The organism is Roseivirga sp. E12 (genome assembly GCF_017592825.1).
Lineage (GTDB): Bacteria > Bacteroidota > Bacteroidia > Cytophagales > Cyclobacteriaceae > Roseivirga.
In genome coordinates this window covers 56128-113798 of sequence record NZ_JAGFMD010000002.1, presented here as the reverse complement: position 1 = coordinate 113798, position 57671 = coordinate 56128, and the positions used below count along the sequence as shown (strand labels likewise).

The following is a 57671-nucleotide window of genomic DNA, read 5'->3' as shown; positions in this document are numbered from 1 at the left end:
TCGACTAGTTCTTCTTTTGAATAGGTGTTGCCGAGGGAGAGCATTCTGTACTTGTGAACGACTGTCTCAAACTCCTTGGTAATTGTACCACCGACTCGCTGAGAAGGGGAGTCTTCAAACCTATATTCGGGAAATTCTCTTTCCAAAAATATCAACCGTTCGAGCAGTTGATCGAAGTCATAATCACTGATTTCAGATCGACTTTGTTGATAGTAAAGTTCACTGTGGTAGTTGATTTTTTGAGTCAGTGATTGAATTTCTTGGAGTGCTTCTTGAGCCGTCATATTAATTCAATTTGTCCAAAGAAGTTTGAAGGTCTGATTCTGCATTCTGAAGCTTGTCTTTGCAAGAACCTATGAGAGTAGTAGCTTCTTTTACTAAGCCTGTTAATTCATCAATATCAAGGTCTTCCCCCTCAATAGTGGTCACAATTTCGTTGATGCGATCGATCGCTTCTTTATAGCTAATACTCTTTTTACTCATCCTTGATTGCCGTTACTTGGCTATTAATATTCTTATTTAATGTTCGGGTTTCCAATAAATCCCCAACCTCTAATTTTTGATTCATTACAGATTTACCATTTTTCAAGGTTAAAGAATAACCTCTCTTCAAAATAGTCATGGGGTCGATTAATGTTAACTGTTGATCCAGACGATCAACCAACGAATGCTGACGTTCTAAAAAACGCTGAGATACATATTTTAGAGTAAGTGCTTTCTGACCCAATGCATGATCATACGATTTGAGAGTTTCTTTAGTGGCCTGTTCAATACTACTGGATAAATATTGTAACTGGCGCTGCTCAAAAGTCAGTTTATTCTCAAAAACCTTTTCAATTCTGTATAAATATTCATGAAGCAAGTCATCAAATCTGTTCATGCCAGAAATAAGAAATTCTGCCACTGCGGTTGGTGTCTTCAGGCTAGTATGAGCTACAAGATCAGCAACCGTTTGATCTCTTTCATGTCCTATACCCGTCAATAGGGGTAGTGGAAAAAGGGAAATGGCCCTAGCCAATTCATAGGTATCAAAACAATCCAAATCCGCTTGAGCTCCACCTCCACGAATGATCACCACTGCATCGAAGTTCGTCTGGCTTTCGTGGATGTCTTTAAGCGCCTTTCTTATGGATACCACCGCTTCATTACCCTGCATCATGGCCGGGAAAAGAATTGTTTGAAAGTAATATGATCCATTGTTTCGAAGTTGATCTATGAAGTCTCCATATCCAGCAGCTGAATCTGAGCTGATGACAGCTATGTTTTGAGGTACTATCGGAAGCTCTAGTTTTTTGTTTTTATCAAATAGCTCTTCTTGTTGAAGTCTTTGAATGGTCTCTTCTCTTAACCTTGAGCGTTCGCCAATGGTATAGTTGGGGTCAATGTCGTTAACGGTAAGGCTGAGCCCATATACTTCATGAAAATTTACGCTTAGGTTAAAGAGTACTTTGATTCCCGGTTTTAAAGAGGTGCCAGTTGCATTTTCAAACTGAGCACTTAGGCTCCTATATGTGTATGACCAAATGTTGGCCCTCATCTTGGCCTGTATGAAGTTGTTCTCCTTTTCTACCAACTCCATATAGCAATGACCTTTTTGGTTGACGCGCAATTCACTTATCTCGGCAACCACCCAATAGTTTGGTTCTAGATTGTTTTCTAGTTGTGATTTGATGAGATTATTGAGCTCGAAGAGCGTCAGCTGCGCCATAGTGCAAATTACATGAAAGTGCTCTGGCTACAAACAAAAAATCCTGCCGAATAAGCAGGATTTCTTTAGAATAATTATCTCTTAATTACCGCCTGTATTGCCGGGCTTTGGCTTTCCTTCAGTCCGATTGCCTCTACTTACCCTTTCCATTAGAGATCTTCTGAAATCAGAGTCAAATCGTATTACCCTCCACACTTGCCTCAAAGTCAGTACTTCTTTAAATCGGCCCAGATACTCTTTCTCTAAGTCGAGTTCTGCCTGCTTTTGCACTAGATAGATTTCGAGCATTTTGTCAGCGTTTTCATCTGAGAGGTTACGAGTACCATCTTCAAATAGAAGTCTTTTCTGCGCACCATATTTCTTGGATAGCGCACTTTTCTTGTTGTCGTACTCATTGAAGATTGGCCAAAATACCTTTGCGGTCTCAGTGGAGAGATCAAGTCGATTAGTCAGGAAGGCTATTCTAGCCGCTTGCAACTTTTCTCTATCCATTTGAGGTCCACGTCTGTTTCCTCCTCCATCTTGTGCAAATGTAAATGCACTGATGACTAACAATAATATACCTGTATATATGACTCTCATATTTCTAATAGTCAAAGTATTCAAAATCGTATTCTAGCTCAGGGTTAGATTCAAGAGTATTCACAAAAATACCCGTCTCATCATCATAGATAGCATCTAATACACTATCTATTTCCTCTACGCTAATTAAAAACTCATCATTTATGCCATTTTCACTTTCAAGAAATGAAATGATTGTTTCATCAGATACATTTGCTAGTAAATCTGAGTCGGCAGAACTAGGTTGGTTGAAGTATATAGTAATCAGCAGCGTCAATGATGCTGCGACAGCCAGCCATCTAGTCAAAGGTCTTTGATAGAACTTTAATTCTTTCTGGCCTACAGAAAGTTTAGTTTCTATGCTTGCAGATAAGGTGTCAAAATAACCTTCTGGGGTAACAAAAGGAGATTTCTTTAAGTGCAAGTTGTATTTTAGATCACTCTCTTCGGCATCGATCGCATTAGAAATACGCTCAGATAGGCCATTGAAATACCCTTCTCCAACTTTGAAGGGAAGCTTCTTTAGCTCGAGGTTTTCTAGAGAATTCTTATCGTGATCGTTATTATTCATTTTCTATTTGATAATCAAAGTGTTAAAGGGTTTAACCTGTTGTCAAAGACTCTTCAATTTTTTTAACCGCTAGATGATAACTGGCCTTCAGTGCACCAACGCTTGTTCCAGTGATTTCTGAAATGTCATCATATTTCAAATCATCGAAATATCTCATGTTAAACACTAGTCGCTGCTTTTCTGGCAGTTTTAAAAGTGCCTTCTGCAATTTCATTTGAATTTCATCTCCATCAATATGTTCACCATGACTGAGCGTATTTTCTAACTCTTGGTAAACATCGTCCATAGAAACAGCATGTCTTCGTTGCCTCTTCTTTAAAAAGTTGAGTGCTTCGTTTGTAGCAATTCTATAAATCCATGTGAAAAGCTGAGATGCTTCACGAAAGGTGTCTAGGTTTTTATAAACTTTAATGAAGACTTCTTGAACTACATCGTCCGTATCATCATGAGAGATTAAGATCTTTCTGACATGCCAATAGATGCGTTCTTGGTATTCGGCAACCAAATTTTTGAAGGCAAAATCCTTGTTTGAGGATACCCTAAAGGCCTGAAGTATTTCTTTGTCTTCCAATTGGTGCTTTACTTTCGAAGGGTTAGATGCCAAATTGAACTAATAGTTTAACCAATAGCTCATTAAATATAGCCATTCACCCAATAGTTGTCGTTTCGAGCGTTATTATAGGGTTGATTTACAACTAATTACTAATTTAGTACCAATTAAACTTGCCAAACGTATGGGTATTGAGGAAGATATTAAGCAGGGTAAGAAGTTTGAGAACATTTACGAAAAGCTGGTGGTCAACATCATGTTTACTAATAGCTGGGTTGTAGATGAACAAGCGAAAATTTTTAAGCCTTATGGCATCACCACTCCACAATACAATGTACTCAGAATCTTAAGAGGCCAGTATCCAGACGCATGCACTGTAAATATGATAATTGATCGTATGTTGGACCGTATGTCAAATGCTTCCAGAATTGTGGACCGTCTAGAAAATAAAGAATTGGTTGAGCGCACTGTTTGCAAAACGGATCGTAGAGCCAAGGATGTTTTGATTACCGAAAAAGGACTGGCAGTGCTTAATGAAGTAGACAATGCCTTGCAACTATGGATGAAGAAGATGGACCTGTTGAGCGTTCAAGAAGCGCATCAAATGAATGATTGCTTAGATAAACTAAGAACCATTTAGTCTTTTATCGCCCCATATTTTTTGAGAATTTCTAAAACTCTGTCTAATGGTAGTGCATTGACCGTATGTTCATTATTCCCAGTCATGGCTTCTGCCGCAAATAATGAGTTGACGATTGCCTCTTCAGTGGCCTCAATCGTAGCAAGAAATAGTGGAGACATGGCGTCATTTTTTAATACATCACCAGAATCCAATCTTTCTCTCGTCTGATAGGGGATACGCATACTTTCGGCCGTTGATGCTGCAACCACATAGTCACCACTGCCATTCGAAGCAATACCTCCAGTTCGCGCAAGGCCCATCATCGCTCTCTTCGCTACACGCTCTAGTTGACGAGCATCCAGAGGAGCATCTGTTAGCACAACGATCATGCATGAGCCATCACTCTTTTCAATGGCATTCCTAAAAGGATATCTGTCCAATTCTTTACCGACAGGTGCACCAGCAATACTGAGTACACCTCCAAAGTTAGTCTGTACCAGAACGCCCACAGTGTAGCCCCCGAGAGACTTTGGTAAGAGGCGAGAAGAGGTTCCAATTCCTCCTTTAAATCCAAAGGCTACTGTACCAGTACCAGCGCCCACATTGCCTTCGGCAACGAGACCTTTTTGTGCGTTTTGGATGGCCGTCATGACATCTGTTTCAGTCACATGCATTCCTCGGATATCGTTTAAATATCCATCATTGGTTTCACCTACAACAGCATTAACGGACCTTACATTCTCATTCTCCGGGAGGTTCAAAGTGTATTTTACTGTTCCCTGAATTCCCATTGGGACACTTAGTGTATTTGTGAGAATTATGGGCGTTTCTAGATTGCCAAGTTCTTGGACTTGGCTAATACCGGCTAGTTTCCCGAAGCCATTGCCGATATAAATCGCTGCAGGTACTTTAGATTGGAAGATGTTTCCTTCATGTGCTAGGATGGCAGTCACCCCAGTTCTAACATTATCCCTCTTGATTAATGTTTGATGGCCTACTTTCACTCCTGGTACATCGGTTATTGCATTGAGAGTGCCCGTCTTCATAACACCTATTTCAACTCCATGATCTCGTGCCCTCTTTTTTTTCTGACCCATAATTGGGAGAACGATTATGACCAATAAGCAGGAAATGAGTGTTTTCATACACCTAATTTACTTAAACCATCGATTATCTTATCATTGCGATGTGCAGTTCAACCTTAATACAAACCGAACATTCAGTATAAGGGCTATCTGGGTTGAAACTGGCGTTTCTTTAGACTGGAAACCAAAAACTCATGAAGAAAATTTTAAGCACATTTTTGATTGCAATTGTTACACTAGGTGTAGCTTATGCACAATCTGCAGATGCGATTGCGTCCAAGTATGTGGAAGCCATTGGTGGAGCAAAGGCCTGGAAGAACGTGAAAAGTCGCAAGTATACGATAACGCTCAACCAAGCTGGTTTTGATATTCCAGGCTATATTATCGGTGACTCCAAGAACAGAGAGAGGCTCGAACTTGAATTTAATGGAATGAAAATGGTACAAGCTTCTGACGCAAGTACTGCTTGGACGATCAATCAATTTCAAGGTGTTAATGAACCAACCAAATTGGAAGGTGCACAGGCTGAAGCAGTTCTAGAAGCACAATTCTTAGATGTATTTATTGATCATAAAAAAAGAGGCTATACGCTCAGCTACGAAGGTGAAGCTGATCTGGAAGGCACTTCTTGTCAGCTTGTGAAGTTGACTAGTCCTAAGGGCAAGGAGTCTGTGCATTATTTTGACAAGGCCACCGGCTTACAAATAGCTCAAAAGGAATCGGCTAACGGACAAGAAACAATGAGCCACTATTCAGACTATACTGAAATGGAAGGTGTATTAGTGCCAAAGAAAATAACCCAGAAGATGGGTGGAGTTGTTGCATTCACAATCACTGTTAACAAAACGGAATTCAATGTGGCTGTCACAGACGATATGTTCACTTTTCCGGGAAAGTAATTATTGATAAACTCTAAAAAATAAAGGCGCTTTTTGAGCGCCTTTATTTTTTATGCCTTGTTGGCCATCTCATAGTAGCAAATATGATTTCCGATCAATTTGTTAACTTCCGTTTCAACCCAGAAACGCGCTATGAAAAACAATGCTATAAAGCTCTCGCTTTACATCAACTATTTTGTCTTTGCCATTCTACTCAACAGTGTCGGTATTGTAATTTTAAAATCCCAGAATGTCTACGGGGTTGACGAGGTACAAGCCAGCATATTAGAGGCATTTAAAGATCTTCCTATAGCAATAGTCTCTTTCTTGATCGCCTCTTTTTTACCCCGTATAGGCTATAAGAAAGGCATGTTGGCGGCACTCGCATTAGTATCTCTGGCTTGTGTTGGCATGTATTTCGGGAATTCTTTTTGGACGGCAAAATTACTTTTTGCCACAGTAGGAGTAAGTTTCGCCATCATTAAGGTTTCCGTTTATTCAGTCATTGGTTTGGTCACCTCGAATACTAAAGAGCATGGTAGTTTAATGAGTAATATTGAAGGAGTGTTTATGTTTGGTATTGCTTTGGCATACTTTCTTTTTCCCGCCTTCAACACCGAAAGTGACCCTAATGCCTGGTTGAATGTCTACTGGTTATTGGCAGGCTTGTCTATGCTTTCCTTCTTGTTTTTGCTTAGAGCAGATTTTCAAGAAGGTAATGAAGTACCTGGTGCTACCGTTAAGGAAGACTTCGCGCAGATGTTCTTACTGATTGCTAAGGTTCTGGTTATTGTCTTCGTAGTATCTGCATTTCTGTTTGTAATGATAGAACAAGGGATAATGACTTGGCTACCAACTTTTAACGAACGGGTGCTTGAGTTGCCTGAAAATGTGGCCATAATGATGGCAAGTATTCTGGCCATCAGCTTAGGGGTAGGCCGAATTCTGGCGGGCCAGTTGGCTAAGAGATTTTCATGGGTTTGGGTATTGACGGTCTGTATTTTCGCCTCTATGGCAGTGGTGATCTTTGTATTGCCGAAGGCTGTAAACGCTGAGATTGGTTTGGTAGAGACTTTGGCAGATGTTCCTGCCATAGGTTATGCATTCCCTTTGGTAGGCCTTTTCATTGCCCCAATCTATCCATTATTGAATTCAGTGGTATTAAGTGCATTGCCAAAAAAGCTTCATAGTCCAATGTCAGGGTTAATTATCATCTTTTCGGCATTAGGTGGTACCCTTGGGTCGAGAATTATTGGTATTCTATTTAAAGAGTTAGGTGCCGATCAAGCCTTTACATATACCTTGATTCCTATGGGCCTTTTGTTGGTTGCATTGTTCTTCTTAAAGCGTCTTACGGCCAAGGAAGTAGCAAATGCATAATTAAACCATTCGTAGAAATTGAAGTCCAATTGAGAATTCAATTGAATAAATTCCTTGTGAAATAAAACTAGTCCAATGAAAAACTTATTTAAAAACTCTGTTGCCCTTTTGGTTGTAATCCTGTTTAGTACAGCATTCGTTTCTAAACCTAGTGATACTTTGGAAGTCATTGATCAGGATAGTGACGGCATTGAGATTACTGGTAAAGTCAAAGAAATAATTGAGGCGAAGTGCATGGGTTGTCATAAGCCGGATGCTCGAAACGAAAAGGCTAGAGAGAAACTTCAGTGGGTCAAGGTGCCTGACATGAACAAAGAAGAGCAAGAGCACTTGATCGATGAGCTTTTTGAAGTTTTGGAAGAAGGCAAAATGCCACCAAAAAGGATTGTCGAAAGAAGGCCTCAGATGAAGCTTACGGATGAAGAAACCAAGATCTTAATGGCTTGGGTGGAAAAAGAAGAGAAGAAATTGAAAGGCGAATAAACTTAGATTTCTCTAATTAAGTCTAATAAACCTGCATTCTTTCCTTTAGGTCTCACCACCATCATTGGAATGTCATTGTTGTATTGAATCAGCTGTTCCGCACGGCTACCAATAAACAATGCTGTAGTAGATGTTCTTCCTTTTACACCAATGAAAATGGCTCCTGGTTGGTTATCATGAGCAAAGTCGATGATATCGGTAACCGGGTTGTCGTTGGTGTCAAGAGAGTAGACGACTTCAAGGCTCACACCTTCATGATCAATTTCTGACATAAAGCGCTTATAGTCCCTTTCAGCATTACTTTTCATTACTTCAGCAAACTCTTCGTAAGTCTTTCCTGAATAATGATATCCACCTGGAACTGTGTACACGTTCTGGCAGATGATTTTCACATCCTTATATTTCCTAGCAACCTTAATGGCCTCTTGCATGGCTCCTTTAGAATGATCTGAAAAATCACAAGGAACGTGTAAAAGGTGAGTGCTAGGTTCAACTCCTTCTGGGATAATAAATAAAGAACAAGCAGCTCTTCTAGCCAAACGATTGGACAAGACACCACCTCCTATGAAGTTCTTATGTCTTCCCATCATGATGAGGTCTATATCATTCTTTTCCACAAACTTCAAAATAGCTTTAGAAGGAGCACCTTCTTTAATATGAATGTGGATGATGTCCATTAGCTTTTTTGATAAAATGCTTTTTGCTAAAACGCGAATTTTGCTTTCTCGCTCGGCAATGGATTTCTCCTTGATTTCCGGAAACTCTTTCAAAACTTCATCAGGGATTTTCATTTCGCTGATACTGTTGAAAAAATGAATTTCCTTGGTTTCGTTTGTAGTGGCGATAATTTCGAGAAACTTCAGAAGGGTTCTATCCGCATCCGAGGTATCCACCAAAACCATTATCTTTTCTCTAGAAGGCATATGATCAAAAAATTCACTGCAAAATTAACACTTCTTTTGCTTGGTGAATTGTTGGTTTCTTGAAAATAATGAAATCGTATTCGAAATAAGAATACTTGTCAAATTAGATTGTTGAATTAATCACATCAACCAGGAGCTCCATTTGCTCTTTTGAGTGGGTAGGGAAGGAAGCAATCCGGATCTGTTTGCCTTTATGGTTACCATAGCCATTGCCCAGGACAAAACCCTTTTTACTTAGCTTTTCCAAAATTTCAGCAGAGCCCTCAGTAGTATTGGCAACTGTGACTGTTTTCGATCTTAACTTTCGATCGGCCACGAAATGGTTGAGTTTTGGATGGTTTTCAACCAAGTGATTCAGAAGTGCAGCCTTGTAATTGGCTTCGCGTCTGATTACATCAATGCCTTTTTCTAGCATATCCCCCGTCACTTTTGCCAGAAGGAAAATATTGAGCACATTGGCCGTAAATGTTGTTTGATTCTTGAGACCATTTTTCATCAGGTTGGGCAAAGCTTGGTATGCTCCAATCGAGTACCCTGCCGCTAGTTTTTCCTCAGCCTTTTTGATTGCTCTTGGGCTCACTATCCAAACGCCCAGCCCAGCAGGAAGTCCAAAACATTTTTGGACAGAAAAATAGACGCTATCAACTTGAGAGAAATCCAGATCAATCACCGGAAGAGCTGATACACCATCAACGGCAATTAGGGTATCCGGATGGCTCGCGCGAATATTATAAATATCTTCGGCTGGAAAAGAGACGCCTGTACTGGTCTCATTAAGGGGTAGCGTAATTAACTCAACATCTTTTGGTATTAGCTCAGGATTAGTATCCGGAAGTTCACCAAAAGGCGATTCAACTTTCTCAGCTTTGATTCCCCATTTTACTGCAAAATCATAAAAGCGGTTAGAGAAAGCTCCAAGGCAATAATGAAATGATTTTTTGGTAACTAAGTTCTGCAGTTGCCGCTCCCAAATTTCAGTCGCTGAGCTTAAGAAGAATACCTGATAGTCATCAGGGATGCTCATTAATGATTTGAGATTGTCTGATGCTTCTTGATAGTAACCTTCGGCTTGTTTGCTTCTATGGTTAATCTCCATCACCTGCGCTCTGGAGGCATGCTTTAGGTGTTCTTCCACTGTGAAATAAAGTGCAGAAGGTCCCGGGGTGAAGAAAATTTTCTTAGGCATCTAACTCGGCTTCTTTTAATATAGCAACATGTCTTTCGTAATGCTTTTTCACAAAAACGAAAAAGTAAATCAATGGGAACAAAAGTATGACTCCCGATACAAAAAACATATTAGCCAAGCCATAATATTCGGCTATGTAACCTAGCGAAATTGAGCCGGCTGCTATACCCAGGTCTACTGCTGAAAAGAAAGTTGCATTAGCTGCTCCTCTGCGCTCCAGAGGCACCATATTAAGTGCCATGGTCTGTACCGTAGGCATGATAATTCCATTGCCGATACCTACTAAAACACCTACAGCCATAAATTGCCAAAAGCTATCAACATAGCTAAACCAGATAAGGCCTAAAACAGTAACAGCAAGCCCAACAAAGACAAGCATGGACGGACCTTTTTTGTCCATAATTTTACCGACAAAAATCCTAGCTAAAGCCACTCCAACGGCCATGAAAATAAAGAAGAGGGAGCCTTGCTCAATATTGAGCTCTTCGCTATAGAGAAGAATGAACGAGAAAATTGCAGCATAAGGAAATGCTCCTGTGAACATCACTATGGCTATCCTATTCACTCGTTTATCGAACATTTTTGAGATACCAATCTTAGTTTCTCCTGTTTTGATGTTAGGCACTTTTATAAAAAACGCCAATATGAGTGCAGCAACGGCAAAGGCAAACGAGATTGTGAATAGGTTAAAGAAGTTATTCTGCCCCATGATTTGGTCTCCAGAAAAAGGAGCTAAGGCAATTGCCATAGTCATGGCCAGACCAAAATATCCTATTCCTTCAGCTCTGCGACTTTCTGGTATAAGGTCTGCAGCGATTGTACTACCGCCAGTTGTAATTATTCCCCATGTAAACCCATGAAATACTCTGATCACCAGTAGGATGTAGAAGGTAAACGAATAGTGATACAGCCACATAAGGACTGTGAACAAAATCAGCGCAATTAGATAAACGGCTCTTCTGCCATAGGCATCGAGTACATAACCACAAAACGGACGTATAGCTAAGGCTGATGCTGCGTAAACTCCTATAATCCATCCAATCTGATTCTTTTTTGCTCCCAAGGCCACCTCTGCGTAAGTTGGTAGGGTAGGAAGAAGGAAGTAGAAGGCCGAGGCCATCAGGAAGTAGGAGGTGAAGTGCAAGATGTAGTCCCGCGTAAGAATTTTGTCAGTAGATAAACTCAATGTGTACTTTGATCTCCTATTAAGCGTGCAAGCTAATAAATTATATGCCAAATACCGATTTGTGCATTTATTCACTGAGACGCGTAGATTAATGAAAAAGTAACAATAATTCTCTTTAAAAAGAGTTTTTTGAAACCAAACACCTGTTATGTTTGTATGTAATTAACAGTTTTGACAAAGACTTCCCATTTGAGCTTAGACTAGTTTTCGAACTTTACAATTATAACTCAAATACCGGGTGAATCCCTCTCAAAACAAGGCCTCACCCCGACATGTCGGGGCCTCGTTCTTCGGAAAAGGATAACAGTGGACTGTTGCGAGTCTAAAGGATAGCCCAAATCTTGTCTTACATAGAGGTTCGAAAGACCTTTAGGCTTGAATTGGGATAATATAAAAGCCTCGACTTGTCGAGGCTTTATTTTTTCCAGCCTTCTAAAGTGCTCCTCAAGACATCAACCACCTGGTCTACATTACGCTTCGAAAAACAAAGAGGGGGTTTAGACTTTATTACTGAATCACGTGGTCCATCTGTACTGATCAGGATGTGCCTTTCTCTGAATGTGTTTTTGATTTTCTGAGCCAGTTCTGTATTTGGAATCAATGTGCCTTCATTAACAAGCTCAATCCCTATGAACAGTCCAGAACCACGTACATCACCAATAACGGGAAATTCTTTTTTTAAATCTCTCAGACAGTGCATGTGATATTCTCCTACGGACTTGGCATTTTCTTGAAGTTCCTCGTCTTTAATCACATTCAATACTGCTTTCCCAATCTCACAGGAAACCGGGTTGCCACCGAAAGAGCTGAAAAATTCCATGCCATTGTCAAATGCATCTGCTATGGCATCGGTGGTGACTACGGCACCCATTGGGTGACCATTGGCAATTGGCTTACCGAGTACTATAATGTCAGGAACGACTCCCTGCATTTCAAAACCCCAAAAATAATCTCCAAGACGACCAAAGCCAGTTTGCACTTCATCGCTAATACAGACACCTCCTTGATCTCTGATGTACGGATAAACCTCTTTGAGATAGCCCGGGGCCAATGGTACTTGCCCACCACACCCCACGATCGGTTCTGATATAAAAGCGGCAACTTCACTTTGAGATTGCTTTAGCTGATCAATGAACTCTTGTGCATAAAGAGCACCAGTATTTCGCTCTGAATTAAACTTGCTTCGATATTCGTTTGGAAGTGAAGCTTCGATGATTTCATCTGCTTTACCCAAACCTCCAGAACCCTGGTACTTATAATGGCTAATGTCAATACCTAGTCGAGTGTTCCCATGATAGCCATGCTCCATGACTGCCACCGTTTTCTTTTGAGTAAAATTCTGGGCCAACCGAATGGCTAAGTCACTGGCTGCACTGCCCGAGTTCACAAAAAACACCTTAGAGAGGGGCTCTGGGAATTTGGCCAATAACTGTTCGGCATATTCATGGAGGTTGTCATAGAGGTACCTTGTGTTGGTATTGAGCTTTGCAATTTGTCGTTGGGCTGCTTCAACTACTGCGGGGTGTTGATGCCCTACATGTGGGATGTTATTATAGGCATCTAGGTAAGTATTGCCAAACCTATCGAACATGTACTGAAAAGCTGCACTTTCCATATAAATGGGCATTTTGTAACTGACAGAAACATTTGATCCGATAACACTTCTTCTTTTGGAAAGAACTTCCTCGATAGGTTCTGTTTGATCGATATCAAAACCTGCTGCCCTGAAGAATTCGTTTTTGGCCTTTGTTGGATTAATAGTTACCCATTTTTCTAACAAGTCCCAGGCTGGTTTTTCACTAATAGTAATGTATTCGCTGTCAGGCTGATTGATCTTTTCTTGTGCCGATTTGCAAACGCTTGTGATAAGTCTTCCCGCGATCAGATAGTACAATACTCCAAGTTCCTTTTGCTCCAAAGGGTATTTTTGATGATAGCCTTTGATGATATAACTAGCCCATATTAGAGGGTTTTCCTTGCCGAAGATTCCGTAAGTAATGGCTATGGCCAGTTCGTTTATCAGTTGAGTGTGAACTGAGTCACCAAAATCGATGACCCCAGTTACTTGGCCGTCCTTAATAAGGATGTTCCAATCATTGGCATCGTTATGGATAATTGACTGTCTTAGCTGGGGAAGTATGGGATAGACATGCAGATCCCATTGGTTAAAGAAGTGCTTGACCAGCTTTCTCCTAGATATATCTTGAATGTGCTTTGAAAGAGGTTTTAATAATGTGATGTTCTGTAGGTCCCATTCGAGTCTTCGACTTTCTATACTTGGATTCTTAAAATCTCTAAGCTTTACATCAATTTCGCCCATAAAGCTTCCCAGAGACAAGAATAACTCAGGTGTATGTTCTGCCTCTGCCAAAAAAGCTCCTTCTACGAACGAGAGAAGCCTAAGCATTTGACCTTCTTCAGTTTTGGTGACCAGTTGTTGATTGATGTTTAGAACTGGCCGTGATACCTGAGAGCTGTTCAAATGTGTTAAAAGGTTGACAAATTCTGTTTCTGCTTCTATTTCCGATTGGACTTGAGAGGAGTAATCATATACTTTCAATACATACTTCCCTTGATCTGAGGTGACCAGATAGTTTTCACTTATATAACCTTCCATTGGCTTTAGGCCAACATTTGTCAGGCTGTAATGGTGATTGAGAACTGTTTCCATTTACCTTGAAGATAACAAGCCTTAAAGTATAGTCTCTTAATTGGATGGCAAAATATTACAAAGAGTCTTATGATTACCAATCCGTCTCAATAGTTAGCTCCATTGATGTGAGTTGCTCAAACCGTCAAAATTCGTTAGGTTCATAACAGAAAGCATTCTACCTATTTATTATGGTATAGGTAGAATATTATTTACAATAAACACACCAACATGTCAAAATACGAAATACACCCAAAGCTGGGTGTCTCCAGATTGGGCAATAGCCCAGAAGAGTTCTATTTATCACCTGATAAAATTGGCGGCCTTCCGATTGTTTGCGACAGAAATGGAAATGCAAAAACAGAAAAAGGTAAGCCTGTATTAGAAAGAGAGTTCAAAGATTCACTGGGCAGGGTAAAACGCCAAGCCGCTAAGTTTCGAATTTTTAAAACAACTGGTAGAAGCAAGAAAGAAGTTACACTTTCTGACAAAGACGTAAAGTCGATTGAATGGACCGCTCACATCGCTAACAAGAAGCCTATTTGGTATACATTTTCAGAACTATTGGGTGACTTGGAATTCGGAGAGGAAAACAGTTATGAAAACCAAAAAGTCCCCTTCAACAATCCTGATGTTGTCAAGCCTGAGGAACGAAAGAAGCTTATCATTGATCCAGGGCCCAGAAGTATCAGCAAACCTAAGGAGATCGTTGAATTTTCTCGATATAACATACCATCAAATTATCCCAACGGATCTTTTCCTCCACTTTCTGCCGGAGGAAGCCAAATTGATAGCTTAGGTGAACTAAGAATGGATAATGACGGAAACCTAGTTGCCATGGGTGGTTTTGGTAACGTAACTGGTTCTGCACAAATAGACTCATTTCGAGGGGCTAGTGGTTACTGGGATGACATAGCCGATGGCTATGTTACGGCCACTATTCATCTTAAAGACGGTTCAACCATAGATGCCGAACCTTCTTGGCTCATGGTTGGAAGCCCGAAGTATGCTCCTGAGTTGGTCAATATTACTACGCTTTATGACACAGCGTATAATGTGGGCATAAGACATATGAATGCTGATAAAGACATTTATAGAAAGGAAGATGATAACGCTAAACAGTTTCTAAACATCATCAATAAGTTTCGAAAAAGCTTGGGTGAGAAGCCTTTGAATTTTACTCCTTTAGGGGGATATCAGCCAGACTTTAAGGTCAATTTTGACGAACACATCAAACCAATTCTCGATAGGATCGATAATTATAAATGGGTGGCTGATATACCATACTTAAGCAGCTTTGTGAATCCCAATTTTGACCTTAGGGATTCAAGTAATGCGAATTATGAAAACCGTATGGCCTTTTTCAATTATTTCAGAGTGCCTTTGCCACCTGAGGATTATACCAAATTGAAAAAGAAAAGAGCCAAGGATCTAGAAAAGTCTGGCAAACAATCAAGTAGCGAGCCATTGATTGTGAACGGACCAAGTCAACTGTTTTCAGAAAATGGTCTTCCATTAATGCCTTTAAACTCAGGTGATAACTCAGTCACGAACTCTGGACCCATTTATAAGTTCGAAACCTTATCCTCAACCCAGTATTTCTTCCTATTTCAATGGGCAGTAGGGAAGTTTAGTACTAACCGACTTAAGCCAAAAGCATTGCATGAAGCGCTCACTGAGGCAGACATGGGCAATTGTGTAGGTGCACCATTTTCTCCGGGAATCGAGACCACATGGATTGTGAGAAACGCACCTATATATGAACGTCCAATGATGATTAAGTTGGCACACTTTGAAGGTAGCAATAGTGAATTGGAGGTGTTCTATCAAGAATATGGTCTGAGTACAATTGCAGATGAAGCAAAGGGCTTAGGGTGCGAGCCTGGAGACTTAACAAAGAGAATGGCTATACCGTGGCAATCTGACTTTGCGGAATGTACCGTACAAACTCCAAATATTACTAACGCCAACATCAATCAATTTGCTGATGGGACAGGTGTAGAAGTACCACCAGCTTATTATGTTTATTGGTGGCCACCACAAAGTCCTATGCATGTTACGGCTGGAAGTATTGATCCAGGAGACCAGGTGCTAGATGGACTTGTTTATGGACCAGTTGTGGATCAACCGATTATACCAGCCGGCCAGAGAGTGCCTTATCAAAGAGGAGTACTTAATGCTGCAGATATGATTAACAACTGGAGTAGACTAGGTTTCATAGTTAATCAAGGCACGGAACAGCTGCCGTATTTTACAGAGAAAGAGCGTAACAGTGCTGCCTTTGGCCAACTCGAAGCAAATCAGAAAGGTGCTCAAGTATTGATTCAGACATCTAAATAGGTTTTTATAATGCCTGGCTTAGCATATGATGTTGTTATCATCGGTGGAGGTGTTGTAGGCACCTCTGCTGGGATAACCCTCCTTCAGCGTGAAGGATTAAAGGTTGCGATCATTGAGAAGGCCGATTTTGACAATTATCGAATTGGTGAATCTCTTTCTCCCGGGGCCAGACCTCTTTTGGAGTACCTTAAAGTATGGAATAGGTTTGAGAAAGAACAATCGCTGACTTCCTATGGGAGTCATGGCGCATGGTCTTCTGAAGAATCTGTGGCTTTTGACTTTCTGTTTACAACACATGGACCTGGTTGGAGTCTTGACCGAATTCGTTTTGATCAAATGTTGTTTGAGACCTTCGTTGAAAGAGGAGGGTCAACTTTTCTAAAGTCTACCTTTAAGAAAGCGAGTCACAATAATGGTAAATGGACCATTGAGCTTTCAGATGAAAATGAGCTTCTTTCAAATATTACCACACAGTTTATCCTAGATGCTACTGGTAGGCAAGGTGTTTTTTCTAAACACATGAAGGCTACTAGAATCGTCTATGACCGATTGATAGGCGTTGGTAATGTGGGGAAAATACCAAGTTCGTTGAAGGTTAGTGCAAATGTTATGGTGGAGGCTTGTGAGTATGGGTGGTGGTATTCAGCTCCAGTACCGGAAGGTCAAGTCGCAACCGTATTAATGACCGATTCGGATATTGCAAGTAAATTGAACTGCACAGATAGCAGTGATTGGAAAAGGTTGTTAGAAGCGATGCCTTTGACCAGTGAACGAGTAAAAGGAGTGGTATTTGACAAGGCTCCGAAAGCATATGCTGCATACTCCTCTGTTTTGACAGAACCAGGTGGTGAAGGTTGGCTTGCAGTTGGCGATGCCGTGGCATCCCATGACCCACTTTCTTCGTCAGGTATACCACATGCTATGGGAAGCGGTATTCAAGGTGCTATTGTGGCATTGAATGAATTGTCTGGAAGGAAAGATGCTTATAAGGCCTTTGATGAGGGAATTCAAAAGGACTTTATCCAATATCTCAAGACTCACTGGCAATATTATTCAATGGTAGAAAGATGGCCAAATGCTCTGTTCTGGAAAAGAAGAACGACATCAATAAAAATCGATCCGCAGGCCGTGATCGGAAGCATTGGTTCAGTGGAATCGCTCTCTGAATTTGGAACGACTCATCTATCTAAGAAGGGTGTAATCGATTTGCTTGAAACTTGTAAAAGAGGACAAGTAGTGCATGAAACTATTAGAGGTTTTAAAAAAGCTCATCCTCAATATCCCGATCAGCAATTGATACTGAGTTTTCAGGAATTAGTTGAGAATGAGCTAATCGAATTGGTCTAAATCTCTTATTGTCCTTTTTCGTAAAGAATCTCTCCGTTGATAATGGTCATGGCTACCTTGGTATCTAGTATTTCCATTTCTGGAATAGTCATGATATTTTTATCAAACACAGTAAAGTCTGCCGCTTTGCCTACTTCAATAGAACCTTTGAAGTCTTCTTCAAACTCACCGAAAGCAGCATCAAGCGTAAATGATCTTAAAGCTTCATCACGAGACATTGATTGATCAGGTTCGAATCCACCTTCAGGAAGGCCTGCTAAAGTTTTTCTAGCTACAGATGCAAAGAATGATGGGAGAGGGTCTACGGGCTCTACAGGAGCATCCGTTCCATTGATGATTTTAGCGCCAGACTGAAGTAGTTTTTGCCATACGTAAGCGCCTTCCTCAATTCTAGCTTTTCCTAGTCTGTCAATCGCCCATGGTCTGTCAGAACTCATGTGTACGGCTTGCATAGCTGCAATCACGCCCATTTCACCGAAGCGAGGGATGTCATCAACATTCAAATGTTGTGCATGCTCTATTCTGAACCTAACGTCCTGCGAGTTAATATTTGGATACTTTTTGAAGGAAGCCTCATATCTGTCAAGTATTTCTCTGTTCGCTCTATCGCCAATAGCATGGGAACAAACTTGAAATCCGGTAGCTAAGGCCTTTTCAGATACTGTGTTAACAGTCTCCATCGGTAGCGTCTCATGTCCGTAGTGATCCGCACGATCGGTATATGCCTCCAACAACCAAGCTCCTCTAGGGCCTAATGCACCATCACAGTTGAGTTTGATTGAACGTACCGTTACCATATGGTCAGGGTCAATCATAGGTCCTTTTTCATACCACTGCTCAAGCAATTCTGGAGAGCGTCCTGTCAACATTACATACTGACGAACTTTAAGTTTGCCTTCTGCTTTAAACCTTTGAAGTCTATCAATAAAGGCTTGGCCTGAGCCGGCATCATGAAAACTTGTAATCCCTTTTTCTAACAACTCTTGAATGGCCATTTCTAATGCTTGGTCTGCACGCTCTGGGGTTTCTTGAGGAACGAGTCTACCTACTAGGGAAGAGGCTCTTTCAGTGAAAACGCCTGTAGGGTTGCCGAGTTTGTCTTTGATTATTTCTCCTCCTTCAACTTCACCGGAAAGGCTTTCAACACTTAGTCGATTGACGCCCGCCATTTCCATGGCTTTTGCATTCGCGAATGAAGCATGTCCGCTTGCATGTCGCAGATATACTGGGTTGTCAGGGCTAACGGAACTCATTTTGTCATGAGTTTGGAATCCTTTTTCCATTACTTCAGGCTTTTCAATCCACTTGTCTTGGTGCCAACCGCGTCCTGTAATCCATTGACCGGGTTCGGCTTTGGCTACAGCCTCTGCTACTTTTTCTACCAATTCATCATACGTTTTGACGTACATTAAGTCAAGTTCCAGTTTGTTGTATCCAATCCCCATCAGGTGAGCATGGGATTCGATCAACCCTGGGGTCATGGTCATCCCCGTTAGGTCCACAATCTTTGTGTTCGCCCCGGCCATTTTACTGATTTCTTCAGTCGTGCCAACGGCTTCAATCATTCCATCCGTGATAGCTACTGCCTGAACTTTAGAATTGTTGTTGTCTACGGTGTAAACTTCACCATTTATGAATATGGTGTCAGGTCCGGTTTTAGGAGAACAGGCTTGGATAACGAGTAGCGCTGCTAAGGCAACTAAGGACAGGAGTCGCTTGAATTTATTGTTCATAGTCTAAGGTTTCAATTATGCTAAAAACTAGCATAATTCTAGCTAGATAGCAATTAGAACTATGGTAATGAGTAAGGAAGTACTTTTAACGGTTGTCTAATAAAGAACTCTGAATTTGATAGTATGCTCTATCTTCTTTAGCGCCTTTGCAAGGTCTTTGCCATACTCCTTATCAATATCGGTGATTACATATCCTATGGACTCGTTTGTCTTCAAATACTGCCCAACAATATTGGCATCATGAGCAGCTAGCACATTGTTGATCTCGGCCAAGACACCAGGTTTGTTCAAGTGAATGTGAATGAGTCTATGCGCATTGTCAAGAGGAGGTAAGGTCAGATTCGGAAAATTAACACTGAGGGCTGTGTTGCCAGTGTTTATGTAATCCATGATTTTACCCGGGACAAAATCCCCAATGTTTTCTTGAGCTTCTTGAGTACTGCCACCAATGTGTGGAGTAAGAATTGTATTTGGTAATCCAATCAGCTCCGATTCAAAGGGGTCATTGTTACTCTTCGGTTCTTCTGGGAATACATCTACTCCTGTCCCCCTGATTTTTCCGCTTGAAACGGCTTCCTTAAGTGCTGAAATCTCAACAACTGGACCTCTCGCTAGATTTAGGAATACAGCCCCATCTTTCATCATTTCAAAATGCTCTTTTCTGAAGATGTTCTTGTTTTCGGTTCTGCCGTCAACATGGAGGGATACTACGTCAGCAAGTGCAAGAAGTTCTTGAAGTGAGTTGCATTTGGTAGCATTGCCTAATGCTAAACGCTCCTCAATGTCATAGTAAAAGACATTCATCCCCATATTCTCTGCCAATACAGAGAGTTGGGCACCAATATTACCGTAACCAATGATACCTAACTTCTTGCCTCGGATTTCATAGCTACTATTGGCTGTTTTAGACCATTTGCCCTGGTGCATGTCATTGCTTTTGTCAGGGATTCCACGCATAAGCATAATAATCTCTGCTATGGCAAGTTCTACAACAGATCTTGTGTTGCTGTAAGGCGCATTAAAAACTGCTACACCTTTATTCAATGCAGCTTCTAAATCAATTTGGTTGGTACCAATACAGAAGGCACCGATGGCCATTAGCTTATCGGCATGCTCAAGAACTTTTGCTGTGACTTGGGTCTTTGATCTAATACCGAGTACTCTGATGCCCTTAATCTTTTCAGATAGTTCGTCCTCATCAAGCCCCGCAGGGTAACTTTCTACCGAAAACCCATCTTCCTTTAATTTTGCTAAGGCCTTTGGGTGAACACTCTCTAATAAGAGCATTTTGATTCTGTTCTTTGGGTATGATAAAGCTCCACTCATGTTATTATGGAATAGTATTTCGTCAAAACTTGGGGCAATGTGATCGGCATGTTCCTTTACACTATCCCTTTCAATATTTTCAGTATAGGCATAAAAAGTGTTGGCGGCACCGGCTTTCCGAACCTCATAATCGGTATATCCATCGCCAATCATGTGGACGTTTCCCTGTAAGCTTAACTCTTCTATTTGCTTTACTTTGCCTCCGTTGGAAGACAAGATATTCTCCCTGTTAAAATCTATGATGGTACCATTGTCATCGAAAATGAAGTCATTGGCGAATACATGTTCAGGCCTGATGCCGAGTTGCGTGACTACGGGAACAATAAACTCTTTGAAGCCATTAGAGACAATGAAGGTATTGGCAGCATTATGCTCAAAAAAAGTCTGGTTTCTACTGATAGATTTGGACACCAACTTGCTTAGTCGCTCAACCAATTCATCTAGATGAGATTGGTGGGCATCAAGGATATTAATTCTTGATTCTAAGGACTCTCTGAGAGACATTTCCCCAGCCATTCCTTTATCGGTCACCTCTTTGATTAACTGAAGTCGTTTCTCTTTTTCAGGGTGATTTGCCAAAGAGATTTCGCCAAGAATATCCAGCGCTTCTACTTTGGTAAAGGTGCTGTCAAAATCAATTACAAAATGCTGGACTTCTGATGTGGTTTGACTCATTGATCGCTTTGGCTAAAAATTGCCCGGCATTGGTTGCCAAAAACTCCAGCAACCCCTGCTGCAAGTCCGCCAACGACACCAGTAACTAAAATTAGCACTAAGGCGTTTCCGCCAAGACTAAGTAGAACCGCTACTTTTTTAGCCAAGATGAAGTCGTTCGCGCTGCTCAATAACCAGGCGTATATTATCCAAAATACGGCTATTGCTAAGAATGGAACAAAGAATGTAGATGCTTTTCTTAAGCGAACGATTGCACTAGATATAAAGGCTGCCAGCATAATGGACCACCATGGCAAAAACAAGGAGAGCACGAAGGCAAGAACTATCGTGAGGATGAAGTTTGATACAGTGCTTTTCATTGTTTTGGTGTTAAAGTTTGTGAGAACATGATTCCACTGGTATTTGAATCATCTTGCATGAATAGTAATTCTAAATACTCACCACTGGCCCAGGTGTCAACAAAGTTGTCGTAATATTTACTTCCAGGGTTACCTGACTGACCTCCTGGGTAAATGCCAAGAGCTCTTGGCGGGTCTGACATCTCTACGATCATTCGCCAAGAAGGTCCGTGATTTCGGCTTGTAGCATTGACAATCCCGCTGTTTCCACCGATCGGTAAGTCAAACCTCGAAATTGCTGGTAGGGCTTGTAGTAAGTGGCCAACAAAGGTTGATTTGTAGTCTCCCCAATTATAACCTTGATTATTCTCTTTCCAGTTTTTGATGTCTTTAGCCGCTTCTTTAAAGCTTAGAAGGAAAAGGTCAGATGCTGTTTCTACCTTTTCAGTTTCCATAATGTCCATGAATTTGTCACCTGGAGCATTCTTAAGTAAGTATATAGTCTGATAAGCAAAAGGGTAGGGCATATCAAGATCTTCCTCAGCGAGTTCATCCCAGACCATGTTTCGAATCCTTATCCACCAGCGTTCCCAAATGGTCGCACCATTTTTGTCTATATCATTATAAAAGTCCCAGCCAGATACCTCGCCTAGCAACATTTCTTCTTCAGGATTGAGTTGTGTAATATCAATGTTGGCGATCATATGTGGTAATAACTCAGCCGCTTTAAGGTTGTAATTATTGTTGTGAAGGTCCTTGAAGTCTTGCACATCGAATTTTTCTTTTGACCTGAAGAAGTCATTGATCACTCTGTTCCTATACGCTTCATAGCCATCATTGAAAACATAGTAAGGATACGATGCATCAGTAGGATGCTGATTGGCCGAGCTAACAAACCCTCTATCAGGGTTTTTGACATGGGCATTGTGTTCCTGTGGAATAAAGCCATTCCAGTCATGGTCTGGGTTATTACCATCTAACAAGAATTTGCCTTGTCCTTCCCATTTATTTGGAAACTTCCCCTGAACCCAAAGTGCTATGTCACCTTCTCGGGATGAGAAAATGAAATTCTGAGCAGGAGCGACAAAATGTTTGAGTGCTGACTTATACTCATCGTAATTCTTGGCTTTATTCAACTCCAATAGTGTCTGTTGATTGTTACCACCAAGATGCCCCGCCCATTTCATGGCGTAGCCTATTAGCTCATCGTTTCCGGAGAAGCTTGCATCATAAGTAACAGGCCCGTGATGTGTGTAAACAACCGTGTCATAGTAAGTCTCTCCACCCCTGACTATTATCTCTTCAATCTTTTTATCCGTGTTTGTCCAAGCATCTCGGTGACGGTATCTATTCCTTGATTCGTCCTCGAAAGTGATTTTGTACCAGTCCTTTACATCACGAGTTGCATTAGTTACGCCCCAAGAGATATCATTATTAAAACCAATGACTATTCCAGCTGCTCCAGGAAGAGTTACTCCGAAAGTGTTTTTTTCTGGCGTTGCCAACTGCATGGCATACCATATTGATGGAAGGTTCAGTCCCAGATGAGGGTCATTGGCCAAGATGGGATTGCCAGAGTAGGATTTGCCTGGACCTACAGCCCAGTTGTTACTACCATTGTCAGGATGAGGTTTTGGTAATAAACCGGAAACGTAGTCCTTTGGAAGTTCACCTTCAGGTACATCGGGTACTTCTACCTCTCCAAAGTCTGCCCAATCTCTTTCAGAAGGGATTACGGGATCGTCAATATCAAAAAAGTCGGGAAAGAGTAAATCGAATCTCTCTTGTCCATGCTTCTTAAGGAAGTTTGTGTATTCTAAGTCAGAGTCGCCACCGGCCAACATGTCGGTCATATACATGAGCAGGAGTGCAGTTTTCTTTAATGTCCAAGGCTCAGGCTTATAATCCAGCAACTTGTACTCAAGGGGGTAGTCAGCTGGTGAAAGTGTTTCGATATAGCTGTTAACTCCATCGCGATAGGCTTCTAGGTTTTTAACGAGTTCTGGAAGCTTCTGCATCTCCTTAAGTGCATTTTCGGCACCAAAGACCATTCCTTTTCTTCTTTGACCTCTGTCAAAGTCTAAAGCGGCACTACCTACAACCTCTGACAATCGACCGGCAGAAGCATGTGTCTGAAACTCCAACTGCCAAAGCCTATGTTGTGCAGTAATGTAGCCTTGAGCCCTGTAGAGGTCTTCATCATTTTGAGCAAATACATGAGGTATTAAAGCCTGATCATAATGAACCTTGACGGGCTGCGATAGGCCTTGAAGGTTTTCAATGCCTTGAAAGCCATCCGTAGACTTTTCATTTTGCCAAACCCCTGTATAAGGGTTTAGAAATTTACCAACGGGAGGTATTGAGCCAAACTTAGTATTAAGTCCATAAAAAATTGCGACTGTAAAGACTAAGGACAAGAAGAATTTAAACTGCTTCATGGTCTGAGATAGAGATACGATCGTTAATATAATAAATTCAGCTTCTACACATTATGAAGATATCCTATTGTCTCTTAATTATGTCAAACTGGAATTTCCTTTTACTTTTGTTTAAATCATAATATGAAGGACATCTCGCCTGAAATTCTCGAAAAGGCAAAACAAATTAAACTGATCATCTTTGATGTTGACGGAGTGCTCACCGATGGAGGTATTATCTATGATAATGCTGGGCAAGAATACAAAAGATTCAATGTTAAAGACGGCCAAATCATCAAGTACCTCAGGAAATTCAATATTCTAACGGGAGTAATTACTGGTAGGGACTCGCAAGTAGTCCGTAATCGATGTAATGAACTCAGAATAGATTTCCATCATCACGGAATTGAAAATAAGATTGAGGTATTCAAAGAAGTCCTTAACAAACTCGGATTGACAAAGGGTCAAGTTGCATATGTTGGGGATGACATCAATGACCTACCTATTTTGGTTAACTGTGGCTTAAGTGCCACCCCCGCGGATGGTCATCATGCGGTAAAAGAAAATGTTGACTATATCACAAGGGCTGAAGGAGGAAAGGGAGTTTTGAGAGAACTGTCAGACTTAGTTCTGGACAGTCAAGGCCATTATGATCAAATAATCAAGGACTTAACAAGCAATGAAGATTTTTAAAGAAGACTTTCAGATCACAGAAGAAATATCACTTGGTAAAGGTAAAATGGTCTTGTTCTCAGGGCCATGTGCTATCGAAAGTTATGAGGTCTGCGCAAGGGTTGCGGAAAGCGTTAAAGAAACTTGTGAACGGCTCGATATTCAGTATATATTTAAGGCATCATTTGACAAAGCCAATCGAACTTCGGTAAATTCATACAGATCAGTAGGGTTGGACGAAGGGTTAAGCGTACTAGACAGGATTAGACGCGAATTTGATCTTTCAGTCATCACCGACATTCACGAGCCTAATCAGGCGAAACCTGTGAGTGACGTGGCGCAAGCATTGCAAATTCCGGCTTATCTATGCAGACAAACGGACCTGTTGGTAGCAGCAGGAGAGACAGGTAAAACAGTGAAAATCAAACGTGGACAGTTCATGGCGCCAGAAGACATGCAGTATGCAGTCAACAAGGTGAAATCTACTGGAAACAACAAGGTTTGCCTCACCGAACGTGGTGCTTCATTTGGTTACCATAATCTGGTTGTTGATATGAGGGCTTTGCCAACTATGAGACAGTATGCCCCCGTAATTTTTGATGTCACACATAGTGTACAACAACCTGGGGGAGCTGGAGGGACTTCGGGTGGCCAAAAAGAATTCGCCCCTTACTTGGCAAGAGCGGCTGGAGCCGCTGGAGTTGATGGGTTCTTTATTGAAACGCACCCTGATCCTAAGGTTGCTTTAAGCGATGGGCCAAATATGATTCCTCTGCATAAAATGAAAGATTTTTTAACGATGAGCAAGCAAGCCTTTGAACTAGGTCAGCAATCTCAAAACTCAGTTGAATGACAAAGCAAAGATCTGAACTTAAATTAGTAGTAGGTTTCCTATTTATCCTGTTTCTAGCGAGTAGTTGCATCCCTAATGAAAAGGTGGTTTACCTACAGGATAAGAATCAGGATATACCCAATGACTCCTTAATCAATTTAAAACGTGTGGATTATAAGCTGCAGCCAAATGACATCCTTTTGGTCAATTTCTACAGCAGTGACCTAGAGGCAGTAGAAAAGTATTACCCTGTTTTTGCTCGACCTGGCTCTATTTCACTTGCTGGGAATAATAATGGAGGAGGTAATGGTAACAGTGGGCCAGATCCTTATTTGACAGGATATAATGTGGATAAAGATGGCATGATTGAGATAAATGCACTGGGTAGAGTAAAGGCGGCAGGCCTGACGACAACAGAGTTGAAGTATGCCATTGAAGAACAAATCAGACCTCAAATCAAGGATATTTTGGTTGGAGTAAAACTAAGTGGTATTCCTTATACCATATTTGGTGAAGTTAGGAGTGTTGGGCCTAATCTGATTAGGCAGTATGAAGTGACATTGTTACAAGCTATTGCGGAAGCCGGAGATTTGACTCTTAATGCTGATCGTGCACACGTAAAGTTGCTGAGGCAGTACCCCGATGGGGCTAGAATACATGAGTTGGATGTTACTGGTAGATCATTTCTGCAGAGTGAATATTATTTTCTTCAACCGGATGACATAATTTATGTGCCTCCATTGAAGATAAGAGAGTTAGGAACTGGAGAAACAGCGTTACAGACTTTTGCAACATTGATATCAGTGATTTCCGGCACAGCGTTAATTATTAGCGTACTTACGAATAACAACTGAGATGTCAAACGAGTTTGATTTTTTTGAAGAGAAGAATGGTCAAAATTCTGGGGCTGCATTAGACCCTAAACTCATATTGTTTAAGCTCGTCAAGAATTGGCCAGTCATTATCATTTGTGTTTTTATAGGGTTGTTAGTTTCATTTATTTATCACAGGTACACTAATGAGAAGTACAGACTATCTTCAACTTTGTTGATACCGGATGCAAATTCTAATATCGACCCGAGTATTCTTTCAATGTTTACATTGAGCAATACTTCAAACTTTCTTAATGAGCTTAAAATACTTGAAAGCAAAAGAATTACTGAATTGGCGCTTGATACTTTGATTTTCGGGACGGAGTATTACTCCAAAGGAAGGATCAAGACTATAGAAGAGTATAAGACTTTAGCGTTTGAGGTTGTTAGAATTGAAGAAAATCCTCAAATCTATAATGAGCTTTTTAAGGTGAGTTTTGGAAAAAATAACTTGTTTCAACTTACCCTAGCTGAAGATGAAAACCACCCTGAATCAGGTATTTATAGTCCTTTTGAAGAAATTATCACTGACAGTTATGCTCTTAGATTGGAGTTTACCAAACCTGCAAACTATGAGGGGAGAGAGTTCTTCTTTCGATTTAGGTCTAAAGAGAGTTTGATAAATGAATGGAATCGTAGGTTAAGGGTTACTTATCAAGGTGAATTTACGTCAATTGCGGCTTTGAGTTTGATTCATACAAACGCCAATAAGGGAGCAGACTTTCTAAACGCCATAATGTTGGCATACATGTCAGAGGAATTAGACAGGAAGAATCAATCGGCAGAAAGAACCATCAAGTATGTTAATAGAGAGATGAATGCTTTAGAGGATACTCTAAAATTCTATGCTGCTCAATTAGATCAAGTGAAGATAGAGAATCGAGTAATCACTTTTGACCAAAAGGGTAGTGATATATTAGATCGCATAAATAAACTTGAGGTTGAGAAAGGTGTTAATGAGAGGGCCATAGCAACCCTAGAAGAAAACCTAAAGTTTCTTAGTGATACCTCAAATTTAGATCGAATTATCCCAACTTTGCAGACATTTGATGGGAATGCAGACATACAAAAATACATTACTACTCTTCAAGGGTTCCTTGCTGATCGGGAAAGAAGGTCACAAGTCTTAGCAAGTACTACACCGGAAATTCAAGGGCTAACTCTTCAAATTAATCAATTAACGAGCTTTTTGAAAAACACGGTTTCTGTAAAAATCGATGAGTTGGAGGCGAAGAATAAGGCCGTGCAAAATTCGTTAGACCGATTAGATGATGAATTTAAGAAGTACCCAGAATCGCAAAGGGAGTATGGAGATATAGAACGTGTTTATGACTTGTACTACCGAATGTTTCAGTTTTTCAGAGAAAGACGTGCAGAGGCCGGTATTCTAAAAGCTTCGAATGAGGCAAATTCTAGGGTAGTGGATCAAGCTGCAGGCAATGTGTCACCTGTTTTCCCAAATAAGTCCTTTAACTATACAATTGGGGTTGCGCTTGGAGTAGCCATACCATTGCTTCTACTTCTTTTGAGAGAGTTAATCAATGATAAAATTGAATTCCGAAAGCAGATCGAAGGACTTACGAGTATCCCAATTATTGGTATGATTGGCCATAATAAACATGAGGGAAATTTGGCGATTTTAGAACATCCGAAGTCAATTATGTCAGAGTCTTTTAGAGCCATAAGATCAAATATGAGTTTTTTTGGTCGAGAGAAGTCTATCAAGACTATATTGGTTACTTCAAATGCTTCTGGTGAAGGTAAGTCATTCTGTTCCTTGAACCTTGCATCGATGTTCGCTGTATCAGGAAAAAAAACGGTTTTGATTGGTTTGGATTTGCGAAAACCAAAACTATTCGGTGACTTCGGCCTTTCCAATGATTATGGAGTCTCGAACTACTTGGCAGGATTTGTTGATCGAAGCGAAATAATTCAGAGTACTCCGTATGAAAACCTTGATTTAATAGCTGCTGGTCCTGTACCTCCTAATCCAGCTGAACTTCTCATATCAGACAAGCTTAAGGCTCTAATAGAATCATTGAAGGAGGAGTATGATCAAGTAGTAATTGACACCCCGCCAGTGGGTATTGTAGCTGATACATTCAACTTGACACAACTTGCTGATTTGAACATCTTTGTAGTACGCCAAAATTATACTGTTAAGCAGGTGTTTCCTTTCCTAAATGATATTACTAAGAAAGGGTTGGTCAATAATTCTGCTTTGCTATTGAACGATTTTCAAGTTAACAAAGGCTATGGTTATGGTTATGGCTATGGTTATGGTTATGGTTATGGTTATGGTTCCGGATACTATGACGATGAGGAAGTCAAAAGTAGGTTTTCTTTTAAAAGGATACTCAAGAAGTAATCAAGGCAGGACTTGAATAGATAATATCTTGAATAACAACGACTATTACCTCTACCATTGAAAAAAGCATTCACTTCATTTACAGACGACTTCGCGTATTTTTACAGCTACATCGGCTATAGGCTTCCTTTCACTTTTGTACTGAGTTTTGCCGTTGGCATTCTAGATGGTTTGGGTTTAGCAATGTTTCTTCCAATGTTAGAAATGCTTGATAACGGGCAAACTGTTTCAAATGCTGAGTCTATGGGCAACCTTGGCTTCATTATTACTTCTATGGAATCGATTGGTGTTCCTTTTACTTTGCAATCGGTTCTTGGGGTGTTAAGTTTCTTTTTTGTATTCAAGGGGTTGGCGAAATTTTTTGAAAGTTATTTTAAAGTAAAAGTTCAACAAATTTTTGTTCGGAAACTTAGAACGGAGAATGTTAACTATTTGGCCAATTATGATTACCAGAAATTTATTTCAATGGATGTTGGTCGTATACAAAATACAATGAGTGGAGAGATTGAGCGTATCATCAGTGCTTACAAGAGCTTTGTTGGAACACTTCAGGCCTCAGTCGTTCTGTTCGTATATATAGCTTTAGCATATTTGGCAAATGCCGAATTTGCTCTATTGGTCACTTTTGGAGGAGTCGTTTCAAATTTTGCTTTTAGAACCATTTATAATCGTACCAAACAACTTTCAAGGGAACTAACAAAAGGGGGGCATTTGTATCAACTTTTGATGATTCAAATGATTCATTCTTTCAAATACTTAAAGGCCACATCTTTGGTTGACGTATTCACAAGAAAAGTTGAAAACCTGACCAATGAAATTGAGGAGAGTAAAAGAAAAGTTGGTTTATATGACGCAATTCTCTCTTCTGTGAGAGAACCTATTGTTGTTCTAATTGTTGTTGTTGTTATTCTTATAGAGGTCACATATTTGAATCAAAATTTGGGGTTGATAATACTCTCACTCTTGTTTTTCTATAGGGCGCTTACTTTTGTAATGAAATTGCAGACTGAATGGAATGCCTTTTTGAAAGTATCTGGTTCTTTGGAAAATATGAGGGATTTTCAGCAGGAGCTAATTGAAGGTGAAGAAAAGCTTTTAGGAAAAGAAGTACATTCCCTAAAAGATGGAATAGTGTTGGAGAATGTTGATTTCTCTTTTGGTCAAACCCTGGTGCTGAATAATATTTCACTTGACATACCTAAAAATAAGACCGTTGCATTTGTAGGAGAATCGGGATCTGGAAAAACTACTCTTGTGAACCTCATTGCAGGATTACTTCAGCCTGTTACGGGTTATGTGAAAATTGACGGCATTGATTTAAACAGAGTAGACATTAAGGAATATAGAGCTCGCATCGGGTACATTACACAAGAGCCCGTGATTTTTAATGATACAGTCTTCAATAATGTCACTTTTTGGTCCGATAAGTCTTCAGAGTCACAGGAAAGGTTTTGGAAAAGTTTGGATAAGGCTTCTATCTATTCATTCGTGAATGATTTGAAATATGGTGAAGACTCGATATTGGGTAGTAACGGAGTTAATCTTAGCGGAGGACAAAGGCAAAGACTATCTATTGCCAGAGAGATGTATAAGGATATTGATGTTCTCATTATGGATGAAGCGACATCGGCTTTAGATTCTCAAACTGAAAAAGAAATACAGAATAACATTGACTCATTAAGAGGCCAGTATACTATACTTATGGTAGCACATAGGTTATCAACAATCAGAAATGCCGACCTTGTTGTATTATTGGATAAAGGGTCGATTATAGATATCGGTTCGTATGACATGCTCTTAAAAAGATCCAAGCTTTTTAAAAAAATGGTCGATCTTCAAGAACTCTAATAGAATGTATAAAGACAAAACTATCCTTATCACTGGAGGTACAGGGTCACTCGGAAAGGCGTTGACCTCGTATTTGCTTAATAACCACCCTGAGCTCAAAAAACTCATTATTTTTTCCAGAGATGAGCAAAAGCAGTTCCAAATGGCACAAGAATTCCCTCCATCGGAATATAAACAAATGAGGTATTTCATCGGGGATGTACGTGATAAAGAAAGGCTCGCTAGGGCCTTTCAACAAGTAGACTATGTGATTCATGCAGCGGCTATGAAGCACGTACATATAGCAGAGTATAACCCAGAAGAGTGTATTAGGACTAATGTGGATGGAGCTCAAAACGTAATCAATGCATGTCTGAATGCAAATGTTCAAAGAGTCGTAGCACTTTCTACTGATAAGGCTTGTGCACCAGTGAATTTGTATGGTGCTACCAAGTTGACAAGTGACAAACTTTTTATAGCAGCAAACAACATCAAGGGATGGAACCCTATTAGGTTTTCAGTTGTCAGGTATGGCAATGTAATGGGTAGCAACGGATCAGTTATCCCGTTTTTTATGAAAAAAAGAATGGAAGGAGCATTACCAATTACTAATCCTGAAATGACTCGTTTTAATATTACGTTGGAAGGAGGGGTGGATATGGTGATTTATGCATTGGAACATGCTGTAGGCGGAGAACTGTTTGTGCCTAAGATTCCTTCGTATAGGATTTTAGATGTTGCAGAAGCAATTGGTCCAGAATGTGAAAAGCGAGTAATTGGGGTCAGGCCAGGAGAGAAGATTCACGAAGAAATGATTACCGAATCGGATGCCTTTAATACATATGATTTTGGTAAGTATTACGTAATTGTTCCTACCGTACCACCTCAAAAACTAAAAGAGCACTTGAATATGGAGAAGCCGGCTAAGGTACCGGGAGGTTTCAGGTATAATTCTGGAGAGAATAGCAATTGGGAGACGGTCGAAACTTTGAGGGAGTTGATTAAAGAGCATTTGTACCCGGACTTTAATGTGTAAGGATTGCTGAACAATACTAGTTTCATTTATAATGAATAATATTAGATAGGTAATGAAGGACATTTACGAATTGGTAGAGCTAAACTCATATGGATTCTATCAAATAAAGAACATTCCGAATAAACAGGAACTCAAGGAATACTACGCTGATAAGTACTACCAGAATGAGGTACAATATCAGCATCAGTATCTTGAAGAGGAGAAGCAATACATTTATAATAAGATCTCACAAAAAGCACATAAGGCTTATGGGCTCGGAAATTTCCAAGATGAGCAAGGACTGAGATTACTAGATGTAGGTTGCGGTGAAGGCTGGACGCTAGACTACTTCGACAAAAAGGGGTGGGATGTTACCGGAGCGGACTTCAGTAAGTTTGGTGTCGAGACCCAAAATTCCCAACTCAAAGAAAGAGTACATCAGGGAGATTTAGAAGATACATTGAAAGCTTTGCTGGATGAAGGGCAGCAGTATGATCTTATTTGGCTTGACAATGTTCTGGAACATGTGATTAATCCACTATTGCTTTTAGAAACCTGTGCTGCACTTGCCAAAGAAGGCGGGTTGCTATTGGTAGAAGTGCCCAATGACTTTTCAAGCCTCCAAAAGTATTTATCTGATAAGGAAAAGATTTCCAAGCCATTCTGGGTGTCTCCACCAGATCATCTTTCTTATTTTAGTCAGGAAGGGCTGGATGCAGTGGCTAAGGAAGCAGGTTGGGGAGCTGTTTTTGCTATGTGTGACTTTCCTATCGACATGATGCTTCTGCTGGATCAAACCAATTATGTAGAAAAATCTGAAGTAGGAAAATCCTGCCATCTGATGCGAGTGGAGTTTGAGAATTTCATTCATCGGCAGGGTTCAGACAAGGTAAATGCATTTTATGAAGCTATGTCTGGCCTAGGGCTTGGAAGGGAGATTATCGGTTACTATAAAAAGGCCTAAAATGAAGCAACTCACGGAAGTTGAAATGAAGCAACTGGACGAACAGGGCTACATTATTGTAGAAAATGTACTATCGAAAGAAGAGTGCACTCACTATAAGAATCTATTGAGGGAAAGCTATAATCAATACAAAGATCAATATGCCCTCTCAGAGGCTGCTAAGAAATTCCATGGTACAGAAACTGCTGTGATTAAAGTAGTATATAACCTTTACAACAAGCACAGAGATTTCTTTTCAACCATTGACGATGATAAGGTCTTTCCTTATGTTTCTTATCTACTCCAAAAAGGATCTTATATGGATCAGGAGCCATTTATACTTCAGCTTTCTTCTGGCAGAGGCGTAGGGCATGGTTCACAACAGCAGCAACTGCATATAGATTCCAATATGCCAGGTACTCCTTTTGCATTGGTAGCACAGGCACTGTGGATGCTCGATGACTTTACAGAAGAGAACGGAGCCACGAAACTCGTGCCCGGTAGTCATCTCACGCCAAGCTTTGCGGAGAATGGCAAACGCTATATCAATGAGATCAGTGCATGTGCCCCTGCTGGCTCTGTACTTGTCTACAATGGAGGCGTCTGGCATGGCAGTGGCAGCAACCAGTCGGAGAGCGAGCGCTGGGCATTGATCAACACCTATTCCCGGTGGTTCCTAAAACCCTCTTTCGATCCTAATAAGAATATGCCAGTTGATATGTACGAAAGTCTGACTGACCGACAAAAAGAATTACTCGGATATAAGTATACTCCGCCAAAAGATGAGTTTACGCGGCTCTCAAGAAGGTCCGATATATTTGAGCCTCCTTCCGATTATTCATTACCATCTTAATATTTACCAATAGTGAGAGCAATTCCTTACGGCCGACAGGATATTACCGATCAAGACATAGCTGCGGTAAATGAGGTGCTCAAATCTGATTACCTCACCCAAGGGCCAGCTGTCGATAATTTTGAGGCGGCTTTTGCCGAATATACTGGCGCTCGTTACGCGGTGGCGGTTTCGAATGGTACTGCTGCTTTGCACCTTTGTGCCATGGCCCTGAAAGTAGTTCCGGGTCAGAAAGTAATTACTACACCAATTACTTTTTCTGCGTCAGCCAATGCGATCGAATACTGTCAGGGAGAGGTTGTTTTTGCTGATATTGATCCTCAAACTTATCTGATAGACCTTCAGGCGGTCAAGGCACTGTTGGCTTCAGAGCCAAAAGGCACTTATCATGGGCTGGTGCTTGTAGACATGACAGGCAGAGCGGTAAACCTTGAGGCATTCAGACAGCTGGCTAATGAATATGGCCTGTGGATTATAGAAGATGCCTGCCATGCACCAGGTGGCTTCTTTGAAAACTCACAAGGGGAAAAAGAACTTTGCGGAAATGGACGTTATGCCGATGTGGCCATTTTCTCATTTCATCCGGTAAAGCACATTGCTTCAGGAGAAGGGGGGATGATCACTACCAATGATGAGGAAATCTATGAAAAATTGATCAGGCTTCGGACCCATGGAATTACCAGAGATAGTAGCCTTTTCCGGAATACATCCGAATTTGCCTCTGGAGGTCAGGAAGTTGTCAGGGGTAATTGGCCCGACTGGTATATGGAGATGGTCGATCTGGGTTATAACTACCGACTCTCAGATATTCATGCGGCATTAGGACTAAGCCAGCTGCAAAGGGCTGATGACGGTTTGAGTAGGAGAAGGTATCTGGCCACAAGATATAATGAAGCATTTGCTGGTAAGTCCTACGTGAAGAGGCAAAGTGGCAAAATAGAGGGGCATGCCTATCATTTGTATATTCTGGAGTTAGAAGATAGAATTGGTTTATACAACCATCTTAGGAGCCTAAAGATTTATGCCCAAATTCACTACATACCGGTGCACCTGATGCCTTATTACAGACAAAAAGGCTGGTCAGAAGGTGACCTTCCAATTGCGGAGGACTATTACAGGCACTGCCTGAGTATTCCTATGTACCCCACATTGAAAGACGAGGAACAAGACTTTGTCATCAGGTCAATAGATGAGTATTATTCGGATTGAAAAACGATATGTATAGCCCGAAAAAGCTGATTTTGGGAACCGTTCAATTTGGGCTGGATTATGGAATAAATAACCCAAAAGGCCAGCTCTCAACAAATGAATCTGCAAAAATATTGGCTGGTGCTTTGGAAGGGGGAATTCAATGCCTTGATACTGCAGCAGGTTACGGCTCTTCAGAAGAAGTGATCGGTGCATTTGTACTAGAGCAAGAGCAAGTGCCTTTTGACATCATCACAAAGCTTTCTGTAACGGAAGGTCTAGGACCGAAGGGGTCACTAAAGAAAAGTCTTAGTAGACTGCAGATCGATTGTCTGGATACCATTCTTTTCCATTCATTTCAGCATTACCAGCAGAGTACCGGACAGCTGAAAGAAATCGAATCTTGTGTGGCAGAAGGGTTGGTTAAAAAGATTGGGGTATCTGTATATACCAATGAAGAATTGGAAGCACTCATCAATGCAGATGACATTGCTGTAATTCAAGCACCATTTAATCTATTCGACAATGATGCTAAACGAGGTGCCATTTTTCAGGCCCTAAAAGACTCTGGCAAAGAGGTCCATACACGATCTGTATTTCTTCAAGGGCTCTTTTTTAAGTCCTACGAAAGCTTCCCAACCTTATTAAAACCGCTGATTGAGCCGCTTATGGTATTGCGTGCTCTCTGTAAGAAATATGATACAGACATGGCATCTTTGGCACTTTGTTATCCACTATCTAAACCATATTTAGACCGAGTATTGATAGGAGTAGATAGCCTGGCGCAACTCGAAGCCAATTTATCCATCCTTGGAAACCCTGTAGTAGGAGAGATGCTCGAAGAAATAGATGCTACTATTAATGTGAGGCAGATAGACCTATTGAACCCAGCCCTATGGAAAAAGTGAAAACAATAGCGATTACCCAGGCCAGGGTAGGTTCTAGCAGACTACCTTCCAAGGTATTGTTACCCATTGGTAATCAGACCTTACTGGACATACATCTCAAGCGACTAACCATGGCGCAAAAAGTTGATCAGGTGGTGGTAGCCACAACTAACGAAGATCGTAGTGACGAAATTTGCATTATTGCAGAAAGGTGCGGTACCATCTGGTTCAAAGGGTCTTTAGATGATGTCTTAGACAGGTTCTATCAAGCTGCTATTCTTCACAAACCAGACTGGGTAGTACGGGTTACTTCAGATTGCCCTTTAATTGACCCTGAGCTTGTAGATGCAGTTGTTGAATTGGCAATCCAACATGATTATGACTATTGCTCTAATGTATTGGTTCAAGATTTTCCTGATGGTCAAGATATTGAAGTATTTAAAATGAGCACACTGGAAAAGGCTTGGAATGAAGCTGTGAAAAGGCACGAGCGAGAGCATGTCACCCCTTATATTTGGAGCAACTGTGACTTTAATGGAGGGGAGTTATTTACATCTGCAGATTTACCCTCGCCAGGCAATTACAATGCCATCAGAATGACAGTGGACGAAGCAGCTGATTTGGAGGTGATGACCTGGTTGGTAGAAGCACTTGGGATTGATAAACCATGGTTTGAGTACACTCAATATCTGATTGCGCACCCTGAAAGGGCTATCAATTCGAATATTATAAGAAACGAAGGATACCTGAAGTCCCTTAAAAACGAAAAAGATGAGTAAAAGAACAGGGCAAGACCTTTACAAAAAGGCCAAAACCTTAATCCCGGGAGGAACGATGTTGCTGTCAAAACGGCCTGAAATGTTTCTTCCTGAAAATTGGCCTTCTTACTATAGCAAGGCGAAAGGATGCTCCATTTGGGACCTCGATGGTAACGAATATAGAGATGTATCCATTATGGGCATTGGCCCTAACATACTTGGTTATAGTCATGATACAATAGATGAAGCCGTAATGGGGGCAGTCACTAATGGAAACATGTCTACCCTGAGCTGTCCAGAAGAAGTGGCCTTGGCTGAGAGACTCATAGAACTACATCCCTGGGCCGATATGACGCGTTTTGCAAGAAGTGGAGGCGAAGCCAATGCCATTGCTATTCGCATTGCACGCGCTGCAAGTGGAAAAGATAAAGTAGCTTTCTGTGGCTATCATGGATGGCACGATTGGTACCTCAGTGCCAACCTAGGTGATGGTGAAAACCTGGATGGACACCTATTGCCAGGTCTAAACCCACTTGGAGTACCCAAAAACTTGAACAAAACTGTGCTACCGTTCAATTACAATAGACTTGACGAACTTGAAGCTATTGTTCGGGATAATCCCGATGTAGGGGTGATCAAAATGGAGGTGTCAAGAAACGAAGGACCAGCTCCCGGTTTTTTGGAAGGTGTAAGAAAGCTGGCCACTGAAAATGACATTGTGCTGATCTTCGATGAGTGTACCTCGGGTTTCAGACAAACTTTTGGAGGTTTACACAAAATGTATGGAGTGGAGCCTGACATGGCCATGTTTGGAAAAGCCTTGGGCAATGGCTATGCCATTACTGCTATCATTGGCAAGCGTTCGGTTATGGAAGCTGCTCAAAACACCTTTATTAGCAGTACGTTCTGGACGGAGCGTATCGGCCCTACTGCTGCTTTGGCTACATTGAAGGAAATGGAGCGAATCAAGTCTTGGGAGATTATCACTGAAACGGGTAAAGGCATTTCTCAACGATGGAGAGAACTGGCAGCAGTTCACAATCTTAAGATCAACACTTCAGGGCTACCCGCCCTTTCTTTTTTTGGACTGGACACACCTCATTGGTTAAAATACAAGACGCTTATCACTCAAGAAATGCTCAAAAGAGGATTTCTGGCATCAAATAGTGTATATGTCACCACTGCCCATACTCCAGAGGTAATCAACCCATATTTTGACAATTTGGATGACATGTTTGCACTAATTGCTAAATGTGAAAAAGATGAATTATGTGCAGATGACCTCCTTGAGGGTCCCGTATGTCACGGGGGCTTTAAAAGGCTGAACTAAGTCGGTTGTTAACATGGAGGCATTGGAAGAAGTAAGGACAAATGTTTATATCCTCACCGAAGGCGGGGCTAATGTTGGTTTTGGCCACATAGCACGCTGCTATGCCTTGAGTCAGGCCTTTCAACAACAAGGAGCCAAGGCCAAGCTGGTTGTCAATGGTGATGACAGCCTCCGCAAGCTGATCAATGAAGATGAATATATCTGCTACGATTGGTTGAATGATACGAAAGGCCTACTTGCAAATCTGGATGCCGAAGAAGCCATTTTCATATTAGATTCATACAAGGTAGACAAGGCAGGGCTTGACCAACTCGCAGCCAATTGTCCTAACATTGCATATCTCGATGACCACGGTCGTACAGACTACCCTAAAGGGCTGATCCTTGTGCCTATCAACTTCATGCATTATCTGGACCTACCATATGATGAGGATCGGGATATGCTCATAGGCCAGAAATACATCCTTATACGAAAACCTTTTTGGTCAGCTACTAGCTCAGTTGAGATCACTGAGGAAATAAAAGAGGTAATGATAATGATGGGGGGGATGGACCTGAAGAACCTTTCTGGTTTAGCCCTTAAAACCATCAGCGAACAATTTCCGAAGGCCACCATTCATCTCATTTATAATAAAGACAAGTGGCATATAGCCGAATGGAAACAACGCTTGGGAGATAGGTTAAAGATACTGAGTGGCCTGAATGCCAATGAAATGTGCGAACTCATGTGTAAGATGGACCTGGCCCTTATCACGGCCGGTCAGGCTGCCTATGAGCTTTTTTGCCTGGGAATACCGACCATTCAGGTATCTGTGGCCGAAAATCAGATATGGGCGTTGCATGCAATTAAAGAAGAGGGATATACGGAGCATATTATAGACAGCAATGGACCTGATTATGAAGCATATTTGGTTTTAGCTGTGAAACAGGTCCGATCGATGGAGGAAAGGAAAAAAATGCGTAAGATCGGTCGGCAAATAGTAGACGGCCAGGGAAGCATGCGACTAGCAGAAGACATAATGCTGTATTTTAACCGAACGGATCATGAGTAAGATAACAGAAGACCTTAAAGCACACTATGCCAAAAAGTTTGAGGAATTTGGTGCTACCTCCGAAGGAGTTGACTGGGGTCCAAAAGAAAAAGCGGCCATGCGCTATGAGGCCATGCTGGATGTACTTTTAGAAGGTGATCGTTCTGGAAAGCAACAAGTGTCTATGCTCGATATCGGTGCCGGCTATGGGGGGCAATATGAATTTATGCTGGCTAAAGGTTATGGTCATATCCAATTCACTGGAGTGGATGTGGTGAAAGAAATGGTTGATTTCGGTAACCAAAAATACCCCGAAGCAACCTTCATCAATGGTGATTTTTTAAGTATGCCAGTGACTGAGCGGTATGACTACCTGACCTGCAATGGTATTCTCACCCAGAAATTATCCGCTACCGACTCAGAAATGCATGATTACATGGAAGCACTGGTGGCAAAGATGTTCCAGATTTGTCACAAAGGAATAGCCTTCAATACAATGACATCATATGTCGATTATCAAATGGATGGCAATTTCCATAATGACCCCTCTGAGCTTTTAAAAATTTTGTTTAAACACACTAGGCATGTGAAACTTAATCATGCCTACCCTCTTTACGAGTATACAGCTTATATGTACAAATAATGTTGAAGATAGGTGTAGTTAGTTCCAGTAACGGAGGAGCATTCAAGACATTTTACAAACTGATAGGTTTACAAGCGAGTCAGGTGGTTTTAATTACCGATCGACCTTGCGGTATCGAACAATTTGCAGTTGAGCAGGGAATTAATTATAAAAGAATTGAGACAACCGATAATGATGATTTGAGTGAGCAGGCCAAAAGTTTCATTGACGAACATGGAGGTGTCGATGTGATTTTTCTTTTTTATACGAGACTCATTACGGAATCACTTTTTGATCACTACCTGACCATTAACTTTCACCCCTCATTACTTCCTGCCTTCCGAGGCTTTGCTCCTACGAAAAGAGCCCTGAGTGCCGGTGTGAAATACTTTGGCACTACAGCACATGTGATCAATGAAAATGCCGATGAAGGAAAGATCATTGGACAATCGTGTATTGCTATAGCATCAAAACATACAGTAGAAGCACTTGAACGGGTAAGTTTTGTTCAAAAGGTTTATCAAATGGCACTGATTTTTGAAATGTTGGAAGCTGGAAGTCTCCAATTCAACAACGGAGTGATTGAATTGATAGATGAATGGCCGGTTTCTATGGTGTTTAACCCCGCTCTTAAATCTCAGGAAACGTTGAACAAACTCATTGAACTTGATGAGAAAAATGAGACAGGAGTGTTTAAATTGTAAGGGTGAAAAGTAGGAAGAAAGTCCTAGTGTTAGGAGGTAGTTATTTACAAAGTGATTTTGTAGAAACAACTTTACGCTTTGGGCATGAGGTCCATGTATTGGATAGGGATGTTAGTGCCTTTTTGAGTAGTCATCCGGGAATAATCTTTGAACCCATTGATATTTCGGATTTCGATGGGGTGAATGCCTATTTCGAAGCTGCAGCCTGCGATATAGTACTCAGTCCTATCACAGAAATAGGGAATAGGGTAGCCTCCCTGGTTGCTGAAAAGCATCAATTACCCTACAATTCTGTAGAAACTGTAATGGCTACTACTGATAAAAGAGTAATGCGCGAAAGGCTTGCTGGTAGCGTCATGACAGAGCCAAAAGTATTCACGCTTAGTAACAACAAGCAAATTCCACCTTCACTCAATTTTCCTCTCATTCTGAAACCTTCCATCAGTTCTGCAAGCAGAGGGGTAACTTTGATCAATTCACAGGAGGAGTTTGAAGAAGCTCTGGAAAGAGCCCTTCCATATTGCAACGACCTGTCTGAAATTCTGCTAGAAGAATTTATCGATGGCCAGCAATATAGTATAGAAACGGTGTCTTTTGATGGCCAGCACCATATTGTAGGCATAGTGCAGGAGGTGCTGTCAGGAGCTCCTTATTTTATGGAGCGCATGGATATTGTGGATAAAGACAAAACTCAGGAGTTAATGGCTATAGTGGAGCCATTCATGATTTATTTGCTCAATATTCTGAATGTGCAATATGGGCCATGTCATACAGAGGTCAAGATCAAAGGAGATCAAATAGCATTGATCGAAATTGCCTCCAGATCAGGCCTGGTCAGAGACAGGTTGTTGAAAGTGGCAAAAGGTGTAGATTACAATGAATTGATATTAAGAGCCTATTTGGGAGAAACAGACATTGACCAAAATCTTATACACTTGCCACAAACCAACGCCATGTTGGGAATAATGGCGTATGAAGAAGATAGAGATGCTCATCAAAGGGCCAAGGCAAATGGACTGGTAAGAGATGAGCATTTAAACGAAAAGGATGCCAGTAAGAATGCTACAATGCTTACTGATGCCATTGGCTATTATTTTCTCGAAAGTAGCGACATCAATGATTTTGACAAATACCATGTAAGACTATGATCTTTGACCAATCAGGAGTTTTTATCATAGCCGAATTGTCGGCCAATCACAATGGAAGCATTGCGGTGGCCATTGATACAATTCGAGCGGCCAAACGTACAGGTGCCGATGCGATCAAACTGCAAACTTACACTGCAGACACCATCACAATGCAACATGATAGTGATGACTTTAAATTAAACCATGGTACCATTTGGGATGGTAGGACACTCTATGACCTGTATAAAGAAGCCCATACGCCTTGGGAATGGCACAAACAACTCTTTGAAGTTGCCAGAGAGGAGGGGTTGGTTTGTTTTTCTTCTCCATTCGATCCTAGTGCAGTTGCGTTGCTGGAAGAACTTAATGTGCCAGCCTATAAGATTGCCAGTTTTGAAATCACCGATATTCCCCTGATTGAACTTGTAGCCTCAAAGGGAAAGCCTGTCATCATTTCTACGGGCATTGCGTCTGATGAAGACATTCAGCTGGCAGTAGACAGTTGTTACAAAATGGGCAACAACCAGATTGCCTTATTAAAGTGCACCTCCAGTTATCCTGCTCCCATTGAGGAGGCCAATCTGGTAATGATCAAAGACCTTGCCGAAAGGTTTGGTGTCATAAGCGGCCTTTCTGATCATACATTAGGGTTGACGGCACCCATTGTGGCCACCAGCCTGGGGGCTAAAATCATTGAAAAGCACTTCATACTTGATAAGTCCATAGGCGGACCCGATTCTAGTTTTTCATTAGATGAACAAGAATTTACCCAAATGGTCAATGCTGTGAGGCAGGCAGAAAGAGCCATCGGCACAGTAGATTATAGCCTGAGTGAAAAACAACTGAAAAGCCGTGAATTCTCCAGATCACTTTATGTTACTGAAGACATTAAAAAAGGTGAAGAGTTGACTGCACAGAATGTCCGCTCCATTAGACCAGGGTATGGGCTACACCCTCGTTTCTATGATCAAATCCTTGGCAAAAGAGCATTGACAAACATCAAAAGAGGTACCGCTCTTACATTGGGTTTGATAGAGAAATAGAATAAGAGATAAAGCTTAAGCAGCTAATTGAATGTTAGATATAGTACTTTTTGGAGCGAATCAAGATGGCAAACATGTTTTGGCTTCGCTTAAACCATTTGTATGGATGAACCAGGCCAGAATAGTGGCTTTTCTAGATAACGACTCTAGAATAACCAATACTCTGTTGGATGGTGTCCCTGTATATGCCCCGGAGTCAGTCTCTGACATGACTTACGACAAGATTATAGTCTGCCCGATATTCAACGAGGAGATTACCAATCAACTTGTTGAGTTGGGTGTTCCTCGTGGGAAAATTGAATATAATTTTACCGAGCCATTTTTTGGAAAGAGCACTCGGACATTAGGAAGAAGCAGCATCGGTAAGTATTCTTATGTTAAACCTACCACAGTGCTGCAAAATGCCGAAGTCGGTAGTTTCTGTCATGTAGGAGATAATTGTGTCATTGGTCAAATGGGACATAGGACCGATACAGTAAGTACATATCCTCTCAATTATCACTTTACTAACAAACACAAGGATATCACTAAAGACGATACAGCAAAAGCTGAGTTAATTGAAACAAAAACCATCATCAAAAATGATGTTTACATAGGCGAAGGTGCCATTATTAAGGTTGGGGTCACAGTTGGACATGGAGCAGTGATAGCATCTCGTGCTTATGTTACCAAGGATGTACCAGACTATGCCATAGTTGGGGGGATTCCTGCCAAAGTATTGAAATTAAGGTTTAGTGAAAACGAGATTAAACGGCTACTTGAGATAGAATGGTGGGATTGGCCGGAGGAGAAAATCGGTGATTATGTACAGCGCATCAACGGAGACATTGGTAAATTTCTAAGTATGGATTTTTCTTAAGTTCAGGAACCAGTAATTATGGATGACATAAGTTTTAGGGTATCGGGATACTCATCAGTCAGCAGTGATGTTGATTTTCAAATGCATAAGGGGAATGGATTTACATTATGCATTTTTGGTGAAGTTTTTGGTGCAGTTATCGGTGAAGAGGTTCTGTCTGAAGTAAAGCTGAATGAAAGATTGCTGTCGGCAATTGAAAAGCACCAAGACATTGATGAACTGGTAGGTGCTATAGTGGGAGAGGCATTCTTGATTATAAGCAATGATACAGAGCTAGACATTTTCTGCACATTGTCTGCGCCAGCCTTGTATTTCCACAAAGAAAAATCAGGTGAAATCACATTTTCAAATAATGAAAAGTGGATTTACTGTGCATATGGTTCCTATGATACTTTGGATGAAAAAGAAGTCGTCAATTCCATTTTATCGCACCACATATTGGCCAGAAACCCCTTTGACAGTCTTTTTGAAAACATTAAAAAACTAATTCCAGGCTCTAAAATCCGTTTGGCGGAGAACCAGTCTGATATAGACTTGTTTTTTCTTAATTACAAACAAAAGCAGGGGACTTTTAGTAAAAACAGCAAACGATTTGGGTTTTTACTGGAGCAGACTCTGACACTCATTAAGAAGGATGAAGAAAAAAAATTCATCCTTCTAAAATCTGGGGGCATCGACAGTGCTGTATTATTGGCAGCCCTGGGTAAAATAGATTGCTTGCATGTTCCCTATTCAGGAGTAGGGCATCCTTCCGTGACACTGGCAGAGTCTATTGTTAAAGACTTTGACAATAAGCTCATTCTTGCCAAACAAAAGGAGAGAATGAGCCTCGATTATTTGAGAAAACGAGGAGAGGAAGGTTTTGGCACTATAGCCGGGCCTCAATACCTCACGGTAGACTTTGCCATAAAAGACGAAGGAGAGTTGGTTCATGCCTTCTCAGGTCAAAACCTAGATACGCTCTATTATGTAGACACTTTCGCACCACTTTCAACTATTACCGGATACAAAAGGGCCGTATATACTTTTTTGAAAATCCCTTATCGCGTGATCTACTATTGGATGTTTCACTCGAAAAAATGGCGATTTCTATTGACTCCAATCCTACGGAAGAAAGAGTGGCGGATGAGCTTCAAGACCTTCATAGATCGTTTAGCCAGATCATATCAAGAGCACACCATGGTTTACGAGAAAGAGAAGTTTCCAAAAGGACTCGAAGCCTTGAGTGAGATGTACAAAAAAAACAGAGACGAGCGGTTGTCCCTTCCTGTTACCGACCTGATGAAGCGGAAATTTGGAAAAGACCTAGAAGAATTCAATTCCTCGGAGCGACTTACTACCATCAAAACGCTGCGTTGGTGTAGAACTATTCACAATGTGCCTACTATGTACCAGAACATTCGAAGGATTGATGATTTGGAAAGAATGATTGTTTACAATCATGGCCCCTTGGCTTCTTTTTTCATGAATTATCGATTGTCAATTAGAGAAATGTTCACAGTTAAGCCATTGAGTCATCGTTATTTCCAATCGAAAATGAAACCTTACTCCAGCTATGTCAAGGAACTAGGACTTAACCCCAGTTGGACTCAAGGTATTGTTTCAAAACTCAAAAGAGTAATTCAGGGATCCACTTCTGTGGTACCTCAAAAACCCTTGAGCCTCAATAAGGAAATGGATATTCTGGGAGAACTTCTATCCAACCAGAGGTTGATTTCAGAAGATTTTAAGACTCCTGAGGCAAAAATGTTATTCGATTTTTGGATGGAAAGAATTAACAGTCATAGAAACTTTTCTTGGACAAAGGATATGGCTATGATGGCCTGCAGGTTTGTCAATATGCAGATTTTTCTGAATGGCATTCTTAATAATGACAATTCTGCTAAATGAAGAAGAGGTATTTGATTATAGCGGTTGAGGTTAAAGTGAGAGATTATCTTTCTCGGTTACTTCTTGTCAAGAAAGCATTAGAAAATGGTTTTATAGTCATTTTCGGTTCAGAGCGAACACTGTCAATTCATCGGGATAAATTGCCAAAAGGGGTTTATTTCGACAAAAGTATATCGTTGAACAAGAAAGATCAATTTGCAGAGTTATTAAGCAAGGGATCTCAAATTGTTTCCTTAGATGAGGAAGGTCTTGCCAGTCAAAATAACAGGTTCAAGTATGTTACTCAAAGAGTTTCTCCCGAAACCTTAGAACAAGCCTCCCTGGTCTTTACTTGGGGTAAGTCAGAAGAAGAAACAATACTTTCAGAGTACCCCGAATATGCTCATAAGGTAAAAGCGACAGGTAACCCAAGGGTCGATTTATTAAAGCCCAAATTGGCTCAGAAGATATTTGCTAAGGATATTAGCCGGATAAAAGCCAAATATGGTGACTTTGTGTTCTTTCCTTCCAATTTTACTGTAAACCATGCTTTAGGTAAGGGAGGGCCTATGAAACTTTTAACCAACATAGGCCGGATAAAAAACAAGTCTGACGAACTGCATTATACAGATAAGCTTGATTATTTCGAAAGAATGTTCCACTACTTTGCTCACTTGGTGGAAGAGACAGCCATTAAATTTCCAGAACTGAATGTACTGGTACGACCGCATCCGTCAGAAGATCCAGGCTTTTGGAGGGCCATGAGTGAAAAATACAAAAACCTTCATGTCCAGGATGGTGGGCCACCAACTCCTTGGTTAATGGCATCATCTTTCGTAATTCATAGTTCATGTACCACAGGTTTAGAAGCTAAATTGCTCGGTAGGGATGTGCTTGCCTACTTGCCTGATACCAGTCATGAGTATGCGAAACATATCTCCAATGATTTCAGCATAGTATGTCACAAAAAAGAAGAAGTGCTTCAAATCTTAGAAAGGCATATCCAAAAAGATGACTGGTCAGGCCTTATCAATGATAAAACTAGCAGAGCATTTGAGAAGCATATAGCGAATTATGGGGCTGAAGATGATGCCAGCGAACAAATCATGAAGCACATCATCGAGCTGGAGGAAGTTAGAACAGATGATTCCTTTGACGAGATTCAGGTAAGTTGGAAACAAAAGGTTTATATGTGGTTGGTAAAGTTTAAATTAAAACCATCAACAGAATTTTATAACACCCGTAAGTTTCCAGGACTTGGTAAAAGAGAGTTGAGAAGAGATTTATCTAGAATGGTCAGCGATTCTGAGATGGAAAGTATTCGAATCAATTCTAAGGGCCTAAATTTATTCGAGATTTTTACTGAAAATTGATTCAAACTATGATGGGTCAGTTGATTTGGTACTTTTTCATTAAAACATTCACTCTTATTGCCATTAACGTTGTAAATGAATTTCATTGCAGAAATTTCACCTACAGAAGCACTAAACTTTGATCCACACAAAGAATGGAGAAAGTAGCCGAATTATGAGCACAAAATTGTTTATAGGAGGGTGTGAACGCAGTGGCACAACCATGCTGGCTGGTTTACTTAATGCATCCAAAGAATGTGTTACGGCACCTGAGGCTCAATTTAAGTTCAGGTTACTTAAGGAAGGCACATTTTCAAAGTCCGATAAGGAAGTACTGAAGAATAATTTTAGATTTAGACTCTGGAATAACGATGAGTTTCTGGAAAAACTAGATACCTCTGGGGAATTGAGAAGATCAGAAGTGTTCGACCAACTTCTAAAGTTTAGATTCAAAAACAGTTATCAGTACTTCGTAGACCATACACCCAATAACTTTGAACATTATCAAGCGCTAAAAAGGGTATACCCAAATGCGAAGTTTCTCCATATTATTAGAGATGGAAGAGCAGTTTTTAATTCTTTAATGTCTGTTCCTTGGGGACCAAAGGACCCCATAACTGCCGCGCGTTGGTGGATGAAAAAAGTAGGGTGGGGTTTAGCGCCATTGGCCCAAGGAGAAAACATTTATACTGTTCGTTATGAAGATATTTTGACCAAGCCTGAAATTACCATTTCAAGTATTTGTGACTGGTTGGGTATTAAGTTCAATAAAGGTATGATAGAAGGCGGTGATGGGACTTTCTTGCCTTCTTATACGCACAACCAACATAAGCTTGTAGGGAAAGACCTTTCAGCAAATCGAGTCAATTTGTGGAAGGAAAAATTGAAGAGGAAAGATGTCTTTCTAATTGAGAGGGAAACGAATATTTTGCTGCAAAACTTAGGATATAAATTGGAGGATTTGGATTATAAAATGAAATTTTATGGACCAGTCGTAAGCCGAATCAAGGGTAGATTAAAAAGTATGGGCGGACGTAGAGAATATAGAAGAAAGCAAGCTATTGAAAGCTTAAGCAGACAAGATTGAAAAAAATAAAAGTCTTTCTTGCCGCTTTTGTCAATCAGACAAATGCTCAAAATTTAAGCTGTAGGGCCTTGGCTAAATACTTGGATAAAGAAAAATTTATAGTTTATTCTTTGCAAATTAATCATGGAGACCTTCCTAAGATAAAAGGGCCAGGCATGAAGCTCTTTAATTGCCGATACCCTGTAAGATTTTTTGGCCCAGTTGGCTTTATATGGGGTTTTTGGAAAGCTGACGTTGTATATCTTCCTAAAACAAGTTTTTTGAGATTACAAAAGTTACTGGTTTGGATATTCAACGTAAGGACTTTTAAAACAATGAGGAATGTTATTGATGACAAATCATTAGATATAGCCTTAGCTGAATTGAGAAAAGCAACAAAAGGTGACATAAATGCTGGTTATGACTTTGTCGACCATGTTTACTCAATGACACCATTTATGGCCAATCATAATAAGAAACACTGGGGGATTAATAGTCAGAGAAATTTGTTACTACCTCCAAATGACTTTACCAGTTTTCAGAAGAAGAGCAGAGTCAGACACGTTTTAGAGAATGCTATTTTCATAGGTAATGATTGGAAGAGAAAGGGGCTTTCAGATTATATCGCCTTGGCAAACGCATTTCCAGAGTTGACTTTTCATGTCGTTGGAAAAGGAAATGAGAAACTTTATAAGAATGAAATTAAATATGATAACGTTGAATTTCATGGCTTGTTAATTGAAAGCCAACTCTTGGAACTCGTAATTAAGGCTGATCTACATATTTTACCTTCTCACTCAGAAGGACTGCCTCGTGTGTGGTTGGAGACACTAGCAAATGGATTACCTTCCATTTTATATAGCGGATATGGAATGGAGGATTTCGTAAAAAATGGGAAGACTGGTTTTGTGTTAAATGAATTTTTGGATTTGAAAAACTTGACAAGATCTATTTTGACTGATGAGGTCTCTCTAGAAGAACTTTCGAAAAACTGTATAGAAGAGTCTATAAACTATCATCCTAAAAAATTGACTTCGAGCTATGAAGAGGCCATCCAAGATCTCTACTATGAATGATAAAAGCCTTATTATTATCCAAGCTCGAATGTCTTCTACAAGAATGGCAGGGAAGGTCCTTAGACCTTTCTATGGTAATATGTCCCTACTAGATATCCAGTTGGATAAACTGAGGACACTTAATATTCCCATTGCCCTGGCAACCACTCTAAATTCAGCAGATGATCAATTAGAAAATTGGGGTGAAAACCATGCATTAATTGTTTATAGAGGGAGCGAGAACCATGTATTGAATCGTTTTATTGATTGTGCTGAGCATTTAGGTGCAGAAAATCTTATAAGAATTTGTTCGGATAACCCTTTTCTTCAAATTAATGAGATAGGAGGTTTTTTGGAGGCTTTAAAAGGAGAAACCGAATATGTAAGTCTGTGTGGAGCAGATGGAATGCCTGCTATAAGAAAGCACTGGGGTTTGTTTAGTGAGGGTGTAAAGTTGTCTGCTTTGAAAAAGGCTAAGCAGATGTTGAAAGACGACCCTGCCGAGGATTTTTACCAGGAGCATGTCACTAATTATTTATATGAGAATCCAGAAAAGTTTAAAGTTCTGTTGCAGACAGCTCCGAGTAGTGTTTCCGATAGAAATGATTTAAGGTTTACAATAGATACACCAGGAGATTTTAAACTAATGCAAAGGTTGTATAAAATGATAGGAGAAGAGAATTCCGGTTTTTCAGTGAATCAATTAGTTTCAACCTCCGATGCCAATCCTGATATTTTGAAAGTTATGAGTGAAGGAATTAGTAGTTTTAGTAAATAATAAGCCATGATTTGCTTTTGATACCATGACATTGAGCTAAGCAATACAACAGAATTATGCCAGATACATATTTAATTGGAGAGATTGGTCAAAACCACAATGGGTCCGTTGATCTTGCCAAGTTACTCATCGATAAAGCAGTACAGCCGGTTAAGGATGAGCTTTTCAATTTGAACCTAAAGCCATGGAATGCTGTAAAACTTACCAAAAGAGATCTTAGTGAGGAGTTATCGGCTTCCGCAATGAATAGACCTTATGACTCTCCCCATTCGTTTGGTAGAACATACGGAGCGCATAGAGAGAAGCTAGAACTTAATGATGAACAACACCTAGAGCTTTTTAATTATTCCAAATCTAAAGGTCTTGATTTTGTTGAAACCCTGTGCGCCATTGGATGCCTGAATATGTTAAAACTTTTCACGCCTGATCGGTTGAAAGTGGCCAGCAGAGATTTGACAAACTTACCATTGTTAAACGCTATGGCTGAGACGAATATTCCAATGATTATATCTACTGGAATGGGAGGAGTCGAAGAAATTGACGATGCCTTGGAGGTGATTACTAGGCATCATAAAAAAGTCTCCATTCTGCACTGTCTGTCTCAGTACCCTAGCGAATACAAAAATATAAACCTCAACAGTATTCATTTTCTGAAGGATCGTTATCCTGAATTTGAAATTGGTTACTCAGACCATAGCATTGGCATTGCGATTCCTCTGGCTGCAGTGGCAATGGGCGCTACGACTATAGAAAAGCATATTACCCTTGACAGAACCATGAAGGGTACAGATCAAGCAGGTTCTCTGGCTCCTGATGGTATGCGCAGGATGGTGCGTGATATTCGGAATCTTGAATTGGCTTTTGGTTCTAAGAAGAAGGAAAGTAATGAGGCGGTTCAAGGTGCGAGAATTAAACTTGAGAGAAGTATAGCTACAAAGTGTAATGTAACCAAAGGAGAGACACTAATGGAGAAGCATATACATCTGTTAAGCCCGGGCGATGGTCTGAAATGGTCTGAAAAGAATCAGCTATTGGGTAAGAAAGCCAAACAAGACATTCAGGCAGACGAAATCATTTATTTAGATATGCTGCAATGAATCTTCCTAAACTAATTTTAACTGATATTGATGGTGTCTGGACAGACGGAGGAATGTACTATGACCAGACAGGCAATGAATGGAAGAAATTCAATACCTCAGACAGTGCAGGTGTGCTATTCGCCAGGAAATTGAATATTTCAGTTGGCATCATTACAGGAGAAGATACTGCCATTGTAAAGCGAAGAGCTGAAAAGCTCGAAATTGACATGCTTCACCAAGGAATTAGCAAAAAGTTACAGGTAGCGGAAGGCATTTGCACAGAATTAGGTATAAACCTCTCGGAAGTCGCCTACATCGGTGATGATATCGGTGACCTTGAATTACTAAAGGTCTGTGGCGTTTCAGCAGCACCTGCCAATGCACCTGCTTACATTCAGAAACATGTCCACTACGTAACACAGAAATCGGGAGGAGAAGGCGCTTTCCGTGAGTTCGTTGAGTGGATTATTGAATCCAATGGCCAACAAATCGAAGATCTACTTTAAGTGATTGTTGTCATTCATAGGGCGTTTGCAACCGAACCTGTCTGCCTAAAGGAAGAGAACCTCCTATATTTAATCTGGATTGTCTGATAAAAAACACTATCTGCTTATTTGGCCTACAATTCGAAAGGACTGGGTAAAAGTCTTTGTGGATTTGAAAGATGATTTTCAACTTACTTTTCTTCCATCCACTTTTCCTAAAGTGCCGAACTTTGCAAATGATTTTAAATGTTGCTATTGGTCTGAATTCGATTCGGCTCAAGACATTTTAAAGAAGTTGATGCCTGATGGTATCATATTCATGTCGATTGAGTCTGGTCTAAGTATGGCTTTGAATCATACAGCACAAAAAGAAGGTATAAAAACGTACATTCTTCAACACGGAATTTTCACTAATTATCGTGATTACCGCACGAGAGAAAAGCTTTGGAGAAAGAAGGATGTAGTGCAAATGGTTAAGCAGGAGCAGTCAGAAAAAGCATTTAGTTCACTCTCATTTATTCGCAACTCATTGAAAGGTACGGATCAGATTAAGCTGGTCTTAATTGCACTATATACCAAGTTACAACAGAAAAAGGGAGCATATTGGACTGCCAAATATTTTCCATTAAAACTAAAAAAGGCAAGTCAGTATTTGTGTTTTAGTCCTTTTAACGCAACTATTCATAAAGAAATCGAACAGGTAAGTGATGAGCAGATCAAATATATAGGTAGTCCGGAGTTAATTCCTTATTTGGAGGTGGAAGAAAACTTGATGGAAGAAGGTTTCTATTTGCACATAGACCAAGCTTTGGCCGAAAATTCTTTTGGTGAAGAAACGGTCTCAAAAGTAAAGATGATTGAGTTTTATAATAAGCTGAATGAGTTTTGTTTGAGTAAAAAGGCTAAGCTTTTAATCAAATTGCATCCAGAATCTTATCGTTCTGATTGGCTTCCACAACACGAAAATATCACTTACCTGAAAGAGGTTGAGAATTTTAATCGAATTGTTCAAAGTGCCAAAGGCTGCTTCGGTTTTTATTCTACCATGATTATTCCTGCAGTCTACTGGAGGGCAACGGTACTTTTTAAAATTGAGTATTCTGGACTTCAAGAAGCTATTGATAGAATAAAGGGCGCTTCAATACTAGATTTCTGGAGTTTTAAGCCAGGTGATATTCAGTTAGATGAATATCAGGTAGAGAACGAGGTAATTAAACGACAATTTATCTTGCCAGAAGGAATCAGTCAGAACGCTTTGAGAGATCTTTTAAATGAATGAGGATAAGGTTTTCATTTACCCGAGTTTGGGAGGTAGCTATAGTATGAACCGATATTTTGATGGTTTGCTTAGTGGTCTCCAAGAGAATAACATCGCTTATGAGGTGGTTCGTCCAAATGCAAGGGGACTAAAAGCTAAGTATATCGATTATATTTTACTCTCAAGGAAAAAGAGGAAGAGCAAAGGAAAGCATGTAGTTATAAGTGAGCGCTATGCTTATTTAGTGCCATTTATGCATGAAGACTCGATCGTAATCTGTCACGATTTACATACGCTTTATCCTCAATCGAAATCTGCAAAGATCCACCAACGATTGTACCGCTTTTTCCTCAATAGGATGTTTAGGGCAAACAAAGTGGTTTGTGTATCAAATCACACTAAAAGTGACTTATTGAAGTTTATGCCGAAGTTCTCGCTTCACCAAAACTTGCAGGTAATTCATAATGGAATTGAGCCGTTTTGGGCTAAACAGACGAGGGTTGAAACTGAGAACTCAATGTTAATTAACCTGTTTAAGCACAACCAGATTTTGCTAGCTGTGGGTACCGATGCCTGGTATAAGAATAATCAATGGTCAATCAAGCTACTGGCGGACTTACCAGCTGAATTTCATTTTCTAAGAATAGGTTCGTTTAATGACTCTAATGAGCACCTGATACAAGATTTAGGTGTTCAGCACCGAATTACGCGATTTGAAAATCTGAGTGATTTAGACTTAAAGTACTGTTATCAGAATTCAAAATACCTGCTTTTTCCATCAATTTCTGAAGGGTTTGGTTGGCCAGCGTTAGAAGCTTCATTGAGTAATTGTACGATCATTTCTGATGGAGCTGGGGCAATAAGTGAATTTTTCATCAATAAAAAAGGTCTGACATTACTTAATGAAGCAAAGCATGCTGTTTTAAGAAAAGATCAAAATGAGGCAAAATTAGATTATCAAATTTGGAAAGACCAGGTAGTTAAACTGATAGGATGAAAATTCTTTTTACTCATCATAGGTACCATACCAACCTTTTTAATTGGTTTAGGGGGATTCAACTCAATGGACATGAGGTCAAATTGTTAGTATATAAGCCAGATGAGGTGGACCAAACAGACTTGCCTAAATCTACCTATCTAAGTCCTTCTAAGTGGTCAATCAGAAAGATGAAAAGCAGCCTTCGTAAACGAGGTGATGGAGTTGATAGTTTTTCACCATACTATTACCCCTCTTTTAGAACACTTTATCGATATCTTAAATCTGAGAAACCGGAAATCGTAGTAATCAGGCCAGTTTTTTCAAGGTTTGGTTACATGATTCTGTTTATGGCCGTTTGGTTCAAATGCAGAGTTGTTTTTCATAACCGAATAAGAATTCATCAACACTATTCTAAGCCAAAACTTATACTTCTTAAGATGACTCTTGGTCTGCTAGATGCTTATTGGATGTCTCCTTGTAAAGGAGCGCCTGATAAATATCCATTAGCCTCAAAAAGACTGATATATTTTCCATTTTTAATTCACGCTCAAATCAAAGGCAGAACCTATTTCAGAGAGGATAATATAAACATACTCTGTGTGGCAAAATATTTCAAGTCTAAAAATCCAGAGATGATGTTAAAAACATTTCTGAAACTGAGAGAGGGTTTCGACAATATTAAATTAACTATTTGTGGCACCGGAGATGAAGATGGTGCTTACTTCAAAAATATGCTGAGCATAAGAGAAAAGAGCCCATATTCTGACGATGTTGTACTATTGATCAACCAACCTATGGGGTTTATGGAGAAGTTATACATGGCACATGATATCTTTGTACTACCAACTAATCATGACCCGGCTTCCTTTACTGTTCTCGAAGCTATGTCTTATGGTTTAGCCACTGTAACGACCAATGTGGATGGCTCTTCCGGTTATATTGAGAATGGAAAGAATGGTTTTGTTGTGGAAAGAGGAAACAAAAAAATGCTTGAGGAAAAAATCAGGATTCTCCTCCAAAATAGATCATCAATCGAAGAAATGGGGCTAAAATCATTAGAGTTAGTCCAGAGAAATCATAGACCAACGAAAGTCATCAGGGAATTCCTAGAAAGCCTCATGTAATGAAAGTATATATTCTCATATGGAACTTCTCCATAGGCGGGGCTCAAAAGCATACAATACTACTTGGAAATGCGCTGATTGAATCAGGTTTTGAGGTTACTTTTCTGGCTGTAAAGTGTAGTGGGCCAATGATTGAACTCCTATCACCCCAGGTCAAGGTAGAAGAATTCCATATTCAAAAAACTAATAGCTTGAGAGGGCTAAGAGAGCTTTGTCAAAATCTCAAAAGTAAAATACCCCTAGGTGCGTCAATTATTGCTAATGGTCCTAATAATTTCCGGCAAATTGCGAGAATCAATATTCTGACCAGACGATGGAGATTAATCTACATCCTTCATAATGACCTTGATATTAAGAAGTCGCTTTTTTCTCGACTCAAAGTTATGGAGATGTCAACACTTTTAAATCAGAAGTTTTTAAAATTGGTAGCACTTTCTCCAGACCAAAAGGCAAAACATGAGAGAATTTATGGTATTAAGAAGATCCATTTGATTCCGAATTTTGTCAGTGAACATGTGTCGAACGGGAAAAAAACAAGGCCTGAGCCTATTGCTCTGTGTTTGGGGCGACTTTCTAAAGAAAAAGGGCATGAACAGCTAATAGAGGCAGCCAGGCTGCTCAAGGATGAAATCAACATTGACATTTACGGAGGTGGCCCATTAAAGGAAGAACTAGTACTCAAAAGAGACGAGTTAGGTTTGAGTAACATTAACTTTTATTCTCCTGTACTAGATGTTGATAAAATATTAGCTCAATATGACTTTTTAATTTTACCGTCATTGAGTGAAACCTTTGGTATGGTACTTATCGAAGCATTAAATGGGGGGGTGCCAGTAGTTTCCAGCGCTTGCAGTGGGCCAATCAGTATTGTGAAAGATAGAGTAAACGGGTTATTAGTACAACCTGGTGATGCTCAGGATTTGGCAAGAGGGATACAAGAGATGAATCAACTTGTGAATAATGGCTTTTTTGACAAAACGAAGTTGAGGGATTCAGTGTCTCAATACCACCTACATAACATCTTGCCCAAATACATTGAGGTGATCAAAAATTGGCAAGATTAATCTTATTTTACACGAATATATGATTTTACGTTCTATTTGCTAGGTGCAATTCGTTAGAAGCACTCACTATATATTTCCTAGAATAATGAAAGGTTTTATTAAGAAAATCGCTCCCGATGGTTTGTTGAGGATTTATGGGTACTATAAGAAGAGACGGCTTGAGAAGTATCTGAAAGGAAAATCTGCAAAAAAAGTCTTCAGCGAGATCTATAACACAAACAAATGGAAGGGGGAAACTAGCCGATCAGGGACGGGTTCGGACCCTTCTCAAACACATATCGTTATTGATGAGCTAAACAGAGTGATCGATGAATTTGAGATCAAAAGTGTTTTGGATTTACCTTGTGGTGATTTTGAATGGATGAGAAATGTTTCACTTGAAAACGTAAATTACTTAGGGGCAGATATTGTAGATGCGCTAATCGATCGAAATACACAACAGTTTGCCAGAGAGAATGTTAGTTTTCAGGTGATTGATCTAATCAAAGATGAACTCCCGAAAAGTGATTTGATAGTCACAAGAGATTGCTTGGTTCACTTGTGCTTTGAAGATGTTGTGGCGTCAATTAACAACATTAAGGCTTCTGGAAGCAAGTATTTGCTCACCACTACATTTCCGGCACACTCTAAAAATACGGATATTGTGACAGGACAATGGCGAACTTTGAATTTGCAGCTTTCCCCTTTTAATTTCCCTAAACCAATCAAAGTGATGAATGAAAATTGCACAGAAGCGGGTGGTATTTTCAAAGATAAATCTCTTGCTCTTTATTTAATTGACCATATACAGATACCAAAACTCAAGTAAGTTATAAATTCAGGTTCTAGGTTCTATTTTAACATAGGAGATCCTTTATCAAAGCTTTGTGAGCTAGATATTAATGCTATTCAATTCTTTAGACTTTGTCTTTTTCCTTCCCATAGTTTTTGGCCTCTATTGGTTTGTATTTATGGGGAATCTGAGATTACAAAATGCGCTTATAGTTGTAGCAAGTTATGTGTTCTATGGTTGGTGGGATTGGCGATTCTTGTTCTTAATTTTTCTTAGTACTACCATAGACTATATTATAGGCCTATGGTTAGAGAGGAGCCAGAATTCTGTTCGTAGGAAAGCTTTGTTAGCCACAAGTATTTTGGTAAACTTAGGAGTCCTAGGTTTTTTTAAATACTTCAACTTCTTTTTAGATAATCTTCAATCAGCTTTTTCATTTTTAGGATTTGAAATAAACACTTGGTCCCTTAGTATAATACTGCCTGTGGGTATAAGCTTTTATACATTTCAAACGCTGAGTTACACCATTGACATTTACCGAAAAAAACTGTCTGCAACTAATGACTTTATAGCATTTGGGGCCTTTGTTAGTTTTTTTCCTCAATTGGTTGCCGGACCTATTGAACGGGCTAACCACTTACTTCCTCAGTTTCAAAAGCGCAGGCAGTTTGATTATGCCCAGGCGACCAATGGAATGCGGCAGATTCTTTGGGGCTTCTTTAAAAAGCTAGTCATAGCCGACAATTGTGCTGTTTATGTAAACCAAATTTTTTCTGATCCATCTCAGTATAGCGGGAGTACCCTTTTCCTGGGAGCAATTCTGTTTGCCCTTCAGATTTATGGTGATTTTTCAGGTTATTCAGACATTGCCATCGGGGTTTCCAGGCTTTTTGGATTTGATTTAATGAAGAATTTCGCCTTTCCGTACTTTTCTAGAGACATTGCTGAGTTTTGGAGAAGGTGGCACATTTCTCTTTCTACTTGGTTTAGAGATTATTTGTACATTCCACTAGGAGGTAGTAAAGGATCCAAGCCATTTCAGATACGTAACGTTTTTATCATATTTCTAGTCAGTGGGTTATGGCATGGTGCCAATTGGACGTTTCTTTTATGGGGTGGATTAAACGCTCTTTACTTTATTCCTTTATTGCTCACAAATTCAAATCGTTCTAACCTGGATGTTGTATCTGCAAACAGGTTTCTACCTAGCCTTAAAGAATTGATCTATGTCATTGTAACTTTCACCTTAACGACTCTTGCCTGGGTAGCATTCAGGGCTGAAAATGTCATTCATGCTTGGCAGTACTATGCTGGTATTTTTGACCTTAGCTTTTTTACTATTCCAGTAGGACTTTTATCAAGTAGCTTACTTATGTTACTACTCTTGATTACATTTTTCATTTGCATCGAATGGTTGGGTAGAAAGAATGAGTTTGCATTAGAAAAAATGTTGCTGAATTCTGCCAAAATGCCTCGTTGGACTTTCTATACCTTCCTTATCTTCTTAATTGGAATGTTCATGCAAACAGAAGAATCTCCATTCATTTACTTTCAATTTTAATGAAGAAGTTTTTGAAAAACATAATTGGCTTTGGAATATTCGCCTTGATAGGCTACTCCATTATTATGTTTATCTGGTCCAGTTCAATCCCTTTTGAGTCGTTTAAGAAAAACATGAAGTATGTACGTGGTGGCAATGGGCATTTGTATACAAGGCTTCAAGAATTGGATACAGTTTCTAATATTGACATCCTTGTTCTGGGCTCTTCTCATGCCTATAGGGGGTTTGACCCTAGAATATTCAAGTCTCAGGGTATTGAGATCTTTGTTCTTGGCTCAAGTCAGCAAACACCATTTCAGACATTAGCACTCCTCAAGAGCTATTTGCAGGACTTTAAACC

53 protein-coding genes (2 of these 53 only partly in view) are annotated in these 57671 nt (G+C 40.2%); 38 read left to right on the top strand and 15 right to left on the bottom strand.

Features of this window, described 5'->3' with window-relative positions:
• The 6 genes from ligA to J4E76_RS08095 all read right to left on the bottom strand — a co-directional run.
• Positions 1-284 carry the beginning of an NAD-dependent DNA ligase LigA gene (gene ligA / locus J4E76_RS08120; protein WP_208502967.1) on the bottom strand. The gene continues 1768 nt to the left of window position 1, outside the view, so 284 of the gene's 2052 nt are visible here — the first part of the coding sequence; its start codon is at positions 282-284; its stop codon lies beyond the left edge, outside the window.
• Between the two features lies 1 nt (position 285).
• On the bottom strand, positions 286-483 hold the full coding sequence (gene xseB, locus J4E76_RS08115; protein ID WP_208502965.1) for an exodeoxyribonuclease VII small subunit: 198 nt from the start codon (positions 481-483) through the stop codon (positions 286-288).
• Positions 476-1708 (bottom strand): exodeoxyribonuclease VII large subunit, encoded by a 1233-nt coding sequence (gene xseA, locus J4E76_RS08110; protein WP_208502963.1) that lies wholly within the window; start codon positions 1706-1708, stop codon positions 476-478. The genes xseB and xseA overlap by 8 nt, the downstream gene beginning before the upstream one ends.
• Positions 1709-1789: 81 nt before the next feature.
• Complete coding sequence (locus J4E76_RS08105) at positions 1790-2290, bottom strand: hypothetical protein (protein WP_208502961.1); 501 nt, start codon at positions 2288-2290, stop codon at positions 1790-1792.
• 4 nt (positions 2291-2294) lie between these two features.
• Positions 2295-2840: a hypothetical protein gene (locus tag J4E76_RS08100; RefSeq protein WP_208502960.1), complete on the bottom strand. Its 546-nt coding sequence runs from the start codon at positions 2838-2840 to the stop codon at positions 2295-2297.
• A 31-nt stretch (positions 2841-2871) separates the two neighbouring features.
• Positions 2872-3411, bottom strand: coding sequence for an RNA polymerase sigma factor (locus J4E76_RS08095; protein ID WP_208503497.1), 540 nt, complete (start codon positions 3409-3411; stop codon positions 2872-2874).
• 163 nt (positions 3412-3574) lie between these two features.
• On the opposite strand from J4E76_RS08095, the gene J4E76_RS08090 reads away from it, so the two are divergent.
• Entirely contained in the window at positions 3575-4030 is a 456-nt protein-coding gene (locus J4E76_RS08090; protein ID WP_208502958.1) for a MarR family winged helix-turn-helix transcriptional regulator, read from the top strand.
• Here J4E76_RS08090 and J4E76_RS08085 read toward each other — a convergent pair.
• A complete protein-coding gene (locus tag J4E76_RS08085) occupies positions 4027-5109 on the bottom strand; it encodes a P1 family peptidase (protein WP_236017334.1) in 1083 nt (360 codons plus the stop codon). The two genes, J4E76_RS08090 and J4E76_RS08085, sit on opposite strands and share 4 nt — an antisense overlap.
• 182 nt (positions 5110-5291) lie before the next feature.
• On the opposite strand from J4E76_RS08085, the gene J4E76_RS08080 reads away from it, so the two are divergent.
• From J4E76_RS08080 to J4E76_RS08070, 3 genes are all read left to right on the top strand, one after another.
• Entirely contained in the window at positions 5292-5996 is a 705-nt protein-coding gene (locus J4E76_RS08080) for a hypothetical protein (protein WP_208502954.1), read from the top strand.
• Positions 5997-6128: 132 nt separating this feature from the next.
• On the top strand, positions 6129-7355 hold the full coding sequence (locus J4E76_RS08075; protein WP_208502953.1) for a sugar MFS transporter: 1227 nt from the start codon (positions 6129-6131) through the stop codon (positions 7353-7355).
• A gap of 75 nt (positions 7356-7430) precedes the next feature.
• Entirely contained in the window at positions 7431-7838 is a 408-nt protein-coding gene (locus J4E76_RS08070; protein ID WP_208502951.1) for a heme-binding domain-containing protein, read from the top strand.
• A 2-nt stretch (positions 7839-7840) separates the two neighbouring features.
• Here the strand turns inward: J4E76_RS08070 and J4E76_RS08065 are convergent, their stop codons facing one another.
• The 4 genes from J4E76_RS08065 to J4E76_RS08050 all read right to left on the bottom strand — a co-directional run bounded on the left by J4E76_RS08065 (position 7841) and on the right by J4E76_RS08050 (position 13804).
• A complete protein-coding gene (locus tag J4E76_RS08065) occupies positions 7841-8761 on the bottom strand; it encodes a universal stress protein (RefSeq protein WP_208502949.1) in 921 nt (306 codons plus the stop codon).
• Positions 8762-8864: 103 nt separating this feature from the next.
• Entirely contained in the window at positions 8865-9947 is a 1083-nt protein-coding gene (locus J4E76_RS08060) for an aminotransferase class V-fold PLP-dependent enzyme (RefSeq protein ID WP_208502947.1), read from the bottom strand.
• The gene (locus tag J4E76_RS08055) at positions 9940-11133 is read right to left on the bottom strand and encodes an MFS transporter (RefSeq protein ID WP_208502945.1); all 1194 of its coding nucleotides are present in this window, start codon (positions 11131-11133) and stop codon (positions 9940-9942) included. Before J4E76_RS08055 ends, J4E76_RS08060 begins: the two co-directional genes overlap by 8 nt.
• Positions 11134-11548: 415 nt before the next feature.
• Positions 11549-13804: an aminotransferase class III-fold pyridoxal phosphate-dependent enzyme gene (locus tag J4E76_RS08050; protein WP_208502944.1), complete on the bottom strand. Its 2256-nt coding sequence runs from the start codon at positions 13802-13804 to the stop codon at positions 11549-11551.
• 210 nt (positions 13805-14014) lie between these two features.
• On the opposite strand from J4E76_RS08050, the gene J4E76_RS08045 reads away from it, so the two are divergent.
• A complete protein-coding gene (locus J4E76_RS08045) occupies positions 14015-16123 on the top strand; it encodes a LodA/GoxA family CTQ-dependent oxidase (protein ID WP_208502942.1) in 2109 nt (702 codons plus the stop codon).
• A gap of 9 nt (positions 16124-16132) precedes the next feature.
• Positions 16133-17470, top strand: a complete 1338-nt coding sequence (locus J4E76_RS08040) for a tryptophan 7-halogenase (RefSeq protein ID WP_208502940.1) — start codon at positions 16133-16135, stop codon at positions 17468-17470.
• 5 nt (positions 17471-17475) lie between these two features.
• On the opposite strand, the gene J4E76_RS08035 is transcribed toward J4E76_RS08040, so the two are convergent.
• The 4 genes from J4E76_RS08035 to J4E76_RS08020 form a co-directional block, all read right to left on the bottom strand.
• A complete protein-coding gene (locus J4E76_RS08035; RefSeq protein ID WP_208502938.1) occupies positions 17476-19203 on the bottom strand; it encodes an amidohydrolase in 1728 nt (575 codons plus the stop codon).
• A 96-nt stretch (positions 19204-19299) separates the two neighbouring features.
• Positions 19300-21204, bottom strand: a complete 1905-nt coding sequence (gene serA / locus J4E76_RS08030) for a phosphoglycerate dehydrogenase (RefSeq protein ID WP_208502936.1) — start codon at positions 21202-21204, stop codon at positions 19300-19302.
• Positions 21201-21563 carry a hypothetical protein gene (locus tag J4E76_RS08025; protein WP_208502934.1) on the bottom strand — a complete coding sequence of 121 codons (363 nt, stop codon included), beginning with the start codon at positions 21561-21563 and terminating at the stop codon, positions 21201-21203. The genes serA and J4E76_RS08025 overlap by 4 nt, the downstream gene beginning before the upstream one ends.
• On the bottom strand, positions 21560-23980 hold the full coding sequence (locus J4E76_RS08020; protein ID WP_208502932.1) for a penicillin acylase family protein: 2421 nt from the start codon (positions 23978-23980) through the stop codon (positions 21560-21562). Before J4E76_RS08020 ends, J4E76_RS08025 begins: the two co-directional genes overlap by 4 nt.
• 123 nt (positions 23981-24103) lie before the next feature.
• Here J4E76_RS08020 and J4E76_RS08015 point away from each other — a divergent pair, with 123 nt between their 5' ends.
• The 32 genes from J4E76_RS08015 to J4E76_RS07860 all read left to right on the top strand — a co-directional run.
• A complete protein-coding gene (locus tag J4E76_RS08015; RefSeq protein WP_208502930.1) occupies positions 24104-24652 on the top strand; it encodes an HAD family hydrolase in 549 nt (182 codons plus the stop codon).
• Entirely contained in the window at positions 24639-25484 is an 846-nt protein-coding gene (kdsA, locus tag J4E76_RS08010; protein ID WP_208502928.1) for a 3-deoxy-8-phosphooctulonate synthase, read from the top strand. The genes J4E76_RS08015 and kdsA overlap by 14 nt, the downstream gene beginning before the upstream one ends.
• Positions 25481-26317 carry a polysaccharide biosynthesis/export family protein gene (locus J4E76_RS08005; RefSeq protein ID WP_208502926.1) on the top strand — a complete coding sequence of 279 codons (837 nt, stop codon included), beginning with the start codon at positions 25481-25483 and terminating at the stop codon, positions 26315-26317. Before kdsA ends, J4E76_RS08005 begins: the two co-directional genes overlap by 4 nt.
• A 1-nt stretch (position 26318) precedes the next feature.
• Complete coding sequence (locus J4E76_RS08000; RefSeq protein WP_208502924.1) at positions 26319-28703, top strand: polysaccharide biosynthesis tyrosine autokinase; 2385 nt, start codon at positions 26319-26321, stop codon at positions 28701-28703.
• A 57-nt stretch (positions 28704-28760) separates the two neighbouring features.
• Positions 28761-30551, top strand: coding sequence for an ABC transporter ATP-binding protein (locus J4E76_RS07995; RefSeq protein ID WP_208502922.1), 1791 nt, complete (start codon positions 28761-28763; stop codon positions 30549-30551).
• 4 nt (positions 30552-30555) lie between these two features.
• A complete protein-coding gene (pseB, locus tag J4E76_RS07990) occupies positions 30556-31566 on the top strand; it encodes a UDP-N-acetylglucosamine 4,6-dehydratase (inverting) (protein ID WP_208502920.1) in 1011 nt (336 codons plus the stop codon).
• Between the two features lie 52 nt (positions 31567-31618).
• Positions 31619-32509 carry a bifunctional 2-polyprenyl-6-hydroxyphenol methylase/3-demethylubiquinol 3-O-methyltransferase UbiG gene (locus J4E76_RS07985; protein WP_208502918.1) on the top strand — a complete coding sequence of 297 codons (891 nt, stop codon included), beginning with the start codon at positions 31619-31621 and terminating at the stop codon, positions 32507-32509.
• 1 nt (position 32510) lies between these two features.
• Positions 32511-33341: a phytanoyl-CoA dioxygenase family protein gene (locus tag J4E76_RS07980; protein WP_208502916.1), complete on the top strand. Its 831-nt coding sequence runs from the start codon at positions 32511-32513 to the stop codon at positions 33339-33341.
• 9 nt (positions 33342-33350) lie between these two features.
• On the top strand, positions 33351-34550 hold the full coding sequence (pseC, locus tag J4E76_RS07975; RefSeq protein ID WP_208503495.1) for a UDP-4-amino-4,6-dideoxy-N-acetyl-beta-L-altrosamine transaminase: 1200 nt from the start codon (positions 33351-33353) through the stop codon (positions 34548-34550).
• An 8-nt stretch (positions 34551-34558) separates the two neighbouring features.
• Positions 34559-35437 (top strand): aldo/keto reductase, encoded by an 879-nt coding sequence (locus tag J4E76_RS07970; RefSeq protein WP_208502914.1) that lies wholly within the window; start codon positions 34559-34561, stop codon positions 35435-35437.
• Positions 35425-36195: a cytidylyltransferase domain-containing protein gene (locus J4E76_RS07965; protein WP_208502913.1), complete on the top strand. Its 771-nt coding sequence runs from the start codon at positions 35425-35427 to the stop codon at positions 36193-36195. The genes J4E76_RS07970 and J4E76_RS07965 overlap by 13 nt, the downstream gene beginning before the upstream one ends.
• Entirely contained in the window at positions 36188-37504 is a 1317-nt protein-coding gene (locus J4E76_RS07960) for an aminotransferase class III-fold pyridoxal phosphate-dependent enzyme (protein ID WP_208502911.1), read from the top strand. Before J4E76_RS07965 ends, J4E76_RS07960 begins: the two co-directional genes overlap by 8 nt.
• A gap of 13 nt (positions 37505-37517) precedes the next feature.
• A complete protein-coding gene (locus tag J4E76_RS07955) occupies positions 37518-38555 on the top strand; it encodes a hypothetical protein (RefSeq protein ID WP_208502910.1) in 1038 nt (345 codons plus the stop codon).
• On the top strand, positions 38548-39177 hold the full coding sequence (locus J4E76_RS07950; RefSeq protein WP_208502908.1) for a trans-aconitate 2-methyltransferase: 630 nt from the start codon (positions 38548-38550) through the stop codon (positions 39175-39177). The genes J4E76_RS07955 and J4E76_RS07950 overlap by 8 nt, the downstream gene beginning before the upstream one ends.
• Entirely contained in the window at positions 39177-39860 is a 684-nt protein-coding gene (locus tag J4E76_RS07945; protein WP_208502906.1) for a formyltransferase family protein, read from the top strand. The genes J4E76_RS07950 and J4E76_RS07945 overlap by 1 nt, the downstream gene beginning before the upstream one ends.
• Before the next feature lie 2 nt (positions 39861-39862).
• Positions 39863-41008, top strand: a complete 1146-nt coding sequence (locus tag J4E76_RS07940) for an ATP-grasp domain-containing protein (RefSeq protein ID WP_208502904.1) — start codon at positions 39863-39865, stop codon at positions 41006-41008.
• Positions 41005-42030, top strand: a complete 1026-nt coding sequence (pseI, locus tag J4E76_RS07935) for a pseudaminic acid synthase (protein ID WP_208502902.1) — start codon at positions 41005-41007, stop codon at positions 42028-42030. Before J4E76_RS07940 ends, pseI begins: the two co-directional genes overlap by 4 nt.
• A 31-nt stretch (positions 42031-42061) precedes the next feature.
• A complete protein-coding gene (locus tag J4E76_RS21085; RefSeq protein ID WP_208502899.1) occupies positions 42062-42889 on the top strand; it encodes a CatB-related O-acetyltransferase in 828 nt (275 codons plus the stop codon).
• Between the two features lie 18 nt (positions 42890-42907).
• On the top strand, positions 42908-44779 hold the full coding sequence (locus J4E76_RS07925) for a hypothetical protein (protein WP_208502898.1): 1872 nt from the start codon (positions 42908-42910) through the stop codon (positions 44777-44779).
• The gene (locus J4E76_RS07920) at positions 44776-46131 is read left to right on the top strand and encodes a surface carbohydrate biosynthesis protein (RefSeq protein WP_208502896.1); all 1356 of its coding nucleotides are present in this window, start codon (positions 44776-44778) and stop codon (positions 46129-46131) included. Before J4E76_RS07925 ends, J4E76_RS07920 begins: the two co-directional genes overlap by 4 nt.
• Positions 46132-46285: 154 nt before the next feature.
• A complete protein-coding gene (locus J4E76_RS07915; protein WP_208502894.1) occupies positions 46286-47197 on the top strand; it encodes a sulfotransferase in 912 nt (303 codons plus the stop codon).
• Positions 47198-47457: 260 nt separating this feature from the next.
• A complete protein-coding gene (locus J4E76_RS07910; protein WP_208502892.1) occupies positions 47458-48252 on the top strand; it encodes a glycosyltransferase family 4 protein in 795 nt (264 codons plus the stop codon).
• The gene (locus J4E76_RS07905) at positions 48218-49009 is read left to right on the top strand and encodes a cytidylyltransferase domain-containing protein (protein ID WP_370592798.1); all 792 of its coding nucleotides are present in this window, start codon (positions 48218-48220) and stop codon (positions 49007-49009) included. The genes J4E76_RS07910 and J4E76_RS07905 overlap by 35 nt, the downstream gene beginning before the upstream one ends.
• A gap of 56 nt (positions 49010-49065) precedes the next feature.
• The gene (locus tag J4E76_RS07900) at positions 49066-50106 is read left to right on the top strand and encodes an N-acetylneuraminate synthase family protein (protein WP_208502889.1); all 1041 of its coding nucleotides are present in this window, start codon (positions 49066-49068) and stop codon (positions 50104-50106) included.
• On the top strand, positions 50103-50594 hold the full coding sequence (locus J4E76_RS07895; protein ID WP_208502887.1) for an HAD family hydrolase: 492 nt from the start codon (positions 50103-50105) through the stop codon (positions 50592-50594). Before J4E76_RS07900 ends, J4E76_RS07895 begins: the two co-directional genes overlap by 4 nt.
• 79 nt (positions 50595-50673) lie before the next feature.
• Positions 50674-51852: a polysialyltransferase family glycosyltransferase gene (locus J4E76_RS07890; protein ID WP_208502885.1), complete on the top strand. Its 1179-nt coding sequence runs from the start codon at positions 50674-50676 to the stop codon at positions 51850-51852.
• Positions 51845-52828, top strand: coding sequence for a glycosyltransferase (locus tag J4E76_RS07885; RefSeq protein WP_208502883.1), 984 nt, complete (start codon positions 51845-51847; stop codon positions 52826-52828). Before J4E76_RS07890 ends, J4E76_RS07885 begins: the two co-directional genes overlap by 8 nt.
• Positions 52825-53934: a glycosyltransferase family 4 protein gene (locus J4E76_RS07880; RefSeq protein WP_208502880.1), complete on the top strand. Its 1110-nt coding sequence runs from the start codon at positions 52825-52827 to the stop codon at positions 53932-53934. The genes J4E76_RS07885 and J4E76_RS07880 overlap by 4 nt, the downstream gene beginning before the upstream one ends.
• The gene (locus tag J4E76_RS07875; protein WP_208502878.1) at positions 53934-54998 is read left to right on the top strand and encodes a glycosyltransferase; all 1065 of its coding nucleotides are present in this window, start codon (positions 53934-53936) and stop codon (positions 54996-54998) included. Before J4E76_RS07880 ends, J4E76_RS07875 begins: the two co-directional genes overlap by 1 nt.
• Before the next feature lie 85 nt (positions 54999-55083).
• On the top strand, positions 55084-55806 hold the full coding sequence (locus J4E76_RS07870) for a class I SAM-dependent methyltransferase (protein ID WP_208502876.1): 723 nt from the start codon (positions 55084-55086) through the stop codon (positions 55804-55806).
• 73 nt (positions 55807-55879) lie between these two features.
• Entirely contained in the window at positions 55880-57331 is a 1452-nt protein-coding gene (locus tag J4E76_RS07865; protein WP_208502874.1) for an MBOAT family protein, read from the top strand.
• Positions 57331-57671: the start of a hypothetical protein gene (locus J4E76_RS07860; protein ID WP_208502872.1), read on the top strand. It continues 589 nt past the right edge of the window; the window shows 341 of its 930 coding nt (coding positions 1-341); it begins with the start codon at positions 57331-57333; the stop codon falls past the right edge of the window. The genes J4E76_RS07865 and J4E76_RS07860 overlap by 1 nt, the downstream gene beginning before the upstream one ends.

What these genes read in the sequence shown, in the direction of transcription:
- xseB (WP_208502965.1), bottom strand. Translation starts at nt 483, where the DNA reads ATGAGTAAAAAGAGTATTAGCTATAAAGAAGCGATCGATCGCATCAAC.
- xseA (WP_208502963.1), bottom strand. Translation starts at nt 1,708, where the DNA reads ATGGCGCAGCTGACGCTCTTCGAGCTCAATAATCTCATCAAATCACAA.
- J4E76_RS08105 (WP_208502961.1), bottom strand. Translation starts at nt 2,290, where the DNA reads ATGAGAGTCATATATACAGGTATATTATTGTTAGTCATCAGTGCATTT.
- J4E76_RS08100 (WP_208502960.1), bottom strand. Translation starts at nt 2,840, where the DNA reads ATGAATAATAACGATCACGATAAGAATTCTCTAGAAAACCTCGAGCTA.
- J4E76_RS08090 (WP_208502958.1), top strand. Translation starts at nt 3,575, where the DNA reads ATGGGTATTGAGGAAGATATTAAGCAGGGTAAGAAGTTTGAGAACATT.
- J4E76_RS08085 (WP_236017334.1), bottom strand. Translation starts at nt 5,109, where the DNA reads ATGGGTCAGAAAAAAAAGAGGGCACGAGATCATGGAGTTGAAATAGGT.
- J4E76_RS08080 (WP_208502954.1), top strand. Translation starts at nt 5,292, where the DNA reads ATGAAGAAAATTTTAAGCACATTTTTGATTGCAATTGTTACACTAGGT.
- J4E76_RS08075 (WP_208502953.1), top strand. Translation starts at nt 6,129, where the DNA reads ATGAAAAACAATGCTATAAAGCTCTCGCTTTACATCAACTATTTTGTC.
- J4E76_RS08070 (WP_208502951.1), top strand. Translation starts at nt 7,431, where the DNA reads ATGAAAAACTTATTTAAAAACTCTGTTGCCCTTTTGGTTGTAATCCTG.
- J4E76_RS08065 (WP_208502949.1), bottom strand. Translation starts at nt 8,761, where the DNA reads ATGCCTTCTAGAGAAAAGATAATGGTTTTGGTGGATACCTCGGATGCG.
- J4E76_RS08060 (WP_208502947.1), bottom strand. Translation starts at nt 9,947, where the DNA reads ATGCCTAAGAAAATTTTCTTCACCCCGGGACCTTCTGCACTTTATTTC.
- J4E76_RS08050 (WP_208502944.1), bottom strand. Translation starts at nt 13,804, where the DNA reads ATGGAAACAGTTCTCAATCACCATTACAGCCTGACAAATGTTGGCCTA.
- J4E76_RS08045 (WP_208502942.1), top strand. Translation starts at nt 14,015, where the DNA reads ATGTCAAAATACGAAATACACCCAAAGCTGGGTGTCTCCAGATTGGGC.
- J4E76_RS08040 (WP_208502940.1), top strand. Translation starts at nt 16,133, where the DNA reads ATGCCTGGCTTAGCATATGATGTTGTTATCATCGGTGGAGGTGTTGTA.
- J4E76_RS08035 (WP_208502938.1), bottom strand. Translation starts at nt 19,203, where the DNA reads ATGAACAATAAATTCAAGCGACTCCTGTCCTTAGTTGCCTTAGCAGCG.
- serA (WP_208502936.1), bottom strand. Translation starts at nt 21,204, where the DNA reads ATGAGTCAAACCACATCAGAAGTCCAGCATTTTGTAATTGATTTTGAC.
- J4E76_RS08025 (WP_208502934.1), bottom strand. Translation starts at nt 21,563, where the DNA reads ATGAAAAGCACTGTATCAAACTTCATCCTCACGATAGTTCTTGCCTTC.
- J4E76_RS08020 (WP_208502932.1), bottom strand. Translation starts at nt 23,980, where the DNA reads ATGAAGCAGTTTAAATTCTTCTTGTCCTTAGTCTTTACAGTCGCAATT.
- J4E76_RS08015 (WP_208502930.1), top strand. Translation starts at nt 24,104, where the DNA reads ATGAAGGACATCTCGCCTGAAATTCTCGAAAAGGCAAAACAAATTAAA.
- kdsA (WP_208502928.1), top strand. Translation starts at nt 24,639, where the DNA reads ATGAAGATTTTTAAAGAAGACTTTCAGATCACAGAAGAAATATCACTT.
- J4E76_RS08005 (WP_208502926.1), top strand. Translation starts at nt 25,481, where the DNA reads ATGACAAAGCAAAGATCTGAACTTAAATTAGTAGTAGGTTTCCTATTT.
- J4E76_RS08000 (WP_208502924.1), top strand. Translation starts at nt 26,319, where the DNA reads ATGTCAAACGAGTTTGATTTTTTTGAAGAGAAGAATGGTCAAAATTCT.
- pseB (WP_208502920.1), top strand. Translation starts at nt 30,556, where the DNA reads ATGTATAAAGACAAAACTATCCTTATCACTGGAGGTACAGGGTCACTC.
- J4E76_RS07985 (WP_208502918.1), top strand. Translation starts at nt 31,619, where the DNA reads ATGAAGGACATTTACGAATTGGTAGAGCTAAACTCATATGGATTCTAT.
- J4E76_RS07980 (WP_208502916.1), top strand. Translation starts at nt 32,511, where the DNA reads ATGAAGCAACTCACGGAAGTTGAAATGAAGCAACTGGACGAACAGGGC.
- J4E76_RS07970 (WP_208502914.1), top strand. Translation starts at nt 34,559, where the DNA reads ATGTATAGCCCGAAAAAGCTGATTTTGGGAACCGTTCAATTTGGGCTG.
- J4E76_RS07965 (WP_208502913.1), top strand. Translation starts at nt 35,425, where the DNA reads ATGGAAAAAGTGAAAACAATAGCGATTACCCAGGCCAGGGTAGGTTCT.
- J4E76_RS07960 (WP_208502911.1), top strand. Translation starts at nt 36,188, where the DNA reads ATGAGTAAAAGAACAGGGCAAGACCTTTACAAAAAGGCCAAAACCTTA.
- J4E76_RS07955 (WP_208502910.1), top strand. Translation starts at nt 37,518, where the DNA reads ATGGAGGCATTGGAAGAAGTAAGGACAAATGTTTATATCCTCACCGAA.
- J4E76_RS07950 (WP_208502908.1), top strand. Translation starts at nt 38,548, where the DNA reads ATGAGTAAGATAACAGAAGACCTTAAAGCACACTATGCCAAAAAGTTT.
- J4E76_RS07945 (WP_208502906.1), top strand. Translation starts at nt 39,177, where the DNA reads ATGTTGAAGATAGGTGTAGTTAGTTCCAGTAACGGAGGAGCATTCAAG.
- pseI (WP_208502902.1), top strand. Translation starts at nt 41,005, where the DNA reads ATGATCTTTGACCAATCAGGAGTTTTTATCATAGCCGAATTGTCGGCC.
- J4E76_RS21085 (WP_208502899.1), top strand. Translation starts at nt 42,062, where the DNA reads ATGTTAGATATAGTACTTTTTGGAGCGAATCAAGATGGCAAACATGTT.
- J4E76_RS07925 (WP_208502898.1), top strand. Translation starts at nt 42,908, where the DNA reads ATGGATGACATAAGTTTTAGGGTATCGGGATACTCATCAGTCAGCAGT.
- J4E76_RS07920 (WP_208502896.1), top strand. Translation starts at nt 44,776, where the DNA reads ATGAAGAAGAGGTATTTGATTATAGCGGTTGAGGTTAAAGTGAGAGAT.
- J4E76_RS07915 (WP_208502894.1), top strand. Translation starts at nt 46,286, where the DNA reads ATGAGCACAAAATTGTTTATAGGAGGGTGTGAACGCAGTGGCACAACC.
- J4E76_RS07905 (WP_370592798.1), top strand. Translation starts at nt 48,218, where the DNA reads ATGAAGAGGCCATCCAAGATCTCTACTATGAATGATAAAAGCCTTATT.
- J4E76_RS07900 (WP_208502889.1), top strand. Translation starts at nt 49,066, where the DNA reads ATGCCAGATACATATTTAATTGGAGAGATTGGTCAAAACCACAATGGG.
- J4E76_RS07895 (WP_208502887.1), top strand. Translation starts at nt 50,103, where the DNA reads ATGAATCTTCCTAAACTAATTTTAACTGATATTGATGGTGTCTGGACA.
- J4E76_RS07885 (WP_208502883.1), top strand. Translation starts at nt 51,845, where the DNA reads ATGAATGAGGATAAGGTTTTCATTTACCCGAGTTTGGGAGGTAGCTAT.
- J4E76_RS07880 (WP_208502880.1), top strand. Translation starts at nt 52,825, where the DNA reads ATGAAAATTCTTTTTACTCATCATAGGTACCATACCAACCTTTTTAAT.
- J4E76_RS07875 (WP_208502878.1), top strand. Translation starts at nt 53,934, where the DNA reads ATGAAAGTATATATTCTCATATGGAACTTCTCCATAGGCGGGGCTCAA.
- J4E76_RS07870 (WP_208502876.1), top strand. Translation starts at nt 55,084, where the DNA reads ATGAAAGGTTTTATTAAGAAAATCGCTCCCGATGGTTTGTTGAGGATT.
- J4E76_RS07865 (WP_208502874.1), top strand. Translation starts at nt 55,880, where the DNA reads ATGCTATTCAATTCTTTAGACTTTGTCTTTTTCCTTCCCATAGTTTTT.